General features: G+C 69.6%; 55 protein-coding genes, 1 tRNA gene and 1 other RNA gene (2 of these 57 cut by a window edge). 22 read left to right on the forward strand and 35 right to left on the reverse strand.

Features of this window, described 5'->3' with window-relative positions:
• From ITJ43_RS12595 to ffs, 4 genes are all read right to left on the reverse strand, one after another.
• Window positions 1-35: the 5' end (the start) of an HAD family hydrolase gene (locus tag ITJ43_RS12595; protein ID WP_194584197.1), read on the reverse strand. It extends 697 nt beyond the left edge of the window; 35 of the gene's 732 nt are visible here — the first part of the coding sequence; the start codon lies at window positions 33-35; its stop codon lies beyond the left edge, outside the window.
• Window positions 36-102: 67 nt separating this feature from the next.
• Window positions 103-1,293, reverse strand: coding sequence for an acetate/propionate family kinase (locus ITJ43_RS12600; RefSeq protein ID WP_194584198.1), 1,191 nt, complete (start codon window positions 1,291-1,293; stop codon window positions 103-105).
• Window positions 1,290-3,443 carry a phosphate acetyltransferase gene (gene pta / locus ITJ43_RS12605; RefSeq protein WP_194584199.1) on the reverse strand — a complete coding sequence of 718 codons (2,154 nt, stop codon included), beginning with the start codon at window positions 3,441-3,443 and terminating at the stop codon, window positions 1,290-1,292. The genes ITJ43_RS12600 and pta overlap by 4 nt, the downstream gene beginning before the upstream one ends.
• Before the next feature lie 116 nt (window positions 3,444-3,559).
• An RNA gene (ffs, locus tag ITJ43_RS12610) (signal recognition particle sRNA small type) lies at window positions 3,560-3,656 on the reverse strand.
• Window positions 3,657-3,739: 83 nt separating this feature from the next.
• Between ffs and ITJ43_RS12615 the strand changes: the two genes are divergently transcribed.
• Genes ITJ43_RS12615 through ITJ43_RS12625 form a run of 3 tightly spaced genes read left to right on the forward strand, consistent with a single transcriptional unit; the run spans window position 3,740 to window position 8,266 of the window.
• Window positions 3,740-4,720, forward strand: coding sequence for an AAA family ATPase (locus ITJ43_RS12615; RefSeq protein ID WP_194584200.1), 981 nt, complete (start codon window positions 3,740-3,742; stop codon window positions 4,718-4,720).
• 8 nt (window positions 4,721-4,728) lie between these two features.
• A complete protein-coding gene (locus ITJ43_RS12620; RefSeq protein WP_194584201.1) occupies window positions 4,729-5,997 on the forward strand; it encodes a DUF58 domain-containing protein in 1,269 nt (422 codons plus the stop codon).
• Window positions 5,984-8,266: a transglutaminase TgpA family protein gene (locus ITJ43_RS12625; protein ID WP_194584202.1), complete on the forward strand. Its 2,283-nt coding sequence runs from the start codon at window positions 5,984-5,986 to the stop codon at window positions 8,264-8,266. Before ITJ43_RS12620 ends, ITJ43_RS12625 begins: the two co-directional genes overlap by 14 nt.
• A 14-nt stretch (window positions 8,267-8,280) precedes the next feature.
• Here the strand turns inward: ITJ43_RS12625 and ITJ43_RS12630 are convergent, their stop codons facing one another.
• The 3 genes from ITJ43_RS12630 to ITJ43_RS12640 all read right to left on the reverse strand — a co-directional run bounded on the left by ITJ43_RS12630 (window position 8,281) and on the right by ITJ43_RS12640 (window position 11,662).
• On the reverse strand, window positions 8,281-9,690 hold the full coding sequence (locus ITJ43_RS12630; RefSeq protein ID WP_194584203.1) for a dicarboxylate/amino acid:cation symporter: 1,410 nt from the start codon (window positions 9,688-9,690) through the stop codon (window positions 8,281-8,283).
• A 226-nt stretch (window positions 9,691-9,916) separates the two neighbouring features.
• On the reverse strand, window positions 9,917-10,321 hold the full coding sequence (locus tag ITJ43_RS12635) for an arsenate reductase ArsC (protein WP_194584204.1): 405 nt from the start codon (window positions 10,319-10,321) through the stop codon (window positions 9,917-9,919).
• 18 nt (window positions 10,322-10,339) lie between these two features.
• On the reverse strand, window positions 10,340-11,662 hold the full coding sequence (locus ITJ43_RS12640; protein ID WP_194584205.1) for an NAD(P)-binding domain-containing protein: 1,323 nt from the start codon (window positions 11,660-11,662) through the stop codon (window positions 10,340-10,342).
• Window positions 11,663-11,750: 88 nt separating this feature from the next.
• On the opposite strand from ITJ43_RS12640, the gene ITJ43_RS12645 reads away from it, so the two are divergent.
• The gene (locus tag ITJ43_RS12645) at window positions 11,751-12,098 is read left to right on the forward strand and encodes an ArsR/SmtB family transcription factor (RefSeq protein ID WP_194584206.1); all 348 of its coding nucleotides are present in this window, start codon (window positions 11,751-11,753) and stop codon (window positions 12,096-12,098) included.
• The gene (locus ITJ43_RS12650; protein WP_323741224.1) at window positions 12,095-12,601 is read left to right on the forward strand and encodes a GNAT family N-acetyltransferase; all 507 of its coding nucleotides are present in this window, start codon (window positions 12,095-12,097) and stop codon (window positions 12,599-12,601) included. The genes ITJ43_RS12645 and ITJ43_RS12650 overlap by 4 nt, the downstream gene beginning before the upstream one ends.
• A gap of 52 nt (window positions 12,602-12,653) precedes the next feature.
• On the opposite strand, the gene ITJ43_RS12655 is transcribed toward ITJ43_RS12650, so the two are convergent.
• Window positions 12,654-12,745, reverse strand: a tRNA-Ser gene (locus ITJ43_RS12655).
• A 39-nt stretch (window positions 12,746-12,784) separates the two neighbouring features.
• A complete protein-coding gene (locus tag ITJ43_RS12660) occupies window positions 12,785-13,489 on the reverse strand; it encodes an NUDIX hydrolase (protein ID WP_194584207.1) in 705 nt (234 codons plus the stop codon).
• A 97-nt stretch (window positions 13,490-13,586) separates the two neighbouring features.
• Here ITJ43_RS12660 and ITJ43_RS12665 point away from each other — a divergent pair, with 97 nt between their 5' ends.
• Entirely contained in the window at window positions 13,587-14,498 is a 912-nt protein-coding gene (locus ITJ43_RS12665) for an ATP-grasp domain-containing protein (RefSeq protein ID WP_194584208.1), read from the forward strand.
• On the opposite strand, the gene ITJ43_RS12670 is transcribed toward ITJ43_RS12665, so the two are convergent.
• From ITJ43_RS12670 to ITJ43_RS12690, 5 genes are all read right to left on the reverse strand, one after another.
• Window positions 14,495-16,186, reverse strand: coding sequence for an ABC1 kinase family protein (locus tag ITJ43_RS12670; protein ID WP_194584209.1), 1,692 nt, complete (start codon window positions 16,184-16,186; stop codon window positions 14,495-14,497). The two genes, ITJ43_RS12665 and ITJ43_RS12670, sit on opposite strands and share 4 nt — an antisense overlap.
• Window positions 16,186-16,755, reverse strand: a complete 570-nt coding sequence (locus tag ITJ43_RS12675; protein WP_194584210.1) for a PadR family transcriptional regulator — start codon at window positions 16,753-16,755, stop codon at window positions 16,186-16,188. Before ITJ43_RS12675 ends, ITJ43_RS12670 begins: the two co-directional genes overlap by 1 nt.
• Window positions 16,756-16,873: 118 nt before the next feature.
• On the reverse strand, window positions 16,874-17,428 hold the full coding sequence (locus tag ITJ43_RS12680) for an NYN domain-containing protein (RefSeq protein ID WP_194584211.1): 555 nt from the start codon (window positions 17,426-17,428) through the stop codon (window positions 16,874-16,876).
• An 88-nt stretch (window positions 17,429-17,516) separates the two neighbouring features.
• Complete coding sequence (locus ITJ43_RS12685; protein ID WP_194584212.1) at window positions 17,517-17,699, reverse strand: hypothetical protein; 183 nt, start codon at window positions 17,697-17,699, stop codon at window positions 17,517-17,519.
• Between the two features lie 29 nt (window positions 17,700-17,728).
• The gene (locus tag ITJ43_RS12690; RefSeq protein WP_194584213.1) at window positions 17,729-18,376 is read right to left on the reverse strand and encodes an NAD(P)H-binding protein; all 648 of its coding nucleotides are present in this window, start codon (window positions 18,374-18,376) and stop codon (window positions 17,729-17,731) included.
• Window positions 18,377-18,446: 70 nt separating this feature from the next.
• On the opposite strand from ITJ43_RS12690, the gene ITJ43_RS12695 reads away from it, so the two are divergent.
• On the forward strand, window positions 18,447-19,481 hold the full coding sequence (locus ITJ43_RS12695) for a lactonase family protein (protein WP_194584214.1): 1,035 nt from the start codon (window positions 18,447-18,449) through the stop codon (window positions 19,479-19,481).
• A 9-nt stretch (window positions 19,482-19,490) separates the two neighbouring features.
• On the opposite strand, the gene ITJ43_RS12700 is transcribed toward ITJ43_RS12695, so the two are convergent.
• From ITJ43_RS12700 to ITJ43_RS12710, 3 genes are all read right to left on the reverse strand, one after another.
• Entirely contained in the window at window positions 19,491-20,327 is an 837-nt protein-coding gene (locus ITJ43_RS12700; protein ID WP_194584215.1) for an SDR family NAD(P)-dependent oxidoreductase, read from the reverse strand.
• A gap of 127 nt (window positions 20,328-20,454) precedes the next feature.
• Entirely contained in the window at window positions 20,455-21,351 is an 897-nt protein-coding gene (locus ITJ43_RS12705; RefSeq protein ID WP_194584216.1) for an SDR family oxidoreductase, read from the reverse strand.
• A 63-nt stretch (window positions 21,352-21,414) separates the two neighbouring features.
• Window positions 21,415-22,752, reverse strand: a complete 1,338-nt coding sequence (locus ITJ43_RS12710; RefSeq protein ID WP_194584217.1) for an MFS transporter — start codon at window positions 22,750-22,752, stop codon at window positions 21,415-21,417.
• 268 nt (window positions 22,753-23,020) lie between these two features.
• Between ITJ43_RS12710 and ITJ43_RS12715 the strand changes: the two genes are divergently transcribed.
• Complete coding sequence (locus ITJ43_RS12715) at window positions 23,021-24,289, forward strand: MFS transporter (protein ID WP_194584218.1); 1,269 nt, start codon at window positions 23,021-23,023, stop codon at window positions 24,287-24,289.
• On the opposite strand, the gene ITJ43_RS12720 is transcribed toward ITJ43_RS12715, so the two are convergent.
• From ITJ43_RS12720 to ITJ43_RS12730, 3 genes are read right to left on the reverse strand one after another with little or no spacing between them, the layout of a single operon-like run.
• Window positions 24,255-25,535, reverse strand: a complete 1,281-nt coding sequence (locus ITJ43_RS12720; protein ID WP_194584219.1) for a M18 family aminopeptidase — start codon at window positions 25,533-25,535, stop codon at window positions 24,255-24,257. The genes ITJ43_RS12715 and ITJ43_RS12720 overlap by 35 nt on opposite strands.
• Window positions 25,536-25,562: 27 nt before the next feature.
• Window positions 25,563-25,943: a DUF3054 domain-containing protein gene (locus ITJ43_RS12725; RefSeq protein WP_194584220.1), complete on the reverse strand. Its 381-nt coding sequence runs from the start codon at window positions 25,941-25,943 to the stop codon at window positions 25,563-25,565.
• A 56-nt stretch (window positions 25,944-25,999) separates the two neighbouring features.
• Window positions 26,000-26,782 carry an isocitrate lyase/PEP mutase family protein gene (locus ITJ43_RS12730; RefSeq protein WP_194584221.1) on the reverse strand — a complete coding sequence of 261 codons (783 nt, stop codon included), beginning with the start codon at window positions 26,780-26,782 and terminating at the stop codon, window positions 26,000-26,002.
• Window positions 26,783-26,875: 93 nt separating this feature from the next.
• On the opposite strand from ITJ43_RS12730, the gene ITJ43_RS12735 reads away from it, so the two are divergent.
• The gene (locus tag ITJ43_RS12735; protein WP_194584222.1) at window positions 26,876-27,511 is read left to right on the forward strand and encodes an NADPH-dependent F420 reductase; all 636 of its coding nucleotides are present in this window, start codon (window positions 26,876-26,878) and stop codon (window positions 27,509-27,511) included.
• Window positions 27,512-27,548: 37 nt separating this feature from the next.
• On the opposite strand, the gene ITJ43_RS12740 is transcribed toward ITJ43_RS12735, so the two are convergent.
• A complete protein-coding gene (locus ITJ43_RS12740; protein ID WP_194584223.1) occupies window positions 27,549-27,911 on the reverse strand; it encodes a winged helix-turn-helix transcriptional regulator in 363 nt (120 codons plus the stop codon).
• A gap of 94 nt (window positions 27,912-28,005) precedes the next feature.
• On the opposite strand from ITJ43_RS12740, the gene ITJ43_RS12745 reads away from it, so the two are divergent.
• Window positions 28,006-28,869 (forward strand): SDR family oxidoreductase, encoded by an 864-nt coding sequence (locus ITJ43_RS12745; RefSeq protein WP_194584224.1) that lies wholly within the window; start codon window positions 28,006-28,008, stop codon window positions 28,867-28,869.
• A gap of 35 nt (window positions 28,870-28,904) precedes the next feature.
• Here ITJ43_RS12745 and ITJ43_RS12750 read toward each other — a convergent pair whose 3' ends face one another.
• Window positions 28,905-30,329 (reverse strand): dihydrolipoyl dehydrogenase family protein, encoded by a 1,425-nt coding sequence (locus ITJ43_RS12750; RefSeq protein WP_194584225.1) that lies wholly within the window; start codon window positions 30,327-30,329, stop codon window positions 28,905-28,907.
• A gap of 93 nt (window positions 30,330-30,422) precedes the next feature.
• Here ITJ43_RS12750 and ITJ43_RS12755 point away from each other — a divergent pair, with 93 nt between their 5' ends.
• From ITJ43_RS12755 to ITJ43_RS12770, 4 genes are read left to right on the forward strand one after another with little or no spacing between them, the layout of a single operon-like run.
• A complete protein-coding gene (locus ITJ43_RS12755) occupies window positions 30,423-31,265 on the forward strand; it encodes an ABC transporter ATP-binding protein (RefSeq protein ID WP_194584226.1) in 843 nt (280 codons plus the stop codon).
• Window positions 31,262-31,954: an ABC transporter permease gene (locus tag ITJ43_RS12760; RefSeq protein WP_194584227.1), complete on the forward strand. Its 693-nt coding sequence runs from the start codon at window positions 31,262-31,264 to the stop codon at window positions 31,952-31,954. The genes ITJ43_RS12755 and ITJ43_RS12760 overlap by 4 nt, the downstream gene beginning before the upstream one ends.
• On the forward strand, window positions 31,951-32,676 hold the full coding sequence (locus ITJ43_RS12765; RefSeq protein WP_194584228.1) for an ABC transporter permease: 726 nt from the start codon (window positions 31,951-31,953) through the stop codon (window positions 32,674-32,676). Before ITJ43_RS12760 ends, ITJ43_RS12765 begins: the two co-directional genes overlap by 4 nt.
• Before the next feature lie 36 nt (window positions 32,677-32,712).
• Entirely contained in the window at window positions 32,713-33,642 is a 930-nt protein-coding gene (locus ITJ43_RS12770; protein ID WP_194584229.1) for an ABC transporter substrate-binding protein, read from the forward strand.
• A gap of 105 nt (window positions 33,643-33,747) precedes the next feature.
• Here the strand turns inward: ITJ43_RS12770 and ITJ43_RS12775 are convergent, their stop codons facing one another.
• The 4 genes from ITJ43_RS12775 to ITJ43_RS12790 all read right to left on the reverse strand — a co-directional run bounded on the left by ITJ43_RS12775 (window position 33,748) and on the right by ITJ43_RS12790 (window position 38,560).
• A complete protein-coding gene (locus tag ITJ43_RS12775; RefSeq protein ID WP_194584230.1) occupies window positions 33,748-35,064 on the reverse strand; it encodes an LLM class flavin-dependent oxidoreductase in 1,317 nt (438 codons plus the stop codon).
• Complete coding sequence (locus tag ITJ43_RS12780) at window positions 35,061-36,374, reverse strand: O-acetylhomoserine aminocarboxypropyltransferase/cysteine synthase family protein (RefSeq protein ID WP_194584231.1); 1,314 nt, start codon at window positions 36,372-36,374, stop codon at window positions 35,061-35,063. Before ITJ43_RS12780 ends, ITJ43_RS12775 begins: the two co-directional genes overlap by 4 nt.
• Window positions 36,375-36,475: 101 nt before the next feature.
• Window positions 36,476-37,441: a squalene cyclase gene (locus ITJ43_RS12785; RefSeq protein WP_194584232.1), complete on the reverse strand. Its 966-nt coding sequence runs from the start codon at window positions 37,439-37,441 to the stop codon at window positions 36,476-36,478.
• A 42-nt stretch (window positions 37,442-37,483) separates the two neighbouring features.
• Window positions 37,484-38,560, reverse strand: a complete 1,077-nt coding sequence (locus ITJ43_RS12790) for a DNA glycosylase AlkZ-like family protein (protein ID WP_194584233.1) — start codon at window positions 38,558-38,560, stop codon at window positions 37,484-37,486.
• A gap of 208 nt (window positions 38,561-38,768) precedes the next feature.
• Here ITJ43_RS12790 and ITJ43_RS15360 point away from each other — a divergent pair, with 208 nt between their 5' ends.
• Window positions 38,769-39,890, forward strand: coding sequence for a M24 family metallopeptidase (locus ITJ43_RS15360; RefSeq protein ID WP_194584234.1), 1,122 nt, complete (start codon window positions 38,769-38,771; stop codon window positions 39,888-39,890).
• Between the two features lie 24 nt (window positions 39,891-39,914).
• On the opposite strand, the gene ITJ43_RS12800 is transcribed toward ITJ43_RS15360, so the two are convergent.
• From ITJ43_RS12800 to ITJ43_RS12820, 5 genes are read right to left on the reverse strand one after another with little or no spacing between them, the layout of a single operon-like run.
• Window positions 39,915-40,784, reverse strand: coding sequence for an ABC transporter ATP-binding protein (locus ITJ43_RS12800; protein ID WP_194584235.1), 870 nt, complete (start codon window positions 40,782-40,784; stop codon window positions 39,915-39,917).
• Window positions 40,781-41,623 (reverse strand): ABC transporter ATP-binding protein, encoded by an 843-nt coding sequence (locus ITJ43_RS12805; RefSeq protein ID WP_194584236.1) that lies wholly within the window; start codon window positions 41,621-41,623, stop codon window positions 40,781-40,783. Before ITJ43_RS12805 ends, ITJ43_RS12800 begins: the two co-directional genes overlap by 4 nt.
• On the reverse strand, window positions 41,620-42,540 hold the full coding sequence (locus ITJ43_RS12810) for an ABC transporter permease (protein ID WP_323741225.1): 921 nt from the start codon (window positions 42,538-42,540) through the stop codon (window positions 41,620-41,622). The genes ITJ43_RS12805 and ITJ43_RS12810 overlap by 4 nt, the downstream gene beginning before the upstream one ends.
• The gene (locus tag ITJ43_RS12815) at window positions 42,537-43,589 is read right to left on the reverse strand and encodes an ABC transporter permease (protein ID WP_194584237.1); all 1,053 of its coding nucleotides are present in this window, start codon (window positions 43,587-43,589) and stop codon (window positions 42,537-42,539) included. The genes ITJ43_RS12810 and ITJ43_RS12815 overlap by 4 nt, the downstream gene beginning before the upstream one ends.
• Window positions 43,586-45,169, reverse strand: coding sequence for an ABC transporter substrate-binding protein (locus ITJ43_RS12820; protein ID WP_194584238.1), 1,584 nt, complete (start codon window positions 45,167-45,169; stop codon window positions 43,586-43,588). The genes ITJ43_RS12815 and ITJ43_RS12820 overlap by 4 nt, the downstream gene beginning before the upstream one ends.
• A gap of 131 nt (window positions 45,170-45,300) precedes the next feature.
• On the opposite strand from ITJ43_RS12820, the gene ITJ43_RS12825 reads away from it, so the two are divergent.
• Window positions 45,301-45,876 (forward strand): Lrp/AsnC family transcriptional regulator, encoded by a 576-nt coding sequence (locus tag ITJ43_RS12825; protein WP_228495862.1) that lies wholly within the window; start codon window positions 45,301-45,303, stop codon window positions 45,874-45,876.
• Between the two features lie 6 nt (window positions 45,877-45,882).
• Here ITJ43_RS12825 and ITJ43_RS12830 read toward each other — a convergent pair whose 3' ends face one another.
• Genes ITJ43_RS12830 through ITJ43_RS12840 form a run of 3 tightly spaced genes read right to left on the reverse strand, consistent with a single transcriptional unit; the run spans window position 45,883 to window position 47,985 of the window.
• A complete protein-coding gene (locus tag ITJ43_RS12830; protein WP_228495863.1) occupies window positions 45,883-46,224 on the reverse strand; it encodes a hypothetical protein in 342 nt (113 codons plus the stop codon).
• 45 nt (window positions 46,225-46,269) lie between these two features.
• Window positions 46,270-47,013, reverse strand: a complete 744-nt coding sequence (locus ITJ43_RS12835) for a sulfurtransferase (protein WP_194584239.1) — start codon at window positions 47,011-47,013, stop codon at window positions 46,270-46,272.
• Between the two features lie 21 nt (window positions 47,014-47,034).
• Window positions 47,035-47,985 carry an aldo/keto reductase gene (locus tag ITJ43_RS12840; RefSeq protein ID WP_194584240.1) on the reverse strand — a complete coding sequence of 317 codons (951 nt, stop codon included), beginning with the start codon at window positions 47,983-47,985 and terminating at the stop codon, window positions 47,035-47,037.
• Window positions 47,986-48,319: 334 nt separating this feature from the next.
• Here ITJ43_RS12840 and ITJ43_RS12845 point away from each other — a divergent pair, with 334 nt between their 5' ends.
• The 3 genes from ITJ43_RS12845 (at window position 48,320) to ITJ43_RS12855 (ending at window position 50,736) form a co-directional block, all read left to right on the forward strand.
• Window positions 48,320-48,817, forward strand: a complete 498-nt coding sequence (locus ITJ43_RS12845) for an FBP domain-containing protein (protein ID WP_228495864.1) — start codon at window positions 48,320-48,322, stop codon at window positions 48,815-48,817.
• A gap of 65 nt (window positions 48,818-48,882) precedes the next feature.
• Window positions 48,883-49,914, forward strand: coding sequence for an LLM class flavin-dependent oxidoreductase (locus ITJ43_RS12850; protein ID WP_194584241.1), 1,032 nt, complete (start codon window positions 48,883-48,885; stop codon window positions 49,912-49,914).
• A gap of 168 nt (window positions 49,915-50,082) precedes the next feature.
• Window positions 50,083-50,736, forward strand: coding sequence for a dihydrofolate reductase family protein (locus tag ITJ43_RS12855; RefSeq protein ID WP_194584242.1), 654 nt, complete (start codon window positions 50,083-50,085; stop codon window positions 50,734-50,736).
• 291 nt (window positions 50,737-51,027) lie between these two features.
• Here the strand turns inward: ITJ43_RS12855 and ITJ43_RS12860 are convergent, their stop codons facing one another.
• Window positions 51,028-52,335, reverse strand: a complete 1,308-nt coding sequence (locus tag ITJ43_RS12860) for an alpha/beta hydrolase (RefSeq protein WP_194584243.1) — start codon at window positions 52,333-52,335, stop codon at window positions 51,028-51,030.
• Between the two features lie 139 nt (window positions 52,336-52,474).
• Here ITJ43_RS12860 and ITJ43_RS12865 point away from each other — a divergent pair, with 139 nt between their 5' ends.
• The 3 genes from ITJ43_RS12865 to cydB form a co-directional block, all read left to right on the forward strand.
• Complete coding sequence (locus tag ITJ43_RS12865; RefSeq protein WP_194584244.1) at window positions 52,475-53,098, forward strand: helix-turn-helix transcriptional regulator; 624 nt, start codon at window positions 52,475-52,477, stop codon at window positions 53,096-53,098.
• Between the two features lie 101 nt (window positions 53,099-53,199).
• Window positions 53,200-54,645, forward strand: a complete 1,446-nt coding sequence (locus ITJ43_RS12870; RefSeq protein WP_194584245.1) for a cytochrome ubiquinol oxidase subunit I — start codon at window positions 53,200-53,202, stop codon at window positions 54,643-54,645.
• A gap of 8 nt (window positions 54,646-54,653) precedes the next feature.
• Window positions 54,654-55,140 carry the start of a cytochrome d ubiquinol oxidase subunit II gene (gene cydB, locus ITJ43_RS12875; protein WP_194584246.1) on the forward strand. Its footprint extends 548 nt past the window's final position, so only the first 487 of its 1,035 coding nucleotides appear in the window; its start codon is at window positions 54,654-54,656; its stop codon lies beyond the right edge, outside the window.

A 55,140-nucleotide genomic window follows, 5' to 3' on the forward strand; every position in this document is an offset into this window, starting at 1 on the left:
TCGAGAGCGCAGAGGTCGGGAAGCTCGGCTGTCACGGACTCAGCGTAGTGGGCGCCTGTGACCGGGTCGTGACAGCGCGCTTCGCTGCGGCCCGCACCGCTTTCATTCGCCGACGACGGCCAGGGTCTGCCGAGCGATCTCGAGCTCTTCGTTCGTGGGGACCACCAGCACGGTGACCGCCGAGTCATCGGTGGAGATCCTGCGGATGCCGCGCTCGCGCGGCTCGTTGCGCGCGGGATCGATGTGGATGCCGAGGAAGCCGAGCGTCGCCATCGCCTCCGCGCGCACGAGAGGCGAGTTCTCCCCTACGCCCGCGGTGAACGAGATGACATCCACCCCGCCCAGCTGGGCGATGTAGGCACCGATGTAGGCGCGGAGGCGGTGGATGTACACGTCGAAGGCGAGCATGGCCGCCCCGGCGCCCTCGGCGCGACGGTCTTCGATGTCGCGCATGTCGGAAACACCGGCGAGGCCGACCATGCCGCTGTGCTTGTTGAGGAAGTCGTCGAGATCCCCCGGGCTCATCTCCTCGCGGCGAGCGAGCACCAGCAGCACCGACGGGTCGAGGTCGCCCGAGCGCGTGCCCATCACGAGACCTTCCAGCGGCGTGAGACCCATGGAGGTATCGACCGAGTGGCCGCCGTCGATCGCGGTGATCGATGCGCCGTTGCCGAGGTGCAGCACGAGCTGCTTGATCTCGCGCAGCGGACGGCCGACATACTCGGCCGCCGCCTCGCTCACAAACTTGTGGCTGGTGCCGTGGAAGCCGTAGCGGCGGATGCGGTGCTTGCGGGCGATGGTCTGATCGATGGCGTACGTGTAGGCCGCCGGTGGGAGGGTCTGGTGGAATGCCGTGTCGAAAACCGCCACATGCGGCAGGTCGGGAAAGGCCGCGCGCGCCGCGCGCACACCCTGCACCGCACCGGGGTTGTGCAGCGGGGCGAGCACCGAGAGCTCGTCGATGTTGATCTCGACGAGGTCGTCGATGAGCGTCGGGCGGAAGAAGCGCGCGCCGCCCTGCACGACGCGGTGACCGACCGCGGTCGGTGCCTCTTCCTGCAGCGACGGACCGTACTCCTCGAACGCGTCGAGCATCACCTGGAAGCCAGCGGTGTGGTCGGGGATGGGCAGTTCGCGCGAGAAGTCGGCATCCCCGGCCTTGTGTCGAGCGAAACCGAGCGGCTGACCGATCCGTTCGACGAGGCCTGACGCCAGCGCGGTCTGCGACTCGACGTCGACGAGCTGGTATTTGAACGACGAGGAGCCGCTGTTGATGACGAGGACGACGGTCATGCGTTCATTCCTTGCTGCTGAGGATCCTGTGCCTGGATCGCGGTGATCGCGATGGTGTTGACGATGTCTTCGACAAGCGCGCCTCGGGAGAGGTCGTTGATCGGCTTGTTGAGCCCCTGGAGGACCGGCCCCATCGCGACCGCGCCGGCGGAGCGCTGCACCGCCTTATAGGTGTTGTTGCCGGTGTTCAGATCGGGGAAGACGAACACCGTGGCGCGTCCCGCGACATCCGAGTCGGGCATCTTGGCCCGTGCCACGGCCGCGTCGGCCGCCGCGTCGTACTGGATGGGGCCTTCGACCAGCAGCTGAGGTGCACGCTCGCGCACGAATGCCGTCGCCTGGCGCACCTTGTCGACATCCTCGCCCGAACCGGACTCACCGGTCGAGTACGACAGCATCGCGATGCGCGGGTCGATGCCGAACTGGCGCGCCGTGGCGGCGGACGAGATCGCGATGTCGGACAGCTGCGTCGCGGACGGGTCGGGAATGACCGCACAGTCGCCGTAGACGAGCACCCGGTCGGCGAGCGCCATGAGGAAGACGCTCGAGACGACGGAGACTCCGGGACGGGTCTTGATGATCTCGAATGCCGGGCGGATCGTGTGGGCCGTGGTGTGGGCCGCACCGGAGACCATGCCGTCGGCGAGTCCGAGGTGCACCATCATCGTTCCGAAGTACGAGACATCGGTGATCGTGTCGGCGGCTTTCTCGTAGGTGATGCCCTTGTGCTTGCGCAGCTCGGCGTACTCCTCGGCGAACCGGTGGACGATCTCGGGATCGAAGGGGCTGAGCACCTGCGCCGCTGCGAGGTCGAGTCCGAGCTCGACCGCGCGACCGCGCACCTCGGCTTCGTCGCCGAGGATCGTGAGGTCGGCGATGCCGCGGGCGAGCACCGTCGCTGCCGCCTTGAGCACTCGGTCGTCGCCGCCCTCGGGCAGCACGATGCGCTTACGCTCGGTGCGTGCCCGCTCCAGCAGCTGGTACTCGAACATGAGCGGCGTGACGACGGTGGAGTGCGCGAGACCGAGCGCCCGGGTGAACTCGTCGGTGTCGACGTTCTGCTCGAACAGGGCGAGCGCCGTGTCGAAGCGGCGCTGCGATCCGGCGGCGAGCCGGCCGCGCGTTCCCATCACCCGCACCGCGGTGTCGTACGTGTCGAGATCGGTCTGGATGATGGGCAGGGGCGAGTCGAGACCCACCATGAGGTCCTGCACCGCCGGCGGCAGCGGGAAAGGCCCGTTGAGGATGATGCCCGCGATCGAGGGGAACGTGCCCGACGAGTTGGCCAGCAGCAGACCGAGGAGCACTTCGGTGCGGTCGGCGGGAACGATCACGACCGCGCCCTCGGTGAGTCTCGGGAGGATGTTGTTCAGCGACATGCCCGCGATCACGACGTCGAACACCTCGCGCGTCAGCAGGGCCTCGTCACCACGCAGCAGCGCACCGCCGAGAGTGAGCATGATGTCGCGCACGGCGGGAGCGACGAGCAAGAGGTCTTCGGGGATCGACCACACGGCGACCGCCGCCTCGCGGTTGCCGTCGACGGCGGGCACATCCCGCACGACGGCACCGATCGCGCGGTTGATCTCGTCGAGTCGGTCGGGGTCGGCGCGGTTCGTGATCACCGCGAACAGTTCCGCGCGCTGATGGGTGATGTCGGTCAGCGCGAGCTCGGTGAGCTGGGCGAGCTGCTGCGGCGTGCGCGCTTCGCTGACCCCCAGGCGGTCGCCCTCATGGCCGCGACCGTTGAGGACGACGAGCACCGGAGCACCCAGGTTGGCGGCGATACGCGCGTTGTAACCAAGTTCGCTGGTCGACCCCACATCGGTGAAGTCGCTGCCGACGACGACCACGGCGTCGCACTTCGCCTCGACGGCCTTGAACCTCTCGACGATGCGCGACAGAGCGGCATCCGGGTCGCGGCGCACATCGTCGTACGTGACGCCGACCGACTCTTCGTAGTCGAGGTCGACGCCGATGTGCCCGAGCAACATCTCGAGCACGTAGTCGCGCTCATCGGTCGATCGCGCGATCGCTCGGAAGACGCCCACGCGGGGGGTCGAACGAGTCAGTGCGTCGAGCACTCCGAGGACGATCGTCGACTTGCCGGACAGGCCCTCGGTGGAGGTGATATAGATGCTCTGTGCCACACGATCCAGCCTATGTTGGCACCCGATGCCCCCGTGGGGGATCTGCCGGAGAAAACCTTCCGCTTCCCCTGAAAACCCTCTGCCTCTGAACGCCTGTCGTCGATGCTCCCGGGCAAAAGAAAGACTCTCCGCGAACCCGGCAGAGCCCGGTTACCCTTGCTACGTTTCCGTCCTGGGGGAGTTGGCCTGGGTGCCGCCTCGCGGAGAGCTGTGTGCCAGTTTACCCGACGACGGACCCGGGGCTCGCCAGAGCGGGTTAGCATCGAGCAAGCACCGCCGCTGAGACAGGGAGACGCATGCCCGACCACCCGCTCACCGCCGATTCGTTCGCCCGAGCCGCCGAGGCGGTCGAAGCCTCCGTCACGCGCGTGATCGACGGCAAGCCCGACGCCGTGCGCGCCGCGCTCGTCTGTCTCCTGGCCGAAGGTCATCTCCTCATCGAGGACGTCCCCGGCGTCGGCAAGACCATGCTGGCGCGGGCCCTCGCGGCATCCGTCGATGCGAGCGTGCGCCGCATCCAGTTCACGCCCGACCTGCTGCCCGGCGACGTCACGGGAGTGAGTGTCTACAACCCGGTCGATCGCGAGTTCGAGTTCAAGGCGGGGGCGATCTTCGCCCAGATCGTGATCGCCGACGAAATCAACCGGGCATCGCCCAAGACACAGTCAGCCCTCCTCGAGGCGATGGAGGAACGGCAGGTGACGGTGGATGGCACGAGCCACCGCCTGGCCGAACCGTTCCTCGTCGTCGCGACGCAGAACCCGCTCGAGATGGAGGGCACATACGCGCTGCCCGAGGCTCAGCGCGACCGCTTCATGATGCGCATCTCGATGGGCTATCCGGATGCCGCGAGTGAAGCGCTGATGCTGCGCCAGCGGGAGACCGTCAACCCGCTGGACAGCCTCTCCCCCGTTCTGGGCGCCGCCGACGTCCGCGCATTGATCGCGTGGGCGCGCGGCGTGCACGTCTCACCCGCCGTCGAGGAGTACGCGGTCGGGCTCGCCCGAGCCACCCGCGAGCACGGCGACCTTCGTCTGGGCGCCAGTCCTCGTGCGACGCTCCAGCTCGTGCGTGCGGCGAAGGTGCGCGCCGCGCTCGACGGGCGCGAGTTCGTCATTCCCGATGACGTCGCCGCACTCGTCGAACCCGTCTTCGCCCACCGTCTGATCGCCGCGCGCGGCACGGCGTCGGCCCGCGGTCGTTCGTCCGCCGACACGATCGGTGGCGTCTTGCGCGCCATCATCGGGTCGGTGCGGGTTCCGCTCGCCACCCGCTGAGGCTGCACATGTCGGCTTGGCCTCTCACCGCGCGCGGCACCGGCGCGGTGCTGCTGGCCGCCGTCTGCGGTGTGCTGTCCCAGCGCTTCGGCATCCCCGAACTGGCCTATGTCGGTGCACTCCTGGTCATCGCCGTCGCCGCCAGCGCGGCCACGCTCTATCTTGTGCCGCGCACCGGCCGCGTGACGCGCTCGTTCGCGCCGGACGTGGCCGCGGTCGGCACGGAGGTGCACGTGCGACTGCAGGTGCAGACGCGCTCCTCGCTTCCCTCCGGCGAGGGGCGTTGGCGCGATCAGCTGGCCGACGGCGTGGTGCCCGGTCCCGAAGACGGAGGCGAACCGAGCGGCGTGTTTCCCGCGATGGGCTCTGCCGTGGGCGGCGGAGCGACGGTCGAGCTGACGTACGTCGCACGCGCCGCGCGTCGCGGCATCCGCCGGGTGGGGCCGCTGTCGATCGTGTCGACCGACCCGTTCGGCTTCACGCGTCGGCGGCGCACCATCGGAGACAGCTCAGCGCTCGTGATCGTGCCGGAGATCGTCGAGCTCGCGGCCCTGACGGAGCTGCCCGGCGACGCCGGCGGCAGCACCCGCAGTGTCGTCGACCGGCTGGGACAGGGAGCCGACAATCTCATCCCGCGCACGTATGCACCGGGCGACTCGATGAGACGCATCCATTGGCGCGCGAGCGCGCACCGCGATGAGCTCATGGTGCGCCAGGAAGAGCAGGAGACCACGCCCGAAGCGGTCGTCGTCTTCGACCGCAGCGCCCAGCGCTGGCCCGTCGCGGCCGTTCGCGCGCCGGGCTCGGAGCCCGGGTTCGAGGTGGCGGTGTCCGCGTGTGTCTCGGCCGCGGCGTTGCTCGTGCGTGAGGGCTACGCCGTGACGGTGATCGACGCCGATGGGGCGGTGCTCTCCGATCCCATCGAAGCGGGTGACAGCGGCGGCGTCGAGCAGCTGGCCATCGCCCTGGCCACGGTGATGGCCCGCCGCGACCTCCCGCTGGAGGGGCTCGTTCGGCTGTTCACGGGGGTGTCGGCGGGGCCGGTCATCGTCGTGACCGGCGCGATCAATGAGGCGGATGCCGCGATACTCGCGCCCCTGCCCCATCACAGCACCCTGCCGGTGCTGCTGAGCGTGGCGGGCACCCCAGGCGCCCTGGCTCGGGCCGGTGGCGACGGGTGGCGGGTGTCGGCTCTGACGGAGACGGCCGACCTCGCAGCCGCCTGGTCGGACGCCATCGACGCGAACCGTCGAGGAGACCACCGTGTCATCGCGTGAGGGCACCCCGAGAACGAGACGCCGCCGCGCGCCGCGCGGACACGGCGAGGTGCGGCTGGTGCTCGCGCTGTGGATCGCGATCCTCAGCACACTGATCCCGCTGGCGCGCGTCGTGCAGAGCGGTCCGTGGCTCTGGGGCGCGGTGGTGCTCACGTTGGTCCTGCTGACCGTCGGCTACGGCCTCCGTCGACTGCCGATACCGACGACCGCGGTCACCCTGATCGAGCTGGCCGTGTGGGCGGGCGCCGTGACGGCGGTGTTCTTCCCGGGCAACGCGCTGCTGGGAGTCATCCCGACCGGCTCGGTGCTCGGAGAGCTTCCGGCGACGATCGCCGCGGCATCCACCACCATCGCCGAAGGCTCCGCACCGCTGCCGCCCTCCACTCCCCTGCTCTTCGTGATCGTCGCGTCGCTGGGTCTGCTCACGGTCGCGCTCGATCATGTCGTCGTCACGGCGCGGATGCCGCTGCTGGCGAGCGTCGCTCTCGTGGCGGTGTGGCTGATTCCGGCCATCGCGGTACCGGCGGGCGTCGATGTCGTGGCCTTCGTGCTGCTGGCGGCCGCGCTGCTGGTGCTGATCCGCGCCGAGACGCGCACACGCGAAGGACGGGCGACGCGAGGCCGGTCGGGGGGCGTGTCGGCGGTGGCCGTGACGATCGGAGCGGTGGCGATCGTCACCGCGCTCGCGATCGGGCCGGCGCTGCAGGCGGCGACGCCGGTCGCCGGTACCGGCACGACGACGATGATCGATCCGTCGCTCGACCTCGGCGCCGACCTTCGCCGACAGAGCAACGCGACCGTCCTCACCCTGCGCGGCGACGGCACGGCCGTCCCGTACCTGCGCGTCGCGACGTTGTCGGTCTTCGACGGCTCCGTGTGGCAACCCGACCGCACGAGCACCGTGGATCTGACAGCGGCTCCGTTTGCGGGCGTTGACGTGACGGACGACGTTTCCCCCGCCGTCGCGGTCCGCCAGGAACGCACGTCGATCACGGTGAAGAACCTCACCACCGCCTACGCCCCGGTGCCGTACGCGGCCACCGAGATCGACGGCCTTTCCGGCGGGTGGCAGTTCTCGCCCTACAACCGCACCGTCGTGGCGTCGCAGGGATCGACACAGGGCCAGCAGTACGACGTGGTGGCGGATGTCGTCGCGCCGACGCTCGAGCAGATCCGCGCGTCGTCGGCGGGCGGTGCGGGCCTGCGCATCGACGTGGATTCTGTTCCCGCCGACACCCCGCCCATCATCGGTGAGCTCGCCCGTCAGGTCACCGCCGGGGCCACGAACGACTACGACCGCCTCATCGCCCTGCAGGACTGGTTCCGCGGGCCCGAGTTCACGTACTCGCTCACCGCTCCCGTCGAGGACGGCTTCGACGGCCAGGGTTCGGACGCCGTGGCCGCGTTCCTCCAGGCGAAGACCGGGTACTGCGTGCACTTCGCGGGCGCGTTCGCGCTGATGGCGCGAAGCCTGGGCATGCCGACCCGCATCGTCGTGGGCTTCCTTCCCGGAACCTTCACGGGCCAGGTCGTCGACGGTCAGCGCGTGGTGGATGTCAGCGGCAGCCAGTTGCACGCGTGGCCCGAGGTGTACTTCCGCGGGATCGGCTGGGTGTCGTTCGAGCCCACGAAGAGCTTGGGAACGGCGACGCGGTTCCAGAGCGGCGCGGCTACCGAATCGGGGCTGCCTACCTCCGCCCCGAGCAACACGCCCAGCGCCGCGCCGAGCGCCGCCCCCAGCCAGAATGCCGCCGACCCGGCCGACCGCTCGGCCACGGATGCCGCAGCCTCCGGACCCGCCTTCATCGATCTGCGTCCGTTCCTCGGCATCCTCGCAGGCGTCATCATCCTCGCCCTGCTGCCGGGCGCGCTGGCCGCCGCCCGGCGTGGGGTGCTGCGTCGCCGGGGCACGGTCGCCGCCGCGTGGCGCCTGGTGCAGGATGCCGCGATCGATGACGGGGTGGCGGTGTCACCGTCGCAGACTCCGCGCGCGTTCGGGGCGGTACTCGCCGGCACGGCGGGCGCACCCCAGGATGCGGTCGCGCGCCTGGTGTGGGCGGTCGAGCGGGCGAACTACGCAGCCGCGGACGCCCCGGAGGCGGCCGGCGGTGAGTCCGTCGGTGTGCGGGCGGTGCAGGATGCCGTTGCCATCCGTACCGCGATGCTGGCCGCACTGGCGCCGGCGGCACGCGCCCGCGTGATCGCCCTGCCGCGTTCGCTGATCATCCGCCCGGGCTCCGCCTTCGCCGACCGCGACGCCACGGGCTGAGCAGGCCGCGGCGGTCAGCTGCGCGACAGCGCCGGAGCCTGGTCGTCGACGTCGTCGGCCGAGTCGTCCGCGAACGGCTCGCCGTCACGCGGTGCGTTGTACAGCTCCGTGTCGAGGATGCCCTCGCGCTTGGCGACGATCGTGGGCACCAGCGCCTGGCCCGCGACGTTGACCGCGGTGCGGCCCATGTCGAGGATCGGGTCGATCGCGAGCAGCAGTCCGACGCCCTCGAGCGGCAGACCCAGGGTGGACAGCGTGAGGGTCAGCATGACCGTCGCGCCCGTCGTGCCCGCGGTGGCCGCCGAGCCCACGACCGACACCAGAGCGATGAGCAGGAACGACACGAAGTTCAGCTCGACGCCGAAGAACTGCGCCACGAAGATCGCGGCGATGGCCGGGTAGATGGCGGCGCAGCCGTCCATCTTCGTCGTCGCCCCCAGCGGAACCGCGAACGACGCGTATTCGCGGGGCACGCCGAGGTTGCGCTCGGTGACGCGCTGGGTCAGCGGAAGGGTGCCGATCGACGAGCGCGACACGAAGCCGAGCTGCACGGCGGGCCAGACGCCGGAGAAGTACTGCTTGATCGACAGGCCGTGGCTCTTGATGAGGATCGGGTACACCACGAAGAGCACGAGAACGAGGCCGGCGTAGACAGCCACGACGAACCACACGAGCGTGAGGAGCTTGTCGGTGCCGTACTGCACGACGGCAGAGGCGATGAGGCCGAGCGTGCCGATGGGGGCGATGCGGATGATCCACCACAGCACGCGCTGGACGATCTTCAGCGACGACTGGGTGAACGAGACGAACGGCTCGGCGCGCTTGCCGACCTTGAGGGCTGCGATGCCGACCGCCACCGAGATGACGATGACCTGGAGCACGTTGAAGCCGACTGTCGAGGTGATGGAGCCCGAATCGCTCGCCGAGCTGGAGACGGTGAGGCCCAGGAAGTTCTGCGGGATGAGTCCCTTGAGGAAGTTCCACCACGTGCCGACCGTGTAGGGCTCGGCGGTCGTCAGCTGGTCGTGGGCGACCCGGTTGCCGGGCTGGATCGTGACGCCCAGCACCATGCCGATCGTCACCGCGATCAGCGCAGTGATGCCGAACCACAGCAGGGTCTGACCCGCCAGGCGCGCGGCGTTGGTCACGTTGCGCAGCTGGGTGATGCTGGCGACGACCGCGAGGAAGATCAGCGGCACGACGGCGGCCTTCAGGAGCGTGACGTACGCGTTGCCGATGGTCGACAGCGTCGCAGCGAGCCCGTTGGGGTTGCCTGCGGCATCCGGGCCGAGGTTCAGCGCGAGCACGCCGAGCAGGATGCCGGCGACGAGCGCAACCGTGATCTGGAAACCGAACGACCGGTAGAACGGCTTCTTCGGCTTGGGCTGACGCGCGGCGGGCACGGTGGTGCGGGTGGAACTCATAAGAAAGGTGAATCTCCTGATATCGGCGGCGGCCGCGGTGGCGGCCGGTGGCGACGGTGCGTCGCGGCGACGTTACGTCGTGGTGACGGTGGACGCGAAACACGATGACGGGATGTGACACCCCGCCGGATGGAACCAACGGGGAGCCGCCGCGTCGCATTCCCGCGAATGCACACATCGTCGAAAAGGAGATGAGCGCCGAGCGACCGGACGCTCCCACCACCTCTCAGCTGAGGCTGTCGATGAGCTGCTGCACACGAGCCTTGATGTCGTCGCGCACCTCGCGCACGACGTCGACGGGCTGACCGGCCGGGTCGACGAGCTGCCAGTCCTCGTAGCGCTTGCCGGGGAAGATCGGGCACGCGTCCCCGCAGCCCATCGTGATGACGACGTCGGCCTGACGCACGGCATCCGTCGTGAGGATCTGCGGCGTCGCGCCGGCGAGGTCGATCCCCTCCTCGGCCATGACGGCGACCGCGGCGGGGTTGATCCGGTCGCCGGGTTCGCTTCCGGCGGAGAACACGTCGATGCGGTCGCCGGCGAGCGCGCGCAGGTAGCCGGCGGCCATCTGCGAGCGCCCGGCGTTGTGCACGCACACGAAGAGGACGGCGGGCTTGGTCGAGTCGGTCATGGCATTCCTCGTTCGGGTTCAGGCGCGGGTGGAGATGCTCGGGCTGAGCGAGATGAGCGGTGTGGGCGGTGCGCAGCAGGCGCCGCCCAGGGAGGCGCCGGACGCGTCGAAGAGCCCGGCGCCGCCGCACACGCCGGTGTCGGGCAGGACCAGCTCGACGCGCCGGGCGGCCTCGTGGTCGCCCGCCACCTCGGCGACGACGCTGCGCACCTGCTCGTACCCGGTCAGCGCGAGGAAGGTCGGCGCGCGGCCGTACGATTTCGCGCCGACGATGTAGAAGCCCGGCTCGGGGTGGGCGAGGTCGGCGGCGCCGGTGGCGGCGACCGAGCCGCACGAGTGCACGTTGGGATCCACCTCGGCGGCGATGCGGACGGGAGCCTGCAGCGTCGGGTCGAGCTGCAGGCGCAGCTCCGACAGGAACGACAGGTCGGGGCGGAAACCGGTGAGGACGACGACCCGGTCGGCGGCGAGGTGACGGCCATCCTCCGCCACGAGGACGACCCCGTCGCCGTCCGCCGCGACACGTTCCACACGGAACCCCGACGCGAGCGATACCAGTCCGGCCTCCACGAACTCCTTCGCGCGGATGCCGAGGGCTCCGCGCGCGGGCAGCTCGTCTGCCTCACCACCCCTGAAGGCGGTTCCCGCGGTCGCACGGCGCAGCGCCCAGGTCACCGTCGTCGCGGAGTCCCGACGCGCCATCCGCGCCAGCGCCAACACCGCGGTGATGGCGGAATGCCCGGAGCCGACGACGACGGTGTGCCTGCCCTCGAACCCCGAGCGGTCTCGAAAATCGGGGATGCGGTAGGTGAGCCGGTCGGCCGCCGCGCGCTCGCCGAGGGCGGGCAGGCCGTCCGCACCGGCGGGGTTGGGTAAGCCCCAGGTGCCCGAGGCGTCGATGACGGCGCGTGCCGTGAAGCGGTACTCGTCACCCCCGGTCGGCTGGACGTGCACGGTGAAGGGCTGGTCGCCGCGACCGGCATCGACGAGGCGATCGCGCCCCAAGCGGGAGACGCCGACGACGCGTGCGCCAAAGCGAACACGGTCGCCGAGTTCTTCGGCCAGTGGCGCGAGGTAGCGGCCGATCCACTGCGCGCCGGTGGGATAGCCGGTCGACGGCGCCGTCCACCCGGTCTTCTCCAGGAGCCGAGCACCGGCGGCATCGACGATTTCGGACCAGTCCGAGAACAGGCGCACGTGCCCCCACTCGGAAACCGCGGCGGCGGGCGTGTCTCCCGCTTCGAGCACGAGGACCGGCATCCGGCGTTCGATCAGGTGTGCGGCGGCGGCGAGCCCCTGGGGACCGGCGCCGATCACGACGACGGGCAGCGTGTCATCCACCGGACCCCTCCTTCATATCGATGCTTGTCGATGGGTAATGATTCCGCCATCCATCGACAGATGTCAATACGAGGTGCACAATCGAAGGATGCCGACGCTGCTGCCCCTCCTGCCGACCACCTCCGACGAGTGCTGCTCGACCGCGACCGGCAAAGCACTGACGGCGGCGGAAGCGGACACGATCGCCCGCACCTTCAAGGCGCTCGGCGACCCTACGCGGGTGCGCCTGCTGTCGCTGATCGCGGCATCGCAGGGCGGTGAAGCCTGCATCTGCGACCTCACCGAGCCGGTCGGTTTGTCGCAGCCGACCGTCTCTCACCACATGAAACTTCTCGTGGATGCCGGGCTCGCCACGCGTGAGCAGCGCGGCCGCTGGGCCTACTTCCGGGTCGTCACCGACGCCCTCGACCAGGCCGCCAGCGCTCTCCGCCCGTGAGCGTGGTCGACATCCGCCCGATGCGGCCCGGGGACTGGCCGGAGGTCGAGGCGATCTATCGCGAAGGGCTTGCCACGGGCAACGCCAGCTTCGAGGCGGAGCCGCCCGCCTGGGCGGCCTTCGACGCCGGAAGACTGAGCGCCGGTCGGTTGGTCGCCGTCGACGCTGACGGCGCCGTCACGGGCTGGGTCGCGGCATCCCCGGTGTCGACCCGCACGGTGTACCGCGGCGTCGTCGAACACTCTGTGTACGTCGCCGCTCGAGTTCGCGGCGGCGGTGTGGGACGGGCGCTGCTGACCGCGTTCGTCAAGGCGATGGATGCCGCCGGAGCGTGGACCGTGCAGTCGAGCATCTTCCCAGAGAACCACGCGAGCCTCGCCCTTCACGAGCGGGCGGAGTTCCGCCGCGTCGGTCGCCGGGAGCGCATCGCGCTGATGACCTACGGACCGTGGGCGGGTCAGTGGCGCGACACGATCCTGGTCGAACGGCGTCGCCCCGACTGAGCGCCGTGACGCGAGAACCCCGCCCAAACTCTCGTTTGGACGGGGCTCTCTGTGGCGGAAGTGACAGGATTTGAACCTGCGAGGCGAGTTACCCCGCCTACATGGATTCCAGCCATGCTCCTTAGGCCGCTCGGACACACTTCCGCCGACAATCCTATCAGCCGCCGTGTGACGAGCTGACCGTCAGTCGGGGAGCGTGATGCGCCTGGTGGCGGCGCCGAGGTCCCACGGCTCGGTCCAGCCGAGACGATCGAACAGCGCGTCGAGCACCATCGCGGTGAATCCCCACACGAGGTGACCCTGCACCTCGAACGCGGGCCCGCGCCACTCGCGGCCGTCACGCTCGATGACCGTCACCCCGCGGTTTCGCGGATCGAGCAGGTCGGCGACCGGCGCCCGGAACACCGCGGCGGATTCGGCATCGTCGACGACGCGCACGGGAGACGGATGCCGCCACCACCCCAACACGGGGGTGACCAGGTGGCCGGAGAACTCCAGGGGCACGGGCGGCAAGGCGCCCAGCACGTCGACACCGGCGGGATCGAGCCCGGTCTCCTCCTCCGCCTCACGGAGGGCGGCGGCGATGGGCCCGGCATCCCCGGGGTCGAGGCGCCCGCCGGGGAAGGCGACCTGTCCGGGGTGCGCCCGCAACGTCGACGCCCGCTCCAACAGGAGCACATCGAGGTCTCGCGAGACGGCGGCATCCTGCGCGTCATGCGCGCTCGGCTGGGCATCGAGCACGCCGAACAGGATCAGCACGGCGGCCGCCCGCGCGGAGGTGCCGACCGGCAGCTCTCGCAGCTGCACGCCCCACTCCCCGCCATCGCGGGCCAGGGCGGTCAGCTCGGTGCGCGCGCTGGCAGCGCGGGCGGCGGGGTCGGAGGACACCCGTTCAGGCTACGACGTGCCGACCGCTGCGGGGTCGCCAGCCTGGCGCGCGGCCGCGGCTCGGTCAAGGCGATGCCGCTCAGTAGGGTGGATTCTCGTGACCCCGCCTGCGCCGCGGATCGGCATCGTCGTCACGGATGCCGCCGCCTACTCCGACGAAGATCCCGACCACGACACCCCGATCCTGCTCGACGCGCTGCGTCGGCGTGGGGCAGCAGCCGAGGCCGTGGTCTGGCACGACAACGGCGTCGATCTCGCGTCCTTCGACCTGCTGGCGATCCGCTCCCCCTGGGACTATCCGGAGCGCCCGGTCGAGTTCCAGGCGTGGCTCGACCGCGCCGCCGCCGCGACGCGCGTCGTCAACGCCCCCGCGACGATGCGCTGGAACCTCGACAAGCACTACCTGGCCGACCTCGAGCGTGTCGGCATCCGCGTGGTTCCGACCGCGTACGCGACATCGAGCGCTGAGGCACGCGACGCCCTCACGGCCCACCCGCGGGTGGTGGTCAAGCCCGCCGTGTCGGCCGGCGCGCGCGACACGGGGCTGTTCGACGGGGCCGACCCCCGGGCGCTCGCCCTCGCCGAGCGGATCATCGACGGCGGCGGCACGGCGATGATCCAGCCCGAGGTGCCCGAGCTGTCGCGCGGGTGGGAGAAGGCGCTCTACCTGATCGACGGCGTCTTCACCCACGCCATCTCCAAGGGAGCCCTGCTGGAGGTCGGCGGCGGACTGATCGGCGGCGTCTACGAGGAGCATCCCGAACAGGTGCCCGCTCACGACGACGAGGTCGCCTTCGCGACCGAGGTCGTCCGCGCGGTGCAGAGCATCACCGGGGGTGCGCTCCCCCTGTACGCCCGCGTCGACACCGTGCGCTCACGCGCGTACGGCCTCGTGTTGCTCGAAGTGGAACTGGTCGAGCCCGCGCTCAACCTGCACGTCGCCCCTTACGCCATCGACGCCGTCGTCGACGCTCTGCTGCGCGCCGCTGCCGGGCCCGACGCGCCCTAGCGGCGTCGGCGGCCCGTCATCGGGAAGAGCGTCGTCACTAACGGCACGACGGATGCCGCCATCAGCACGACTCCGAAGACCTCGTCCGTGGCGCGCAGCAGGATGCCGCCGATCAGCAGGATGCCGAAGACCACCGCAGACAGCCCCCTCGTCGCGACGCGCTCCAGTCGGTCGAGCCGGCGCTCCAACCGCGACATGTCGACCGAGACCGTGCCCTCCTCGAACCCGGTGATCAGTGCGTCGAGGCGCTGCGGCAGTCGCCACGCCGTCGAGGCGACGGCGCTGATCTGTCCGACCACGTCTTTGACGAGGTTGCCGCCCTCGTCGCGGAGCACCTGACCGGCGAACGGCTCGATGCTCTCCCAGATGTTGAACTCGGCATCGAGCGTGCTGCACACGCCCGACGTGAGGGACATGGCCCGCACGATCAGCAGGAAGTTCTCGGGCAGCTGGAAGGGCAGCGTGCGCACGACGTCGCCGAACTCTTCCGCGAAGTCGCGGAACTCGCGCGGGTCGACCTCCCGCAACTGGGCGAAGCCCATGCCTCCGAACCGGGCGAAGAGCGTCGCGTAGGCCCGTTCGAGGTCGCGGGTGTCGGCACCCGGCAACAGCGCACCGACGTCCAGGATGCCCTGCACGAGGCGCTTGCTGTCGCGCGCCGTGACGGCCAGCAGCACCGTGCGAAGCCCGGCACGCAGGCGGGCATCGACGGTGCCCATCATGCCGAAGTCGATGAAGGTGAGCGTCCACGGGGGCGCCGCGGCATCCGCCGACGCCGGGCGGGGTGTCACGAAGACATTGCCGGGATGGGGATCGGCGTGGAAGAACCCCGTCCGAAACAGCTGCGTGAACATCGTGGTCGCGAACGCGTGAGCGACCTCCGACGGATCGATTCCCGCCGCGCGCAGGGCGGCGACGTCGGAGATCTTGATCGCGGTCACGTCTTCGAGGGTCAGCACTTTGCGCGTCGAACGCTCCCACACGACCTGAGGCACCGCGATCGCCGGATTGCCGGCGGCCTCGTCGGCGAAGCGTTCGGCGTTCTGGGCTTCGTGGAGGTAGTCGATCTCCTCGCGCGAGGTCGCCGCGAACTCCTCCGCCAGCGCGGGCGCATCGACGCGGTCGGACACCAGGCGCACGTGGCTCAACCACCCCGCGACACGGCGGAGGGCCGCGAGGTCGACGTCGACGATCTCATCGATTCCGGGGCGCTGGACCTTCACGACCACGGCGCCGAAACCCGAGAGTGTCGCATCGGCAGGCGTTAGCCGCGCGCGGTGAGCCTGACCCAGGGATGCCGCGGCCACCGGGGTCTCGTCGAACCAGTCGTACGCACGCTCGAGGGGCATCCCGAGCTGCGCCTCCGCGGCCGCGCGGATCTCGGCGAACGGCACCGGCGGAACCTCGTCTTGCAGGCCCTCCAACTCCTTCGTGATCTCCGGCGGCAGCACATCCAGCCGCGACGACATGAACTGTCCGACCTTGATCATGAGTCCGCCCAGATCAACGGCGAGCGCATGGAAGCGGCGGGCGATGCGCTGCATCCGTGCACTGCGGGTGCGCTCCGCCACCCCCCTCAGCCCGACGCGAGGAAGGAACAGGTCGTACCACCACGTCTGGGCCAGCGACAGCGCCGCGAAGCGGAGGATGCGCCGGTAGCGTGCGCGCGAGCCGGAGGGCACTGCCATCAGTGCTGTGCGAGAAGGGCGTAGATGCGACGGCGCGCGTCGTCGAGGATGTCGACGGTCTGCTGCACCTGCTCCGGGGTGCCGGTGCGGCCGACCTGCGCCACCGCCTGCGCGAGCTCGAAGCCCGCCTTCGGCACCGCGCTCATGCGTCCGCCGTCACGCTGACCGGGCGTCTCCCACGGGGCGGGGCGATCGCCGTCGGTGTCGACCTCGGTGCGCCCGGCATCCGTCAGTGCGTAGGTCTTGCGACCGTTCGCCTCCTGCGCGGAGATGAGGCCTTCGTCGGCCAGCATCTGCAGCGTCGGGTACACCGAGCCGGCGCTCGGCTTCCAGGCGCCGCCGCTGCGCTGCTCGATCTCCTGGATGATCTGATAGCCGTGCATGGGCTGCTCGGCGAGCAGCGCGAGGACGGCGGCGCGCACGTCGCCGCGACCCATCCGGGGCGTCGTGCGCTGCTCGAACGACGCACGGAGATTCTCCATTGCGTCCCACATGCCTCCGGGGCCTGCGGCGAAGGGGCCCGAACCGAAGCCGCGCCCGAATCCTGAACCTGCGAATGAACCGTTCATGATGCCTCCCGATGTCGCGCCGACGCTTCGGCGATAGTGAACGATATATCGTTCATCTGTGACTGGGCCGTGAATCGGATGCCGGTGACGGGCCGGATTCCGCCGAGGTCAGCCGAGGTCAGCCGAGGAACTGCAGCGGGTCGAACTCCTCGATCGGGATGACGCGCACGCGCGGCAGGACCGCGTCGAAGGCGTGCACGTCGTACTCGAGGTCGAAGAACTCGAGGCCGGGGATGGCCGCGAACTCGCTGCTGCGAAACTCGTGGAAGCCGATCACGCCGACGCGTCGCTCGTCGCCGACGAGCACCGCCAGGTCGTCGACGAAGTCGCGGTCGTGGCTGACGAGCACGACATCGCCGTCACGCTCACGCAGCGCCCGGAGCGTCCGCTGGATGGCGAGGTCGACGACCTTCGCCTCCGCCCGTCCCGACAGCGGCACCGGCGTGTAGCCGAGGGCAAGCAGCGCCTGGACGAACGGCATCGGCAGATGCGTCGAGGCGTTCAGGAAGAAGAGACCGCGCACCGGCTGCTGCCAGCGCTCCTCGAGAAAGCCCCGCAGCCGGTCCCACCGCGGCCGCTCATCCGGTTGCGGGCGACGACCGAGGATCGACCCGCCGAGTGTGGCGTCGATGTTCTCGCCGTCGACGAGGATCCAGCTGGTCCGGTCCGTCACAGTGCCTCCCTCGGCATCCGCGCCGACCGCGTGCGGTCTGCGCTCCTCGACCGTAGCAGCGCGCGCCGTGCCGTCCGGTCGTCGGGCGTCAGTCTCGACTCGAACGCGCGAAGATGCGACGCAGCACGAAGAAGACGATGACCGCCACCACCAGCACGACGACGAGCTTTCCGACGAAGGCGAGCACGCTGAAGATGATGTTCACGAGCACCCACGCGATCACGATCGCGACGATGACACCGACGACGGTCCACACAGTGCTCTTGGTCATGCCTCCAGCGTAGGGGGATCCGTCGACGCTCACTGCCCCCGCAGCGCCTGGGCGATGGGAGTCGACCCGGCATTGAAACCGATGGTGCGGCCGCGTGTCGCCGGCTCGTCGATCACCGCGGCGATCACGGCCGCAACATCGGCCCGAGAAACCGACGTGCCCGCGTCGGGGTCGACGTCGATCAGTCCGGTGGGCGCGTCGAGAGTGAGCGCCGATGGCGCCACAATCGTGTAGTCCACACCGCTCGCGCGCAGGTGCTCGTCGGCGGCGGCCTTCGCTTCGGCGTATGCGAAGAAGCTGTTGTGGGGATCGACGCCGTGGTCGGGGCCGGCACCGAAGTACGACACCATGACGAAGCGGTCGACGCCCGCTGCGCGCGCCGCATCGATCGTGCGCACTGCCGCGTCGCGGTCGACGGCGTAGGTGCGTGCCGCGTCGCCACCGCCCGCGCCTGCCGACCACACGACGACATCGTTGCCGCTCACGAGGTTGGTGAGCTGGTCGAGATCGAACTGCTCCACGTCGGCGACGAGGGGATCCGCGCCGGTCGCCGCGATGTCCGCCTCGTGGGCGGCGTTGCGGATGATGGCGGTCACGTGGTGTCCGGCTGCGACCAGCAGCGGTTCGAGCAGCAGGGCGACCTTTCCGTGTCCTCCGATAAGCAGGATGCGTGCCATGTCGGTCCTCCGGTCGTCGCCGTTGTCGGGGTCGTGACTCCAGCGTACGCGGCGCGCCTACGCTGGAGTCATGACCACCGCTGCCTCTCTCGTCCTCGTCGCCAACGCTGCAGACGGCTCGCTCTCGACCTTCCGTTTCGCGGATGGCGAGCTCGAACGCATCGCCGTGACCGACGGGCTGACGGGGTGCTCCACGTTCGCCGTCGACGCGCCGCGCGGCCTCGTCTACGCTGCGGTCAAGGGCGAGCCCGCGGCCATCGTGACCCTCTCGCTCGACCGCGAGAGCGGCCGACTCGGCGAACTCTCGCGCAGGGATCTGCCCGACGGAGGCATGAACTATCTCTGGCTCGCCCGGGGCGGCGCTGCGCTGCTCGGTGCCAGCTACGGAGGCGGGTACGGCATCATCAGCCCGGTCGTCGATGGCGCCGTCGAGGCGCCGGTCTCGAAGATCGCGTACCCCAACCTGCACTCGGTGCGCACCAGCGACGACGGCCGCTTCGCCTACTTCGTGTCGCTGGGCGCCGATCTCGTCGCGCAGTACGCGATCGGCGCTGACCTGACGCTCACCCCCCTGGCGACTCCGACGGCCGCAGCTCCGGCCGGCAGCGGCCCGCGCCACCTCCTCCTGAACGCTGCACAGGATGCCGTCTACGTCATGACGGAGTTCTCCGGCGAGGTTCTCCACTACGCGCGCGATACCGAGACCGGCGAGCTCGAGCTGGTGGGCGCGGCATCCGCCTTCGACCGCTCGAAGGACCTCGGCCACAGCGAGTTCGGCGCCGATCCGTTAGCCCACCACTACATCTGGGGCGCCGATCTGCACTGGGGCGCCGACAGCGCCGTGCTGTGGGCGTCGGAGCGCACCGAAAGCACCCTGGCGGCTGTTCCCGTCGCCGGCGACGGCACGGTGGCGGATGCCGAGAGCGTCACCGTGACCGAGCAACAGCCCCGCGGCTTCGCGACCAGCGCCGACGGCCGCTTCCTCGTTGCGGCGGGTGAGAAGTCGACGACCGTATCGCTGTATGCGGTCGACGGCACCCGTCTGAGCCTGCTGCAGCAGGCAGAGACCGGGCGCGGAGCGAACTGGGTGCGCTTCGTCGACTGACGCTGCGGGCTACAGACCCACCATCTCGGCGCTGCGTTCCCACAACCGCGCGGCGAGCACTGGGTCCCCAGCGCGCGGAGACGTCTTCGCGAGGCGGTTGGCGGCGTAGTAGCCGCCGGACTGCCAGTCCAGACCGGGTTTGCCGAGGGCGAGCCAGGCGAGGCGCGCACCGCCGACCTCGACCGCGGTGAGCAACCGGCTCGTCACCGGGTTCGTGTAGACGAAACGCCACGTGCCGTTGGCGCTCGACGCGAAGCTGCTGGCGATGGCGCCGGGGTGGAACGCAGCCGCCGCGATGCCATCTTCGCCCCACCGGCGCACGAGTTCCTTCGTGAACAGGATGTTCTCCAGCTTCGCGTTACCGTAGGCGCTGCTCGACGAGTAGCGGCGCTCGGCGTTGAGGTCGTCGATGTCGAACCGTGAGAAGCGGCGGGCGGCGACGCTCGAGGTCTGCACCACCGAGGCCCCGCTTTCCACAAGGCGCTCCCGCAGAAGGGTGGTCAGCAGGAACGCGGCGAGATGGTTCGTCTGAAACGTCGCCTCGAACCCGTCGACCGTCACGGTGCGCTCACCGAAGATACCGCCGGCGTTGTTGGCGAGCACATCGATGCGCGGGTACGCAGCGAGCAGGTCTGCGGCGAGCGCCCGCACCTGCGCGAGATCGGCGAAGTCCGCCAGGTGGAACGGCGCGCCCAACTCGTCGGCGATCGCCTCCGTGCGCTGCGGGTCGCGTCCCACGATCACCACGCGCTGACCGGCGAGGGCGAGCTGGCGCGCCGCAGCGGCGCCGATACCGCTGCTGGCCCCGGTGATCACGATGGTGCGGGCGTCGACGTCGTCTGTCATGGTTCCTCCGGGTTGGCGAGCGGCGAGGGCTGCGGTGCGCGCGGGGAGTCTACGCCCGCTCCCTTTCACGAGGGACCTGTCGGGCCGCCCCTCTGCAAGACCACGACCCGACAGGGGTAGGGGGGCGTCAGGGCGAAGGGATGCCGCCGTTGACGTTCAGCGTCTCGCCGATGACATAGCTCGACTCCGCCGAAGCCAGGAACACATAGGCCGGGGCGAGCTCCGCCGGCTGACCCATCCGCCCGAGCGGCGTGTCTTCGCCGAAGTGCTCGAGTTTCTCGGGCGGCTGACCGTCCGTCGGCTGCAACGCCGTCCAGATCGGGCCGGGCGCGACCGCGTTGACGCGGATGCCCTTCGGTGCCACCTGCTGGGCCAGTGCCTTGGTGAACGCGTTGATCGTCGCCTTCGTCGATGCGTAGTCGACGAGCACATCCGACGGCTTGTACGCCTGGATGGACGTGGTGTTGATGATCGTGGAGCCGGGGACCAGGTGCGGCAGGGCTGCCTTCGTGATCCAGAACATGGCGTAGACGTTGGTCTTGAAGGTGGCGTCGAACTGGTCGTCACTGAGGGTTTCGAGATCTTCGTTGAACACCTGCTTGCCGCCGTTGTTCACGACGATGTCGAGCCCGCCGAGACCATCGACGGTCTTCTGCACGAGCTCTCGGCAGTACTCGGAGTCCTTCAGATCCCCGGGAAAGGTGAGGGCCGTGACCCCGGCATCCCGGATGAGACCAGCGATGCGCTGCGCATCCTCCTCCTCTTCGGGCAGGTACGACAGGGCCACGTGCGCACCTTCGCGGGCGAAAGCGATCGCCGTAGCGGCGCCTATGCCGGAGTCGCCGCCGGTGATCAGCGCGTGGCGGCCGGCGAGTCGGCCGGCGCCGCGGTAGGTGTCTTCGCCGAGGTCGGGGCGGGGGTCGAGGTCGGCGTCGAGGCCGGGTTCGGGCATCCGCTGCTGCTGCGGCTCGATGTCGGAGTAGAGGGCGGCCGGGTCGGTGAGGGTGTACTGGTCGCGTGTCATCCTGCGAGTCTGTGGCCACTCCGGGATGCGCGCAGGCGGATTGACAGCCCGCGTCGCCGCGTGTTACTTCGCGCGGGCAGCGCCGATGCGAACGTTCGTCCGTCGCGTGTCGTCGCCTTCGGACCGCGGAAGAGAGGCGACGGGAGGTACGACAGCCTGCAACCCGCGGCGGCGCTCCATCAGCGCGTTCACCACCCCGAGCGAGAACACAACGGCGGCGGCCACGGCGGGAACGGTCATCGCGGCGGCGACCGAGACCTGTTCGGCGAGCCAGCCGGTGAACGCCGCCGTCAGCGCCTGAGCGAGGGTGAGAGCGGAACTGAGCAGTGTCATCGTGGTGGCCGAGCGCCCGCGCGGCGCCCGCGCCCCCGCGAGCGAGAACAGCGTCACCAGCGTGGGGCCGACCCCGAGCCCCATCACCAGCAGCCATACGGCGACGGCGCCGAGGTCGGCCGCGGTTGCATAGCCGATGGATGCCGCGGTGAGCACCGCCGCGAACAGAAGCCAGCGGTGGCGGAAGGCGAATCGCGCGGGCAGCAGTACGACGCCGAGGGCAAGCACCGCGGAGCCGATGCCCATGAGGCCGTAGAGCAGTCCCGCCTGCGACTCGTTGCCGGCCGCTTGGGCGAACGCAGTCAGCGAGGTCAGCGCCGAGCCGAAGAACATGCCCACACCGAAGGTCGCGGCGACCAGCACCAGCATCGGTGCGCTCAGAACAGCGCGGAACGCGGCACGCTCGGCCGCGGCCTCCGCACGGCTCTGCAGCATGCGCGCGGTCGGATGCAGTGCGAACGCCAGCACGAAACCGAAGCTCAACGCCGCCGCGATGGCGATCGGCGCCCACGGCGCGATGAGTGCGGCGAAGATGCCCACCAGGAAGGGGCCGATCACGAAGGCGGTCTCGTCGGCGGCCGACTCGTACGACATCAGCCGCGCCGTGGTGCGGGTGCGACGCTCAGGCGAGATGCGTGCGGCGACGATCGCGAGCAGGCGGCTGCGCGACATCGCCGCGGCCTGCGGACCGGTGAGGCCGATGGCCAGTGCGGCGGCGAGCACGACACCGTCCGGCATCCCCTCCGTGACGACGAGCGGAAACAGAGCCAGCAGGAGGCCGTTCGCGAGTCCCACCGGCACCAGCACCCGGCGCTGCCCGTGACGATCGACCAGGTCGCCCATGATCGGACCGGCGATCACGACGCCGATTCCGACAGCGGCGGAGGTGAGTCCGCCGAAGCCGACGGTGCGCGCCTGGGCGACGAGCATCAAGACACCGACGGTCATCATCGCGAACGGCAGGCGCGCCACGAACGCGATCGGCCAGTACGACCATCCGGTGTGGGCGATCAGCGACCGCGCCGCAGCGCGGTTCTGCTTCTCAGGGGCAGCTGAGGGGTGGTGCACGGGATTCCTCCGGGACGTCGGCTCGTTATTCACGTGCCGCCTTGCCCTCCGAACGGATCCGGGGCCGTACTCCTTCCGCAACGTCGCGGATGAGTGGCTGGGTGGAGCAGGTAGATGCACTTCGCGCACCCCGATCAGGGGAACACAGCACTTCAGTGTACCGGACACGAAGGGCTTAGTGGTCTGACCACTCCCGAAAATCGGAGTACCATCGAACCGTCCCCGACCGCCAGCGACAACGGCGCCGCGCCCCGCAGAACGGCGCCCTATGTCTCTCGCCACGTCTTCCCTCTCACGTCCCACCACCCGCACGCATCTCGCGCCCTGGTTGCGGGTGAGCGCCGCGGTGTTCGCCGTCGCCTGGGGCGGCAACGAGTTCACCCCGCTGCTGGTGACCTACCGGCTGGAAGAGCACCTCAGCGCTGTCACCGTGAACGTGCTGCTGGGCGCCTACGTCGTGGGCATCGTTCCCGCGCTCCTCATCGGCGGCCCGCTGTCGGACCGTTACGGGCGGCGCGCGCTCGCCCTTCCGGCCCCCGTGCTCGCTCTGGTGGGATCGGCGGTGCTCGCCGCGGGCGGCGGGTCGACGGCCCAGCTCTTCGTGGGTCGCGTGTTCTCCGGGCTCGCACTGGGCCTCGTGATGGCGGTGGGCACCGCCTGGATCAAGGAGCTGTCACTGCCCCCGTTCGATGCCGCGGCCGACGACGGCGCGGGAGCGCGTCGGGCTGCGCTCGTGCTGACGATCGGCTTCGCCCTCGGCGCGGCGGTGGCCGCCGGCATCGCGCAGTCGGGTACGGCACCGGAAGTGCTGCCCTACGTGGTCAACGTGGCGCTGTGCATCCTCTCGCTCGCCCTCATGTGGTCGGCGCCCGAGACTCGACGACGTGCGACGGCACCGGCCCGCCTCCGCGACGACCTGAAGATCCCCGCCGCGAGCCATCGGCGCTTCGTGTTCGTCGTCGCACCCCTCGCACCCTGGGTGTTCGGCACGGCGGCAAGTGCGTACGCGATCCTCCCGGTGCTGTTCTCGGCGCAGGTGCGCGGCGCGGAGGTGGGTTTCGCGGGCCTGCTCTGCCTCATCGCCCTCGGCTGCGGTGTCGCCGCCCAGAGCGTCGTACGCTCGATCGATCGCGCCGGCAGTGCTCGAACCATCGTCGTGTCCTTCGCCACCACGGCCGTCGGCCTCGCCCTGGCGGCGTGGGCGTCGGTGACAATGCTGTTGCCCGTGGCCATCGTCGCCGCCGCCGCGCTCGGGACGGCATACGGATTCCTCCTGGTCACCGGTCTGCAGGAGGTGCAGCGCATCGCCGGGCCGGACGACCTGGCCGGCCTGACCGCGGTGTACTACTCGCTCAGCTACCTGGGATTCTTCGTTCCGGCCCTGCTCGCCTCACTCAGCCCCATGATCGGCTACCCGATCCTCTTCGCCGTCGGCGGGGCACTGGCGCTCGTGAGCCTCCTGGCCACGTGTGCGGCGCACCGCCGCTACGGAGTACTGCCGATCAGCCCGCGAAGAACGCCGCCGCAACGCGGGTGAGCGCGTGCAGATCGGCCGTACCGGCGAGTTCGCGTGCCGAGTGCATCGAGAGGATCGGAATGCCCACGTCCACGGTGCGGATGCCGAGGCGCGTCGCCGTGATAGGGCCGATCGTCGAGCCGCACGGCACCGCATTGTTCGACACGAACTCCTGCGACACGACGCCCGCGGCGTCGCACCACCCGTGCCAGGCGGCGGCACCGGCGGCATCCGTCGCGTAGCGCTGGTTGGCGTTGATCTTCAGGATCGGACCGCTGCCGAGAACCGGCTGCACAACCGGGTCGTGCTTCTCGGGATAGTTGGGGTGCACGGAGTGGCCCACATCGCTCGACACGCACCAGGATGCCGCGAGCGCGCGCAGCTGCTGATCGCGATCGGCGCCCAGGGCCAGCTGCACCCGCTCGATGACGTCGGAGAGGAAGGGGCCGGCCGCCCCGGAACGCGTCGCGGAACCGACCTCCTCGTGGTCGAACACGGCGAGCATCGGGATCGCGTCCGCGTCGACGCCCGCCCCGGCCAACGCCACCACACCGGCGTGCACCGAGGCGAGATCGTCCAGTCGGCCGCTCGCGAAGAACACATCGTCCTTGCCGAACACGGCGCCGCGCGCGGCATCCGCGGTCACCACGTCATAGCCGCGGATGCGCGCGGCATCCACTCCGGCGACCGTAGCGAGCTCGGCGAGCAGGTCGGCGGATGCGGACTCGCCCAGTCCCCACACGGGCTGGGTCTGGGTCTGCTTGTTCAGGGCGAGGTGGTCATTCGCCTCGCGGTCGAGGTGGATCGCGAGCTGCGGCAGGCGCAGGAGCGCACCGGTCGCGGCGAGCACGGCGGTGCCGTCATCGAGCACGAGGCGGCCGGCGAGGCGCAACTCGCGATCGAGCCAGGAGTTCAGCAACGGTCCGCCGTAGACCTCCACACCGGCCTGCAGCCAGCCCAGCCGCCCCGTGGTGGGTTTCGGCTTCAGCGTGAGCGCGGGCGAATCGCTGTGCGCGCCGAAGATACGAAACGCGGTGCCGGTGCCGGCGCCCCGCGGCACCACCCACGCGACGACGGCCCCATCGCGCACGACGACGTACCGTCCCGCAGCCTGCAGCGGCCAGGTGTCGCCTTCGGAGAGCGCCGTGAATCCGGCATCCACGAGGCGGCGGGCGACCTCCGCGGCGGCGTGGAAACTGGACGGCGAGGCGGCGACGAAGTCGGCGAGGTCCTCGGCGTGGGCGCGGACGGCGGTCGTGTCGGGCATCCTCTCAGCGTAGTTCGCGGGTGTGGGTCACGACGTCCGCCGGCGCGCGCGCAGGCGAACCACACCGTGCGCGAGCAGACGCCAGCCGAGCAGGAACACGGCGAGCACGATGCCGGCCACGATCACGAACGAGACGGCGATCCCCTGGCCCGATGCGACCCGCAGGAGCATGCCGCCGACGAGGGTGACCGCCCACACCGGCAGCGCGGTGCGGACGACCGCCAGCGGCGCCTTCCATCCCTGGGCGATGAGCCAGCCGAGCACGAGAGCGACGAGGAAGGGCCAGGCGGTGGTCGCAAGGCCGGTCCACACCTCGCCGTCGTGGCTGGCCCGGCCGGCGGCGGCGAAGGCCGCGACCAGCACGGCATCGACAGCGAAGCAGATCACGGCGAGGGAGGAACGCGGCATGCGTCCATCCTCCCCCGCCGTGGCGGTATCGCCGTGCGACGACCGCACGGACGCGCTCAGTTGAGCGCGCGCGTTCCCTCGGGGACGACGCCGTCGGCGTACAGGCTCTGCGCAACGTCCTGCAGCGCGGTCAAGGCGACGCGCTGAGTCAGCGGACCGTAGGAGATGCGCGCGACGCCGAGGCGCTCGTACTCCCCCGCCGCCAGCGCGCCGGGAAGACCGATGACGCTCACCTTGCGCTCACCGATGCCCGCGACGAGCTGTGCGGTGGTGTCGGCGTCGAGGATGCCGGGGACGAACACCGCGTCGGCGCCGGCATCGAGGTAGGCGCGGCCACGTGCGATCGCATCGGCGATCGAGTCGGCCAGGGGCCGCTCTCCCCCGCGCACGATGGCATCGGTGCGGGCGTTCAGAGCGAAGGGGATGCCCTCGGCATCCGCCGCCGCGACAGCCGCTGCCACCCGGGCCACCGACTCGTCGAACGGGCGCAGGCGGTCTTCCATGTTCGCCCCCACGATGCCGACGCCGATCGCACGACGAATGGTCTCGCCGGGCCGGTCGTAGCCGTCGTCGAGGTCGGCGCTGACGGGCACCTCACCCGCGGCGGCGACGATGCGCCCCACCATGTCGAGGGTGAGTTCGAGCGGGATCGTGCCGTCGTCGTAGCCGAACGAGGCGGCGATGGAGTGGCCGGCGGTCGCCAGCGCTCGGGTCTCGGGAAGCGCCAGCACGGCCGTGGCCGAGATGACGTCCCAGATGTTCACGACGCGGAGGATCTCGGGGGCGGCGTACAGGTCGCGAAGCTGCTGGGCGCGCGCGGAGGCGGTGTGCTCGGTCATGGTCCCAGCCTGGTGCCCGTGACACGCCGACACCACCCCGGCGCTCGGATTGATCGGGAATGCGGAGTCCGCCGCGCCGCGTTGACCCGGGACATGACAACTGTGGGAATCATCGGAGCAGGACACATCGGCAGCGCCCTCGCGGAGGGGCTGGTCGCTCGCGGCTACGACGTCGTGATCAGCAACTCGCGCGGGCCCGAAACCCTCGAGGGCCTTGTCGCACGCCTCGGCGAGCGCGCCCGCGCGGCCACCCCGGCCGAGGCCGCGGAGGCGGCCGACTGGGCCATCGTCACGGTGCCGCTGAAGGCGCTCGGCGAGGTGCCGTCTGCGCCGCTCGCCGGCAAGATCGTCCTCGACACAAACAACTACTACTGGGAGCGCGACGGACACATCGCGGCTCTGGACGACAAGCAGACCACCACGACCCAGATGGCGCAGGAGCACTTCGCCGACGCGCACGTCGTGAAGGCCTTCAACCACATCCCGGCCGCCGACATCAACACGACGGGCAGCCCGGCCGGAACCGCCGGCCGCCGCGCGCTGGCCATCGCCAGCGACCACGCGGATGCGACAGCGCTCGCGACCGTGGTCTACGACGAGTTCGGCTTCGACACCGTCGACATCGGTTCGGTCGCCGAGAGCTGGCGCGTCGAGCGCGACCAGCCCGCGTACGTCGTCCGCCAGGATGCCGACGAGCTGCGCGCCAACCTGGCTCGCGCCACGCGCTGATCGCCTGACCCTCGAGATCGTCGCCCGTTGACCGTGTTCAGCGGGCGACGATCTCGTTCGCGTTCTCGGCGATCCACCCCATCAGGGGGAGCATCTTCTCGACCAGCTCCTGACCGCGGTCGGTGAGCGCGTACTCGACGCGTGGGGGCACCTCCGGATAGGCCGTCCGCGCCACGAAACCGTCGGCCTCCAGCGTGCGCAGCGTCGAGGCGAGCATCTTTTCGCTGATGCCGTCGACCCCGCGCCGCAACTGGCCCCAGCGCGTCGTGCCTTCGCTCAGGGCGAGCAGGATCAGCACCCCCCACTTGCTCATCACGTGGTCGAGCACCGTGCGGGTGGGACAGTTCTCGGTAAAAACCTGACCGTGCTCCGACCGGATTTCCGCAAGACTCACCATCATGTGGGTACCTTACCCAAAAGTGGGTACCTGCAGCGCGGAATGTGAGGGGATGTCGCGCATGTTCCTGTCGACGGACCCAACGAAAGGACCACTCATGACTATCCTCATCACCGGCGCCAGCGGGCATCTCGGGCACCTCGTCATCCACTCCCTTCTCGAGCGCGGAGCGGCGGCATCCGACATCGTCGCCGGCGCGCGCACCACGTCGAAGCTGGACGATCTCGCCGCGCTCGGCGTGCGCACCGCGCACCTCGACTACGACCAGCCCGAGACGATCGCGGCGGCCCTCGAGGGCGTCGACACCGTGCTGCTGATCTCGGGCTCCGAGCCGGGTCGCCGCTTCCCCGGGCACAAGAACGTCATCGACGCGGCCGTCGCCGCCGGTGGTGTGCAGAAGTTCGTCTACACCAGCGCTGCGAAGGCCACCTCGTTCGAGTGGCCGCTCGGCGCCGAGCACAAGGCCACCGAAGAGGCCCTCGCCGCCAGCGGACTGCCCACCGTGATCCTGCGCAACAACTGGTACACCGAGAACTACCTCGGCGACGTGCAGCGTGCGGCGGACTCCGGCGTGATCGTGGCCTCGGTCGCCGACGGACTCATCGCGCCCGCGCCCCGTGCCGACTACGCCGAAGCCGCCGCTGTCGTCCTGCTCGAAGACGGGCACCTCGGCCAGGTGTATGAGCTCGCCGGCGACGCCAGCATCACCTACGGCGAGCTCGCGGCTGCGGCCGGCGAGGCTCTCGGACGAGAGGTCGCCTACGTGCCCGTGTCGCACGAGGACCACGTCGGCGGAATGCAGGGAGCGGGGCTGGATGCCGCGACCGCCGAATTCGTGGCGAGCATCGACGACGGCATCCGCGGCGGCGTCCTGGCCGACACCGACGGCACGCTGGCGCGCCTGATCGGACACCCGACGACGCCCGTCGTCGAGACCTTCCGCGCCGCCGCCGCGAGCTGATACCGCGAGGCGGTCGGGCGACCCCCTCCGGGGGACTAGGCGGGACGCCCGATCGCCTCCAGCCAGCGCAGCCACAGCTCGCTGAGCGTGGGATACGCGGGCACGGCGTGCCACAGGCGCGCAAGCGGCACCTCACCGACGATCGCGATCGTGGCCGCCTGGAGCATCTCGGCGGTATCGGCGCCGACGAGGGTCGCCCCCACCAGCACGCCGCGCTGGGTGTCGACGACGGCGCGCGCCCTGCCCTGATAGTGCGCCGCGCGCGTACTCGCCCCGGCGATGTGCGACAGGTCCACGTCGACCACGCGGGTCTGCAAGCCGCGATCCGCAGCCGCCCGAGCGGTGAGACCGACGGCCGCGACCTCCGGCGACGTGAAGACCACCTGCGGTACGGCGGTGTGATCGGCGGTGGCGACGTGCGTGCCCCAGGGCTCGTCGTCGACCTCGCCACCACGGGCACGGGCGGCGATGACGTCGCCGGCGGCGCGCGCCTGATACTTGCCCTGGTGCGTCAGCAGCGCCCGGTGGTTGACATCACCGACGGCGTAGAGCCACGCGCTGCCGCGCACCCGCATCGTGTCATCGACGTCGAGCCATGAGCCGGCCTCGATCCCGGCGACCTCCAGCCCGATATCGCTGGTGCGCGGCACGCGTCCGGTCGCGACGAGGATCTCGGATGCCGTCACCTCGCCGTCGGCGAGCGTGACCGTCACCGCTCCCGTGTCGGCGTCGCGCGATACGGCCGTGATCTCGACTCCCGTCCGCACGTCGACGCCGTCGGTGCGCAGGGCGGCGGTGACCGCCTCGCCCGCGAACGACTCCATCCCCCGCAGCAGCTCGGAACGGGCGAGCACAGTCACCGCGCAGCCGAACGACGCATACGCCGTCGCCATCTCGCAGGCCACGACACCGCCGCCGACGATGACGAGCGAATCGGGCACGTGCTGCACAGCGGTCGCATCGCGGGAGGTCCAGGGCGCGGCATCGGCGAGCCCTGGAGTATCGGGCAGCAGCGCGGCCGAACCGGTGCAGACGGCGACGGCGTGGCGCGCGCGCAGAACCGCGGTTTCCGCCCCGTCGCGCGAGACGGTGACTTCGCGCTCGCCACTGAGCCGGCCGTGGCCACGCACGAGAGCGATGCCGGCGCCGTCGAGCCACTCGACCTGCCCGGAGTCGTTCCACTCGTGGACGATCTCGTCGCGGCGGGCGAGCACCGCCGCCACATCGACCGCGCCGGGGCGTTCGGCGAGCGCTCCCGGGGCATCGGCCGCATCTGCCCGCGCGGCGCCCGCGCGCAGCAGCACCTTGGACGGCATACAGGCCCAATAGGAGCATTCGCCGCCGACGAGCTCGGACTCGACGATGGCGACCGCCAGCCCTGCCTGCACGGCACGGTCGGCGACGTTCTCGCCGACGGGACCGGCTCCGATCACGATGAGGTCGTACTCTGCAGCATCCATCCCTCACGCATACCCGACTATGACGTCAGATGCCAGGCCCCGCCCCCGTGTCGGTGGTATGTGGTTGGCTGGAGTATCCGACCCGGAGGACGTATGGCGATCGAGTTCCGCTCCGTCACGAAGCGATTCCCTGACGGCACGACCGCGGTGGACGATTTCAGTCTCGTACTGCCCGCGCACAAGACGACCGTGCTCGTCGGGTCTTCCGGCTGTGGCAAGACGACCCTGCTGCGGATGATCAACCGGCTCATCGAGCCGACCAGCGGGGAGATCACGATCGACGGCGAGTCGATCGGCGATCGCGACCCCGTGCAGCTGCGCCGCGGCATCGGCTACGTGTTGCAGAACGCCGGGCTCCTCCCCCACTTCAGCGTCATCGACAACGTCGCCACCGTGCCGGTGCTGAACGGCGTTCCGAAGAAGCAGGCGCGCGCACGGGCACTCGAGCTGCTCGACATCGTCGGGCTCGATCGCGCCCTCGCCGACCGGTACCCGCGCCAGCTCTCCGGCGGTCAGCAACAGCGGGTCGGGGTGGCGCGCGGGCTTGCCGCCGACCCCAACATCCTGTTGATGGACGAACCGTTCGGCGCGGTCGACCCCATCGTGCGCAAAGAGCTGCAGACCGAGACCAGGCGTCTGCAGCGCGACCTCGACAAGACCGTCGTGTTCGTCACCCACGACATCGATGAGGCGTTCCTCCTCGGCGACCAGGTCGTGATCCTCGAGAAGGGCGCCCACATCGCCCAGGTGGGCACGCCCGACGAGATCATCGAGAACCCCGCCAGCGACTTCGTCGCCGAGTTCGTCGGCGTCGAGCGCGGGTCGCGCGCGCTCAGGCCCAGAAAGACGGCTCACGGCACCGTGCTGGTCGACGCCGCAGGGCGCACCCAGGGCGTGCTGGTCGACGACACGAACGGCGCGATCGGGGCACCGTGAACTGGGTCACCGACAACACCGAGCTCATCTGGGGCCTCACCCTGTCGCACCTGCGACAGAGCAGCATCGCGATCGTCGCGGCCTTCGTCATCGCCGTACCGCTGGGTTGGCTCGCCTGGCGCTACACCCGCCTGCGCGGGTCGGTGCTGACGACGATCGGCCTGCTGTACACGATTCCCTCGCTGGGCCTGTTCGCACTGCTCTGGGCGGTGTTCGGCATCCCCTACCTCTCCGAGAGCAACCTGGTCATCGCGCTCACCGTCTACGGCGTCGCGATCATGACGCGGTCGGTGACCGACGGCCTCGACTCCGTTGAACCGGCCACCCGCGAGGCGGCGGTGGCCGTGGGCTACGGACCGTGGCGACGTTTCTGGACCGTCGACCTGCCGCTGGCGGGGCCCGTGCTGCTGGCCGGGCTGCGGGTCACCTCCACCTCGACGATCGCGCTGGCCACCGTCGGCATCCTCATCGGTGTCGAGAATCTCGGCTATCTGTTCACCAACGGCCTGCAGCGACGCATCCTCCCCGAAGTGGTGACCGGCGTCGCGCTGGTCGTGATCATCGCGCTCGTGCTCGACCTGTTGCTCGTCGCCCTCGGTCGCGTGCTGATGCCTTGGCTCCCGCGCCGCGAGAACAATCGTGCCGACCGACGCGCGCTGCGCCGGTTCGCCGCGGAGGGCGCCGCATGAACCTCTTCCTCGACGCTTTCGCCTGGATCTTCTCGCCGGAACGCCTGACCGGCTCGCTGCCCCTGCCGGAAGCGATCGCGCAACACCTCGCCTTCACCTTCGGCTCCGTGCTGATCGCGGCGCTGATCGCCATTCCCGTCGGCTGGACCATCGGCCACACCGGCCGTGGGCGTGAATTCGCCGTCGCACTGTCGGGGGCGGCACGCGCCATTCCGACCCTCGGTCTCGTCGTGCTGCTGTATCTGCTCGTCGGCGTGGTCTACAAGAGCCAGGCCGCCGTGGTCGCCTTCGTGATCCTCGCGATCCCGTCGATCCTCGCGGGAGCCTATGCCGGCTTCGAAGCGATCGACCGCGCAACGATCTCGGCGGCGCGAGCCGTGGGGATGACGGGGCGACAGGTGCTGTTCAAGGTCGAAGTGCCGCTGGGTCTGCCACTGCTCATCGGCGGCATCCGCTCGGCGACGCTGCAGGTAGTCGCCACGGTCACCATCGCCACCTACGTCGGCCTCGGCGGTCTGGGCTTCTACATCATCCAGGGCATCCAGTTGCGCGACACCGCGCAGATCCTGGGAGCGTCGATCCTCGTGGTCGTGCTCGCCCTCGTCCTCGACGGTGTCTTCGCTCTCCTGGAGCGCATCGTCGTCCCCCGCGGCGTCGTCGCACGCACGGCCCCCGCGGGCCGCACGGCGGCCACGCCCGCGCGACCCGCCGTCGCCTCCTGACCTTCCGCACACAGCATCCAACGAAAGGCACCCCTCATGTCCACACTGCGCACCTCCCGCCTCGGCGCGCGGCTCGCGCTCGCGGCGACCGCCGTGACCGTGACCGCCCTCGCCCTCACCGGCTGCGGCTCGAGCGGTTCGCTCGAGCAGCCCGCCGCGACCGGCGGCGCGTCCGGCTCGGCAACCACCATCACGGTGGGCTCGCAGGCCTACTACTCGAACGAGGTCATCGCCGAGATCTACGCCCAGGCGCTCGAGGGCGCCGGGTTCACGGTCGACCGCAAGTTCAACATCGGCCAGCGCGACGCCATCATCCCCTCGCTGCAGAACGGCACCGTCCAGCTCACCCCCGAGTACACGGGCAACCTGCTGCAGTTCTTCGACAAGACCACGACGGCCACGACGACCGAAGACGTCTACGCCGCGTTGAAGAAGGCGCTGCCCGAGGGCTTGAGCGTGCTCGACCAGGCGTCGGCGACCGACCAGGACTCGTACAACGTCACGGCGGCTTTCGCGGCGGAGCACAACCTCAAGACGATCGCGGATCTGGCCAACGTGCCGAACCTCGTGCTGGGCGGCGCCCCCGAGCTCGAGCAGCGCCCCTACGGCCCGACGGGCCTGAAGGACACCTACGGCGTCAACGTCACCTTCAGCGCGACGGCCGACACGACGGTCGACGAACTGGTCGCCGGTCGCATCCAGCTCGCCGATGTCTACAGCGCCGAGCCCGACATCAAGACGAAGAACTTCGTCACGCTCGAAGACCCCAAGGGGCTGTTCCTGGCCTCTCATGTCGTGCCCCTCGTGAGCAGCTCGTTCCCGGCCGACGCCGCCGACGTGATCAACGCGGTCGACGCGAAGCTCACCCCCGAGGGTCTCGTCGCCCTCAACGTCGAATCGAAGGTCGACCAGAAGTCGTCCAAGGACATCGCGGCCGCGTGGCTGAAGGCCAACGGCCTGAGCTGACCCGCGAAAGCGGCGATTCGACGCATCGCTGCGCTCCTCGCTCAACGACCGGGGCGTCACACTCCCGGTCGTTGAGCGAGCGGAGCGAGCAGAGACACGGCCGCGTCAGAAGTCGCGCAGGCTGGCGCGCAGACCGCCGTCGGACAGCTCTTCGCGCAGGATGCCGCGGCGACGCAGCACGGGAACGAGCTCGTCGAGGGCGCGGTGCACCGTCACCGGGTGCAGGTCGCCCCACAGCAGCACGCCGTCGTTGCCCCATTCCCCCAGCTCTTCGACGAGATCGGCGAACTCTTCCGCCGTTCCGACGAATCCGGAGCGGTCGCTGAGCCGACCCAGCCGTGCAAGGGCGGTGAGGTGGGCTCGCAGTGGCGTAGTCGCGGCATCCCGATCACCGGTGAGGCGACGGATGGAGCCCTGCGAGACGTGCTCGGCAAACAGGCCTGCCGGCAGCGGGGCGTCGAGCTCGAGCGCGGTGAGATCGGTTTCGAGATCGCTCGACTGCCGCTGCGCGATGAGGCGCAGGTCACCGTCGCTCGGTGCGGCGGACGCCGCGACCAGCCGGTCGGCCTCTTCGGGCGACGACACGATGACGGGTGGGATCGCGAACAGCACCTTGACGTCCGACGCGGCCCGACCTCGCTCGATCGCCGCCGCGTGGATGCGCGCGCGGTAGTCGCGGACGCTCTTCTCGGTGAGCGGGGCGAGCGCCAGCTGGATATCGGAGTTCGCCCCCGCGAACGCGAGACCCCGATCCGAACCGCCGGGTGAGGCGATCACCGGCTCGCCGCGCGTGAACGGAACGGCGTTGAGCGGGCCCTCGAAGGCGAAATACTCGCCGCGGTGGCGCACGGCGTCGAGCTTGCTGCCGTCGGCGTACACACCTGTCGCACGGTCGCGCACGAGGGCGCCGTCGCCCCACGAGTTCCAGAGGGCGCGGATGCCGGCCAGCCACTCCTCCGCGCGGTCGTACGCGGCATCGTGACCCAGTTGCGGCGCGTCACCGAAGTGGCGCGCACTGGCGGTGTCGGTGACGACGTTCAGGCCCAGACGGTCGGCGCTGAGGTGCTGCAGCGTCGCGAACTGGCGGGCGGCCGTGTAGGGCAGGTACGCGGCGGGGTTGACGGTGGGGATGACGCCCAGGCGCGAAGTGGCCTGGAAGAGGTAGGGCGCCAGCACCAGCGGATCGAGCTTGGGGCCGCCGAAGGCGTGACGCACGCGCAGGTCGATGGTCTCGGCGGAACCGAGCGACGGGGCGTCCTCGATGAGCACGAACTCGAATCCGGCACGTTCCAGTTCGCGCGCCGACTGCTGGTAGATCTCCGGCCGCGTCCACTCCCAGTTCCATTCCAGCGATGGATGACCCCAACCGTGCGGACCGAAGCCGCGCGCGAGGAACCAGCCGAAGTGCTGCAGCCTGGTCATGCCACGACCGCGACGGACACGTCGCTGGCGACAGTGAGCGCCTGTGCCAGATCTTCGAGGAGATCCGCGACGTCCTCGATGCCGATCGACACGCGCAGGGTACCGGCCTGAACGCCGAGCGCCGCACGTTCGGCTTCGGTGAGGGCCGCGTGAGAGGTGGATGCCGGGTGCAGCACGAGCGAGCGCACGTCGCCCAGGTGGGTCATGTGGGTGAAGACCTCGAGCGCCTCGACGAAGCGGCGGGCCGTCTCGGCGTCGCCGCGCAGCGTGAAGCTGAAGACGGAACCGTAGCCGGCGGTGAGGTCGCGCGCAGCCAGGGCGTGGTCGCGGTGCGAGGGCAGCCCGATATAGTCGACGCTCACAACCTCGGGTCGCCCCTCGAGCCACTGCGCAACGGCGAGCGCGTTCGCGCTCTGCCGTTCGACGCGGAGGCTCAGCGTTTCGATGCCCTGGCCGATCAGGAAAGCGTTCAGCGGCGAAGGCGTGGGACCGAACCGCGGCGCGACGGCTTCGCGGGCGTAGGCGATGCGCGCATCGCCCCCGACACGATCGATGATGCTGGGCGCTCCACCCCGCCCGGGCGCGACCAGGTGGGGGTAGAGCCGGGGGGCGCTGTCCGTGTCGAGGCGACCGCTGTCGACGATCGCGCCGCCGAGCACGCTGCCGTGCCCCGCGAGGAACTTACTCGCCGAGTGGACGACGACGTCGGCCCCGAGTTCGAGCGGACGCAGCAGGTACGGCGTCGCGAACGTGTTGTCGATCACGAGGGTGATGCCGTGGCGGCGGGCGAGCGCGGCGAGCGCGGGGATGTCGACGAGGCGGTTGCTGGCATTGGAGATCGACTCGGCGAACAGCACCCTCGTGGTAGGCAGGATCGCCGCATCCCAGGCATCGAGCTGGTCGATGTCGTCCACGAACGTCGACGTGATGCCGAGGCGAGTGAGGTTGTCGCGCAGCAGTCCCCGCGTGCCCTCGTAGATGTGGGTCGAGGCGACGATGTGCTGCCCTGCCTCGAGCAGACCGAGCAGCGCCACCGTGGTGGCCGCCTGTCCGCTGGCCAGCAGCAGCGCCTGCGATCCGCCCTCCAGCGCCGCGAGCGTGTGCTCGACGGCATCCACCGTGGGGTTGCCGATGCGCGTGTAGGCGTATCCCTCTCCACGTCCGAAGTGCGCGGCCGCGTCGTCGTACTCGCCGAACTCGAAGCCAGCGGTGAGGTAGATGGGCGTGGCGCGCGAGGTCGCGATCGGCGCACCGTCGTCACGGCGTGCGTGCTCGTGCACCTGTCGCGTCGCAAATCCTCGCCTGCTCACGGCGGCCTCCTGTCGACGTCGACGGCTCGGGCGGCCTCGACGCCCCCATCGTCGCGGGATCGGCACGCCCGGAGCGAATCGCGTTTCGCCGTGTGACGGCATCAGCCGACCGCGGCATCCCATCTCCGGAGCGCGCGGAGGGCGAGGAAGGTGATCCATCTCGACGGTTCGCCGACCGGCACGTCGAGGGGAAACCACACCTCGCCGGGAAAGTGGTAGCCCTGCAGCCACCGGCCATCGTCCTGACGGGCCGCACGCACGAGCTCGATGCTGTCTCCGGCGCGCGGGTCGGGGCGGACGCCGTCGTGTGCCGCCACCGCCGTGACGTGATCGATCGCTTTCAGCGCCGAGAACGGCGCCCGGTAGGGATAGACGATCAGGTCGGTCCACGGCCCCACCTGCTCACCGGTGCTCAGGCGTCGACGAAGCCGCCGGGCGAGCAGATACTCCTCGCCGCGGTGACGAACCTCGACCAGAGCGGTGTCGCCGGTGCGCTGTTCGTATTCGAGCAGACCGCGCACCGCGTTGAGAGTCGAGTGGAACGATGACCGCACCGAACCGTCGACCCACTCGCAGTTCCAGCCGCCGTCGGCGAGCTGGTGCTCGGCGAACCATCCGGCGAGCGCCGACATGTCGCGGCCGAGCCAGACGCCGTTGAGGAGCGTCATCGCGTTGATGCACACATCGACTTCGCCGCCCCAGTAAGGAAGATCGTCATACTCCCAGCGCGCGCTGACCTCCAGCCGGTCTGCGGTGTCGCCGAGGGCCGCGGCATCCGTTCCCCACTCCCGCAACGTGGTCAGCGTCCAGGTCGTCGCCGTGTACGGCTGACCGGGGGTGTCGTCCTGGGTCTGGAAATCGAAGTCGGCGGGAAAGAACGCGCCCCCGGCCCATCGCCCGTCGGGGTCCTGACAGGAGAGCAGCCGCGCGCCGTCGCCCGTGACGGCGACCTGCGCGCGAGTGCGCTGCCACACCTCGTCGGACGCGTCGAGAAGGTCGCGCTCGACCTGCCAGCGCAGGCTCGGGTCGGAGTCGAGAAGCCAGGCCACCACCGCGTCGTCGCTCATGCCGGTCACGCTAGCGCCGGCATCCGACAGCGAACAGGGGGCTCAGCGCGTCCGCTGCACGGGAACACCGAGCCAGTCGGCGAGGTCGCCGATCTCGGCATCCACCATCTCGCGTTCCTCGGCTTCGAGTTCGACGAACTCGTGCACCGCGGTGACGACCAGATTCTCCTTCTTCTTGTCGAGCTGAGCGTCCAGAAGCCCCACGAAGCGGTCGCCGATCAGAATCGGGTGGGCGAAGTAGCCGTACCTGCGCTGCGCCTTGGGTTTGAACTGCTCGAGCACGAACTCGAAGTCGAACAGCTCGACCAGCCGCGGCCGATCGAAGAGCATGCTGTCGTAGGGGTTCAGAATGGCGACCCGTCCGCCGGGATCGTCGTCGAGGCTCTCGAGCGCCGCCGGATCGACGCGCCACGTCCACGAGGAGCCTTCGACGCGCGCCGCCTCCCCCGCCATACCCACGCGCGTCCACGGCGACTTCTGCTTGGCGATGCCCGCCGCCTGCAGCCGACGCTGCTCGATCACGGCGGTGGCCTCGTCGGCATCCATCTCGGGCACGTGCGCATACGCCCGCTCGCCGAGATCCCATACGCGCTGGCGACCCTCGCGCCGCACGATGGCGACCTCGCCGGTGTACGAGAGCAGATCGAGCATCATCGGAACCTGGTTCGAGCCGTACCAGCCGCCCTCATCGCCGTGCGCGAGCTGGCTCGTGTCGTCGATCTGTCCCGCCAACAGTGGCCCGTCGGTCCGCAAACGCGCGAGGACGTCGGCGCGAAAGCGCTGGTTGGCCTGCATCCACCCCGCCGCCTTGGCCCGGAAGACCCGCGCCCGCATCCGGGCGAGCATCGCCGGCAGAAGGGATGCCGCGTGGAACTGGCCGTCGAACTCGAACAAGGCGCGATCGTCTTCCACTGCTTTGGTCATGTGCCCGGGCTCGTAGCCCCAGCCGATCCGGCTGAAGGGGATGGTCTGTTCGGCAGGGGCGATCGTGGCGGTCGGATCGATCTTGATCGACCCGAGCTGCTCGCCCACCTCCACCACATCTCCGGGGCGATCGGCGTCGAGCAGCTGGGCGCGCACGGCGATGCGCCGCGCCTGCTCCCTGGTGAGCTGATGCATGCCGCGAGCGTACTCGTCGGGGCCGACACCGCACGGCTTCGCAGCCCCGAGCCGTCGGCGCGGATCGTCCACCCGACGGGCGGCCCGCATCGGCGTCCGCAGACAGAATTCGCGGTGCACGAGCGCCCGGCGACGGTTCGTCCGATGCGCCGAAAACTCCGCTCGCGCCCGATCGCGCCGGCCGCCGTATCGGGCCTAACGTGGGGCCGTGGATCTCGCTTTTCCTGCTGCCGTCTACGCCGCCCGACTCGACCGCGCGCGCTCCCTCGCCGGTGACGCCGGCATCGATGCGATCATCGTCGGCCCCGGCGCCGACCTCGACTATCTGGTCGGCGTACGCGGCCACACGATCGAGCGGCTGACCGCTCTGGTGATCCCCGCGTCAGGTGCGCCGACGGTCGTGGTGCCACGGATGGAGCTGTCGAAGGTGCGCGATACCGCCGTCGGGGCGCTGGGTCTTGTGGTCGCGGATTGGGTGGACGGGGACGATCCCTATGCGTCGGTGCTCGCGGCGCTTCCGGGGCCGGTCCGCCGCGTCGCCGTCTCCGATGAGCTGCCCGCCCTGCATACCCTCCCGCTCGCCGACCGCCTGGGCCTGCTGCCCGAATTGGCCACCCCGGTGCTTCGTGAGGGCCGCATGATCAAGGACGAGGTCGAGATCGCCGAGTTGCGCCGTGCCGGCGCGGCCATCGACGCAGTGCACCGGCGCGTGCCCGCCCTCCTGCGCGCCGGGCGCACCGAGCGCGAGGTGGCCGCCGACATCGCCGCGGCCATCGTCGAAGAGGGACATGCCACGGTGGAGTTCGTGATCGTCGGCTCCGGCCCCAACGGCGCCGACCCGCACCACGAGGTCTCCGATCGCGTCATCGCCGACGGCGACATCGTGGTCGTCGACATCGGCGGGGCGCTGCCTTCGGGATACAACTCCGACAGCACCCGCACGTACGCAGTCGGCGATGCCGACGCCGAGGCGGCGCGGCGCATCGCCGTGCTCGTCGATGCGCAGCGCGCCGCGGTGGCCGCAGTACGTCCGGGGGTCACAGCCGCGCAGGTGGATGCTGCGGCACGCGACGTGCTCCGCGGCGCCGGCTACGGCGAGGCGTTCGTGCACCGCACGGGACACGGCATCGGGATCTCCACCCACGAAGAGCCGTACATCGCTCCCGGCCAGGCGACCGTCCTGCGCGCGGGGATGGCTTTCAGCGTGGAGCCGGGTATCTACTTCCCCGGTGAATGGGGTGCCCGCATCGAGGACATCGTCGTCGTCACCGACGACGGGGTCGACAACCTCAACCGCACCCCGCACGCGCTCACCCGCGCCGGAGCGTGAGGCACGCGCGGCCGTCAGAGGCGGTCAGCCCTGCCGGTCCAGCGCCCGCGGGATGAGTTCGCGCCACGCCGACGGGGCCTCTGTCGCCGGCGCGGCCGGCAGGACCCCCTCGCCATCGGGGTGCGGGATCGCTCCGAGAAGCGCGCGCGTGTACGGGTGCACCGGATCGTTCCACACGACGGAGGTCGGCCCCGATTCGACGATGTGCCCGGCGTACATCACGGCCACCCGATCGGCCATGAGCCGGACGACCGACAGGTCGTGCGAGATGAACAGCATGGCCGCACCCGAGGCGACGCAGAGCTCCCGCATCATGGCGGCCACGGACGCCTGCGCGGATGCGTCCAGAGCGGAGATCGGCTCGTCCGCGACGATGAGGTCGGGCCGGGCGGCCAATGCGCGGGCGATGGCGACGCGCTGACGCTGCCCGCCCGACAACTGGTACGGGTAACGGTTCTCCAGATCGGGTGACAGGCCGACCTCCCGCAGCCAGGAGGCGGCATCCGAGGTCGCAAGACCCCGGCTGCGGGCTGCACGCGAGCCCTCGTCGATCTGCCGACCGACGCGAAGTCGCGGATTCAGCGACGAGTTGGGGTCCTGGAACACCATCTGGATCGCCGTGAGCTCCCGCGCACGGGTGCGCAGACCGAGAGGCGCGATCGGGCCGCCGCGATAGCGAACGTCACCGGCCGCGGGCTTCTCCATACCGATCACCGCACGCGCGGTCGAGGACTTGCCGCATCCGCTCTCCCCGACCAGCGCGAGGACCTCGCCGGCGCGGATGTCGAACGAGATGCCGTCCACGGCACGAAATGCGGCGCGACCGCCGTACTCGACGACCAGCTGGTCCACCTGCAGAACGGCGCGTGCTTCCGAGGCTCCTGGATCGCTCATCGCGGCTCCTCCGGGTCTGTCGCGGCGGCGGGAGGCGCATCCACGAGCGATTCACGCGCGTCGGGCATGGCGGCCAGCAGCTCTCGTGTGTAGGGATGCTGAGGGTCGGTGAAGATCCTCCGGCGGGGGCCGCTCTCCACGATCCGTCCGTGTCGCATCACCGAGACATCGTCGGCCACGGCACTCATCACGCCGAGATCGTGGGTGACGAGCAGGATCGCAAGATCGCGTTCGACGGCGAGGTCGCGCAGCAGATGGAGGATGCCCGCCTGCACGGTCACGTCGAGCGCGGTCGTCGGCTCGTCGGCCAACAACACGTCCGGGTCGCAGGCGAGAGCGATCGCGATCGCGATGCGTTGGCGCTGCCCGCCGGAGAACTGATGCGGGTACTTCGTCAGCGCGGCATCCGGATCGGGCACGCGCACGAGCGCGAGGAGTTCCGCCGCGCGGCGACGGGCAGCGGCGCGGCTGAGGCGGAGGTGGGCGCGCATACCGTCGGCGATCTGCGCACCGACGGTGATCTGCGGATGCAGGCTCGCCGAGGGATCCTGGAAGACCATCGCGATGCGGTTGCCACGAATGGCGCGGTAGGCCTTCGGGCGCAGCCCGACCAGCTCGGTCTCGCCACCCAGCGTGATGGAACCGCGGACGATCCCGCCGGCGGGTAGCAGGCCGAGGACGGCGAGTGCCGTCATGCTCTTACCCGACCCGGACTCGCCCGCCAGCCCGTGGATGCGCCCGGGGACGAGCTCGAGGCTGATGCCCTTCACGACCTCGGTACGGTGCGAGGCGTCCTTGCCGAGCTCGACACGGAGGTCGTTGATGCTCAAGGCGCTCACGGGGCCACCTCCGCGGCGGCGGCCGAGACGGCCGTCGGCGACTCCGCCTCGCGCTCGCGGGCGGCCAGCGGGTCGAGCACGTCGCGCAGCGAGTCGCCGATGAAGTTGAAGGCCATGACGACGGTGAGGATCGCGAGGCCCGGGAAGAGCCCGAGCCACCAGGCCGACGTGTTCTGCACGGCGCTGGCGATCATGGTTCCCCATTCCGCCGTCGGCGGCTGTGCGCCCAGGCCGAGGAAGGACAGACCCGACAGCAGCAGGATCGCCGTGCCGATGTCGAGCGAGGCGAGCACCAGCACCGGGCCGGCGATGTTGGGCAGCACATCGCGCAGCAGCGACCGCAGCGGCGACGAACCGAGCAGGCGGCCCGCGATCACGTAGTTCTGTGTGCGCAGACCGAGCACGAGCGAGCGGGTGATGCGCGCATAGGGCGGCCACGCGACGATGATGCCGGCGATGACCGCGTTGAGGATCGACGGACCGAGGGAGGCGGCGATGACCATGGCGAGGATGACGGTCGGAAACGCCATCACCATGTCGGTGACACGCATCAGCACCTCGTCCACCCAGCCGCCGAGGTAGCCCGCGAGGGCGCCCACGACGGTGCCGATGATCATGGCGCACACCACCAGCATCAGAGCGAGAGGGATCGTCGTCTGCGCTCCGTACACCAGGCGCGAGAACACGTCCCGGCCGGTCACGTCGGTGCCCATGATCGCGTCGGCGCTCGGCGGTGCAAGCCGCGGCAGATCCTGCGAAAGCGGGTCGTGGGGGGCGATCCAGGGCGCGAGGACGGCGACGAGTATCCAGCCCAGCGCCACGACGGTGCCGGCGACGGCCAACGGGCTGCGCCAGGCGCGCGGCAGAAGGGAACGGCGCCGACGCGAGGCGAACTTCTCGGGGACGATGAGATTCACGACAGCCTCACTCGCGGATCGAGGACGCCGTAGAGCACGTCGACGACGAGGTTGATGACGAGGTAGATCACGCCGACGATCAGACCGACGCCGGTGACGGCGAGCAGGTCCAGGTTCTTCGAGGCGTTGTATGCATACGTTCCCAGCCCGGGCCAGGCGAAGACCGCCTCGACCAGCACCGTGCCCGACAGCAGGCTTCCGAAGGCGATGCCGACCAGGGTGAGGATCGGCAGTGCGGCGCCGCGCAGCACGTAGCCGACGACGACCCGCCGCCCCGAGAGTCCCTTCGCACGGGCGGCGCGGGCGTAGTCCATGTCGAGCACCTCGAGCACCGAGGTACGGACGAACCGCGTCAGGGTGGCGATCGTGAACAGGCTCAGAACGAGAACGGGGAGGGCGAGGTGTCCCACCGCGTCGAAGAAGCCGACAGAGTCGCCGTTGAGCATGTAGTCGACGGTGTAGAACCCGGTGACCGTCGGCGGAGGCGTGAGCGTGGGCGAGATCCGCCCCGATCCGCTGACCCAGTGCAGCTGCATGAAGAAGAGCTGGTAGGTGAGGATCGCCATCCAGAACGTGGGAACGCTGAGCCCCACCAGCGTGACGACGCGGATCACTTCGTCCGTTACCTTGCCGCGGCGGTAGGCGGCGAGCGTGCCGAGCACGACGGCGACCGCGAAGCTGACGATGACGGCGTAGAAGGCGATCTCCGCGGTGGCCGGCACGGCCTTCGCGAGATCGGCGGAGATGGGCCGGCCGGTGGTCATCGACGTACCGAGGTCGCCGTGCAGCAGGTTGCCGACGTACCGGAAGAAGCGCACCCACACGGGCTGGTCGAGGCCGTACTTCTCCCGAAACGCGGCGACGGTGGCGGGGTTGGACGACGCCCCCTCACCCAGAGCGGCGCGCACCGGGTCTCCGGGCACGATCACGGTGAGTGAGAAGGTGACCAGCACGATCCCGAACAGCAGGATGATGCTGGTCACCGCGCGACGAGCGAGGAAGCGCAGCAGCGTGTGCTGCGCTCCCCGCCCGCGGACGGCCGTGCTCACTTGGCGTGCAGTGAGCGCAGGTCGAGCGTCCAGGTCACGTTGTACTCGAGGCCCGCGACCTTGTCGGAGCTCGCCAGGTTGATACCCGGGACCACGAGAGGCACGAACGGGCCGGACTGCTGCATGGCCTGTGCAAAGTCGCTGAAGGCGCTCGTGCGGGCATCGACGCTCGTGGCGTTGGTCGCTTTTGTGACCATCGCGGCGATGTCGGGTGCGGCATCCGCGGCCCAGCCGGCGCGCAGACCGACCTTCTGACCGGGACCGAAAGGCAGGAACGACGACGAGTCGGCGTAGTCCGGGCCCCAGAACCAGAGCGAGAAGGCTTCTTGAGCCTTGACGTAGGGCTGCACCTCGGTCGCGAACGGTGCCGGGGCCAGGGTGACATTGATGCCGGCGGTCTTCAGCTGCTCCTGCACGCGTTCAGCCAGAGGCGTGAACTCGACGCCGCCGACGGGGGTGTCGTTGGGGAACTGGAGCTTGATCTCCTCGCCGTTGTAACCCGAGGCTGCCAGCGCCGCCGTGGACTTCGCGAGGTCCTGGGTGACGCCGGTCTTGTTCGCTCCGGGGAACATCGGCGGGATGACGCCCGTCGCCGCGACAGAGCCCGACCCGGTGAGCTCGAGCAGCTTGTCGTAATCGAGCGCGTAGCGCACCGCTTCGGCGAACTTCGGCGTGGCCGTGACACCGCCGACGTTCTTGTCCTGGTTGATCAGCAGGAACAGCGTCTCGGCGGATGCCGCGGAGTCGACCGTGAAGCCGGACCCGAGGTTCTTCACCTGGTCGCCCGAGAGGTCGACGGCGACGTTCGAGTCGCCACCCTGGAGGTTGGTCAGCTGCGTCGAAGACTGTGAGACGTTGCGGACGACGATCTTGTCGTAGCCCGCTTTGTCCGCGCCGTCGTACTTGTCGTTCTTGACCATCACGACCTGCTGGGTGAGATCGAGCGACTGGAGGGTGTAGGGGCCAGAGCCAGCCGAGTTGGCGTCGAGCCAGCTCTTCGCCGCGTCGGTGGCGTCGGTCGTGCCGCCATGTTCCTTGACGACCTTGGAGTTCAGGATCGACAGCGACGGGTTCGTGACGATCGCCGGCAGCTGCAGCGAGGGCGTGGCGGTCGTGAGCTTCACGGTCTTGTCGTCGACCTTGGTGACGGTGATGCCCGCCATGAGGAAGTTGGCCTTGGAGTCGGTGATGCCCGCGACACGCTGGAGCGAGAAGACGACGTCATCGGCGGTCACCGGGGAGCCGTCCGAGAACGTGCGGCCGTCGGTGATCGTGAAGGTGAACTCGGTGGCATCCGCGTTCTGCTCCATCGTCGCCAGGTCGGGCTGGGGAGTCGTCGAGTCAGTGCCCTGGAAGGTGAGAAGCGTGTCGTAGATCGCGTGCAGCACCATGTTGCCGGTGGGCACGTAGTTGCGCCCCGGATCGGCGGTTTCCAGCGAGAAAGCCGTGTCGACCACGACAGATCCCCCGGAGGCGGAGCCGGAGGAGCCTGCGGCAGAGTTGCCGCCGGAGCATCCGGCGAGCGCGAGAGCGGTCACGACGGCAAGCGCAGCGACGGCGTGGCGGTAGGAACGGGCCATGGGCATTCCTCCTCAAAGAGAATGGACAGGTCATACGAGTGGATCGGGTTTTCCCGCACTATATCCGACCGATAGCCTTCTCTCGGATCATTTCATTGCCAGCACTCGGCGGGTGCGGCAATATGTCCACCATGAGCGATGAACAATCGGTGTCGTCTGGACGTTTCGCGCCCGTGATCGACGAAATCGCGTACGACATCCTCCGATCCCTGCGTCGCAACGGACGGATATCGATCGCGGCGCTCGCTCAGGAAGTGGGGATCTCGCGGGCGAGCGCCTACTCGCGCGTGGAGGCGCTGACCCGTGCGGGGATCATCACCGGCTACACCGCGACGGTCGATCCCACGCGTCTCGGGCTCGGCGTGAGCGCTCTCGTGTTCTGCACGATCCAGCCGCAGCAGTGGACGTCATTCCTGCAGGCCGTGGGCGAGATGCCCGACGTGGAGTCGGCACTGGTGATGACGGGCGAGCACGATGTGATGCTGATCGTCCGCAGCGTCGATATGGAAGCCATGCAGTCCCTCGTCATCGGAGCCATCGCCGCACGTCCCGAAGTGACGAAGGTCGAGACGGCGATCGTGATGGGCGAGGTGTTCCGTCGCCCCTTCGTGCTCCCGGGAGACATCCCGCAGCGCGATCAGATCGGCGTCGACAGCGGACTCATGCGGTTCACCCGCACGGATCTGGGCCACGGCGAGCGGGTGTGACCGGCGTCAGAGCTGCACGCAGACGCTGACGTGGTCGACCCCGTCGACGGCGAAGTCCTCGACCAGGCGGACACGTCCTGCGTCGTCGATCTCGGCTCGGCTCACCGCCTCGCCGCGCACGACGGTGCCGTCGACGGCCAGCGCGTGCGCGAAGGCGACGCGAACCTGATCGTCGATCATCTCGCCGACGAAACGCCCCTCCGACACGGTGTCACCGGTGTACTCGCCCCAGACGAGGCTTCCCTCCTGGTGGTACTGGAACACCGTGGGCGCGTCGGCGTCGACCGTGCTCGCGGTCGAGGACACCATGGCGAAACGCAGATCGTCGAGAGAGGGGAATGAACGCATAACCACGAGTATGTCTCGAACGTGCGCGGCGCCGCGCACGGCGGCCTACCCGGCGGCGGGGGCGAGAGCGCTGTCGATCGCCCAGCGCTCGTCGAAGACGAAGCAGTCGCCGCGGTAGTGCGCCGCCCCCTCTGCGGCGAACCAGCCCAGGATCCCGCCGTCGAGTTGCCAGGCGTCCACCCCCTCCTCGCGGAGAACGATCGCCGCCTTCTCGCAGCGGATGCCGCCGGTGCAGTAGCTGACGACGGTCTTGTCCCGCAGCTCTTCTCGGTGGGCGGCGACCGCGGCCGGAAACTGCGTGAATCGTTGCAGGCGCCAGTCCACCGCGCCCACGAAGGCGCCCTCATCGACCTCGAACGCGTTGCGCGTGTCGAGCAGGACGACCTCGCGGCCCGCATCGTCGTGCCCCTGATCGAGCCAGCGGCGCAGCGTCTCCGGGCTGACCGCGGGCGCGCGCTCCTGTCCCGGGCGGACCGCGGGGCGGTCCATCCGGATGATCTCGCGCTTGAGCTTGACGAGCATCTTCCGAAACGGCTGCGTGGGCGACCAGCTCTCCGTGGCGCGCAGCGAGGCGAACCGCGGGTCGGCGCGCAGGTGGTCGAGGTACCCGCGCAGCGCCGCGGGCTCGCCCGCGAGGAAGAGGTTGATGCCTTCCTCCGCCAGGATGATCGTGCCCTTCAGACCCGCCGCATCCGCACGTTCACGCAGCACCTCGCGCAGCTGCAGCGCGTCGCTCACCGCGGTGAACAGGTACGCGGAGACGTTGAGGATGGGCAGTTCTGCGGGCATCCGCTCAGCCTACGACCGCCGTCACATGTCGGTCGGCGTCCACTCCGAGACCTCGTCGAGCTCGGCGACCTCGGCGGCGGTGAGTTCGACCCGTCCGCCGTCGAGCAGGTCGGCGACCTGCGACAGCTTCGACGCCGATGCGATCGGTGCGACGACCGTCGGCTTGGCGCGCAGCCAGCCGAGGGCCGTGGCGGCGATCGAGACCTCGTGGGCCTTGCCGATGCGCTCCAGAACCTCGATGATCTGCAGGCCCTGCGGCGTGGCGTAGACGGCGGCGCCTTCCGCGCGAGGCGTGTCGTGCTGAGAAGCATCCGTCGAGCGGTACTTGCCCGTGAGGAATCCCTTCGCGAGCGAGAAGTACGGCACCAGCGACAGGCCGAACTCCTCGGCGACCGGCACGATGTCGTTCTCGGTCTCGCGGTGCACGAGGTTGTAGTGGGGCTGGATGGCGACCGGTTCGGCGACGCCCAGCTCGCGCGCGATGCGCACCCACTCACGGATGCGGTCAGCCGAGTAGTTCGACACCGCGGTGTAGCGGACGAGGCCGTCGGACACGAGCTGACCGAACGCGGCGACCGTCTCCTCCAGCGGGGTCTCGGCATCGTCGAAATGCGCGTAGTAGAGGTCGATGGACTCCACGCCGAGGCGCTCGAGCGATGCCTCCGCGGCCGCCCGCACGTTCGCCGCCGCGAGTCCCTTGAACTGCGGGTGCTGGCTGACCTTGGTCGCGACGGTGACGTCCGTGTGGCCACGGTCGGCGAGCCACGCGCCGATGACCGTCTCGCTCTCGCCGCCGCTGTGGCCGGGCACCCACGCGCTGTATGCGTCAGCGGTGTCGATGAAGTTGCCGCCGCCCGCGTAGAACGCGTCGAGGATGCGGAAGGACTCCTCGCGATCGGCCGTCCAGCCGAACACGTTGCCGCCGAGGGCGAGGGGGAAGACGTCGATATCGGTGTGCGAAATACGGCTCATACGTCGATCCAACCACCGCCTCGTGCCGCCTGTTCCTGGGAACCTACGATGACGTCATGTTCGGGGCTCCGAGCGCCGTGCCTCTGCTCCCGATCCGCGCCGTGAGCGTACTCTGGAGGAGTGAGCATCGTGAACGGCCTGCATCGAGCGGGCCAGAGGGAGGTCAACGGCGAACTCTTCGCCGCTGAGAGGTGACCCTGTCACGGCGTCGTGCGTCGCGTTCCTGAACGCGCCCGGCGCCGCCTTGTCACACCCTTCTCCGGATGCCGATGCGCACCGTACGACCGCTTCTTCGCGATCGGCGAGCGCGCGGCATCCTCCCCTCACGAAAGGCATGTCCGTGCACGCTCTCACCGACGCGCAGATCCGCGCTTCGCTCATCAATGTCACCCAGTCCGAACGCCGCAACGTCACGCTCCCGGCCGATGTCGCCAACACGGATTGGGACCGCCTCGAGTTCTACGGTGGCCGCGACCGAAAGCTCGCCCTCGTCGGCTACGTCGTCGCCGAACTCGACGGCGTTCCGACCGGTCTCCTCCTACGGCAGGCCGAATCGCGGCCGACTTCGCGGGCGCAGTGCTCGTGGTGCGCCGACGTGCATCTGCCCAACGACGTGCTCCTGTTCACGGCGAAGCGCGTCGGCGACGCTGGTCGCCGGGGCGACACCGTCGGAACTCTCGCGTGCGACCGCTTCCAGTGCAATGAGAACGCGCGCAGGCGCCCGCCCGCGGCCTACGTCGGATTCGATGTCGAGGCCGCGCGTCGGGCGCGCATCGCCGCACTCCGCGAGAACGTCGAGTCGTTCGTCCGCGGCGTCCGCAACGGCCTCTGACGCCGCTCGAGCCCCCGGCATCCATTCACCGGAATGGATGCCGGGGGCGTAGCGTTGTCACCACCATGCAACGCTTCGGAACCCTCTCCTTCGGCCACTACGGCCCCCTCGGCGGTGGTCGCGAGCTCACGGCCGGCGACATGCTGCATCAGGCGATCGACCTTGCACAGGGTCTGGATGACCTGGGCGTCAACGGCGTCGCGGTGCGAGTGCACCACTTCGCGCGTCAGCAGGCGGCCCCCATGCCGGTTCTCGCGGCGATGGCCGCAAAGACGAAGCGGATCGAAGTGGGTACGGGCGTCATCGACATGCGGTATGAGAACCCGCTGTACCTAGCCGAAGAGGCCGCCGCCGTCGATCTGATCTCCGACGGCCGACTGGCGCTCGGCGTCAGCCGTGGTTCACCCGAGACGGTCGTGCGCGGCTACGAGAAGTTCGGTTACACCGCCGAAGACCCCCGCGGCGCCGATCTTGCCCGCGACCACTTCGACCTCTTCCTGCGCGCGATCGACGGTGAGGGCCTCGCCGAGCGCGACGCGAACTCCCCGTTCGGCGGCGGCAACGGACTGCAGCGCATCGAGCCGCACTCCCCCGGCCTGCGCTCGCGCGTCTGGTGGGGCGCCGGTTCGCGTGACACCGCCGAGTGGGCGGGGAGGACCGGCCTCAACCTGATGTCGTCCACCCTCGTCACCGAGGCGGACGGACGACCGTTCGACATCCTGCAGGCTGAGCAGATCGACCGTTTCCGTGCGGCGTGGACCGAAGCCGGTCACCCCGGCACGCCCCGCGTCTCGGTCAGCCGCTCGGTCTTCCCGATCACGACCGCCGAGGACGAGCTCTACTTCGGTCACAGCCAGGATGGCGACGGCATCGGCTACATCGACGGTTTCCGCTCGACCTTCGGCAAGACGTACGCCGCTGCGCCCGACGTTCTCGTGGAGCAGCTGATGCAGGATGCCGCGGTCATGTCGGCCGACACCCTCATGCTGACGATCCCTTCGCAGCTGGGTGTTGCCTTCAACCTGCGCCTCATGGAGTCGTTCGCGAAGTACGTCGCGCCGGCCCTCGGCTGGCAGTCCACCCTGGCATCCGCGTAAGCCTGATCCGGTCGACGACGTTCGCTCGACCAGACGCGGTTGGCCGCACCGGATTCGGACCACGGATGCCGTGGCATCCGAATCCGGTGCGCCGGTCCGAATCCGCTGCGCGAGGCCGCGCGCGTCTGCGTCTTGCGCCGCCGGGCGTGATGGCAGACTCTGGTGATCATGAGCCGCGTCCGCCTCGATCTGAACATCTCCCTCGACGGCTTCGCAACGACGACCGATCAGACGCCGGAACACCCTTTCGGCCACGACTGGGGTCGGCTCACCCGCGACTACACGGCGACCCGCACCTTCCGCGAACGTGTGCTGCACGACACCACCGGGGCCGGCACCACCGGCGTCGACGACGTCTACGCGACCCGCTACTTCGCAGACCTCGGCGCCGAGATCATGGGCGCGGGAATGTTCGGGCTGCACGATCACGGCAACGACCCCGACTGGCGCGGCTGGTGGGGCGAGGAGCCGCCGTTCCACGTTCCGGTATTCGTGCTCACGCACACCCCGCGCGCCTCGATCGAGATGGCGGGCGGCACGAGCTTCCACTTCATCGAGGCGACGCCGCACGACGCGCTCGCACGCGCGCTGGCCGTCGCCGCCGGCGGCGACATCCGGATCGGCGGCGGCGGTTCGACGGCGCGTTCGTTCCTCGACGCCGGGCTCGTCGATGAGCTCCACGTCGCGGTCGTGCCCATCATCCTGGGCCGCGGCATCCGGCTGTGGGACGACCTCCGCGGTCTCGAGAGCGGCTATCGGGTGACGTCGGAGGCGGCAGAGAGCGGCGTGACGCACATCACGTTCAGCCGCCCCGCGGAGTGAGGCGCCCCCGCGCACGCGCCCACCGACGACGAAGGCGACCGCCGCATCCCCCCAGATCGGCGATCGCCTTCATCGACAGCTGGCCAGCTTCGGGTGCCGACTCGCTTACGGAAAACGCTACGCGGTCGGACCGTCGAGACACAGTGAATGCAGCCAATCTTGCGCCATCCTCAACATTCAGACGCATGCAACCACTCAACGGCCGCGGGCAGCGCCCCGAAAGGCTCGGAATTTGCGCAAATCTTGAGGAGCGGAGTCTTGACTGCTGGACAACAACTCGCTACACAGCAATCAGCCGGCACCGGAAACCGACAGCCCGAGCACGGGATAGAGCACGGTGAAACCCGCCACCAAGCCGAGCTTGAGCGCGTCGCCGGTGTGCCCGACGCCCGGGATGTCGTAGCGCGTCACCGTCATTCCCACCTTCCGCGCCGCCGCCGCCACACCGTCGGCATGCGCGATGTAGGCCGCGTCATTCGCTCCGGCGGTGAACACGGCCGTCATCCCGGCGTAGGTGCCCGCCGGGGCCGCCGCCAGGATGTTGACCGGCTTCGACGCTTCGAACGCAGCACTGTCGCCACCGAAGACGGTCTTCGTGATGTTCGCGACCTGCTCCGAGCCAGGGAACGGCTCGCCCGACACGTCCAGGATGTTCTTCCAGATTCCGGGGTAATCCGCACCGAACGACAGCGCACATCCTCCCCCGTTGGAGTATCCCGCGATGGTCCAGTAGGCGGGATCGCGGACGATGTTCAGGTGCGCCGTCGCCCAGGCCACCACATCCTGCGTGATGTACGTCCGAGCGCGGCCGTAGGCCGCCGAATCGGCGCACGCGGTGTCGCTGATGTCGGCGCCCACCTGGTCTGCGACGATCACGATCGGCGCCAACCCGTGGTTGCGGGCGGCGAAAGCGTCCAGCACGTCGCTGATCGCCGTGGGGTCGGGATTTCCAGGGTGCCCCATCATCATGACCACGAGCGGCAGCGCCGGCGCGTTCGCGACCAGGGCCGCGGGAGGCAGGTAGATACCCGCGGGCCGGGCGCGGAAGCCGGATGCCGTCGCGGGAATGTCCTGCGTACCCCGGCTTCCCTTTTCGGGCATGCCCGCGGGCGGCACGAAGGACTGAGAAAGAGGAACCGCCGGCGCCGCCCCGTCGGTCGGAGGTGCGGCGGGCAGGTCGATGGCGGCGTAGGTGGGAACCCCGAGCAGGGTACCGAGCGTGGGATTGAGGCCGAACGCCGCGTTGACACCGATGATCGCGGCGAGGAGGACGCTGACCACCGCGAGAGCAGACACCACCCGACGCCACACGCGCGCGCCGACCATGCCGCCGCACGCGAAACCGGCTGCCGCGAGGCCGGGCGCTGCCCACAGCACGACGAAACCGGGGAGCGGGGCACTGCCGAACAGGTGAGCGTTGTCGACGAACGCGACCGCCGCGACGGCGAGCCCGGCACCCACGATCGCCCCGACGACAGCCCACAGCAGAGGCCGGCGTCGCCATCGACGCACCAGCACGATCACGAACAGCGCAACGGCGATCGCATATGCGACGATCGGCACCGCGCCATCAATGATCGGCAATTGCCAGATCTGCATGCACCAACTCTATGGGCGAGCACCTTGGGCGGCGCTGAGCGAGCCCGACCACACCTCCGTCACGTCTTCCGCAGGGCCGGAAGAAACCACCGCCTTCCGGAGGTGGCGCCGAGGGCGTTCACCGTGAATAATATGAGGTATGACCACAGGTCGCCCGGTTGGGTACAGCGCCATTTCCAGCTACTCACGTGTCGAGATCCTGCACCTCGTGCAGGAGCATCCCCGGCGGACGATCACGGAGATCGTCGACGCGACGGGACTGCACCCCAATACGGTGCGTGAGCACCTGCAGCGTCTGATCGACGAGGGCTACGTGGTCTCGGCCGCCGAGCACCGCACCACCCGCGGGCGGCCCCGCGTTCTGTACAGCGCCGCCGACGGCGTGCGCTCCTCCAGCCCGATCCAGCGCCGCAAGGTGCGTGCTGCCGCGGAGCGGGGTGACCTCATGCGGCGCGTGCTGCCCGGCGCTGCACCCGAACTCGACACCGACGCGCTGCACCAGGTCGACGCGCTCGTCGAAGATCTCATCGATGCCGGCTTCGACCCACTGGTCGACGAGCGCGAGCTCACGGTGGATCTCACCCCCTGCGCCCACGCATCGTCGCAGGCCGAGCACCGCGATGTGCTCTGCCAGGTACACCTCGGTCTCATGCAGAGCGTGCTCGCCGCCGCCGGGGGCCCCCTCACGGTCGACGCGATGCGCCCGTCCTGCGACCCGCGCGAGTGCGTCGTCCAGTTGATGTTCGCGCGGGCCACAGCCTGATCAGGCGGCCTTTTCTTTTTCACGGCTCGGACCCCCCGTCACTGGGAAGAACCTGAGTACCTTCAGTCTCGAAGAAGACTCCCGCCCTCGGAAGGATGACGATGGACTTCCTGGATCCGCTGCTGCTCGCCCGCTGGCAGTTCGGCCTCACCACCCTGTACCACTTCATCTTCGTGCCGCTCACGCTCGGCATGTCGCTGTTCGTCGCCATCTTCCAGACCATGTGGCACCGCACGGCCGACGTGAAGTGGCTGCACCTGACGCGCTTCTTCGGGAAGATCTTCCTGATCAACTTCGCGATGGGCATCGTGACCGGCATCGTGCAGGAGTTCCAGTTCGGCATGAACTGGTCGAGCTACTCCCGGTTCGTCGGCGATGTGTTCGGCGCCCCGCTGGCCTTCGAGGGCCTCATGGCGTTCTTCTTCGAGGCAACCTTCATCGGCCTGTGGATCTTCGGCTGGAACAAGCTGCCGCGGCGCATCCACCTGCTCACCATCTGGATGACGGTGGTGGGAACGTGGCTCTCCGCGTACTTCATCCTCGCCGCGAACGCGTTCATGCAGAACCCCAAGGGCTACCAGATGTCCGCCGAGGGCCATCGCGCCGAGATGGCCGACTTCTGGCAGGTGCTCACCAACCCGGTCGCGCTGACGCAGCTGCCCCACACGCTGTCGTCCGCGATCATGTTCGCCGCGGGCGTCGTGATCGCGGCATCCGCGTGGCACCTCGCCCGCAAGCAGAACATCGACATGATGCGCCCCGCGCTGAAGTTCGGCCTCTGGGCGATGATCATCGGCTTCGTGGCCGTCTTCCTCTCGGGCGACCAGCTGGGCCTGGTGATGGTGCAGACGCAGCCGATGAAGATGGCCGCGGCGGAGGCGATGTTCAACTCTGCATGCGGAACGAACGCGTCGTTCTCGATCTTCTCCATCGGCACGCCCGACGGCACCGGTGAGGTGTGGTCGCTGCGGGTGCCGTACGTGCTCGCGTTCCTCTCGACACACGACTTCAACGGCTGCGTCGAGGGCATCAACGACCTCAATCAGCTGTACACGACGCAGATGTTCCCGCAGTTCGCCGACCAGGTGAACGGCAACTTCGCGCCGATCCTCTGGATCACTTACTGGGCGTTCCGCTGGATGATGGGCTTCGGTCTCCTGTCTACCGCCATCGCCGCTGCCGGCCTCTGGGTCACGCGCAAGAAGGCCAAGCGTCCCGTCGCCGGCTGGATGTGGAAGCTCGCGATCTGGCAGGCACCGCTGGCTCTGCTCGGCATCCTCGTCGGGTGGATCTTCACCGAGATGGGCCGTCAGCCCTGGATCGTGTTCGGCTTGATGCTCACCCAGGACGGCGTCTCGCCCAACGTTCCCGGATGGACCGTGCTGATCTCGCTCATCGCCTTCACCGCGATCTACGCGATCCTCGCCGTCGTGGAGTTCGGTCTGATCTTCAAGACCGTCAAGGAAGGCCCCCAACCGCTGCCCGGACCCGGAGACCCCGACCCGTCGGACGTCCCGGTCGATGAGACCCCGTCCACGGTCTACTAGGAGCTGACATGGACCTCGCATACCTCTGGTTCTTCATCGTCGGAGTGCTGTTCGTCGGCTACTTCGTGCTCGACGGCTTCGACTTCGGAGTCGGCATGTCGCTGCCCTTCCTCGGCAAGGACGAGGTGTCGCGCCGCCAGGTGATCAACACCATCGGGCCGGTGTGGGACCTCAACGAGACCTGGGTGATCGTCGCCGGCGCGTGCCTGTTCGCCGCGTTCCCGGAGTGGTACGCGACGCTTTTCAGTGGCTTCTACCTGCCCCTGCTGCTCATCCTGCTGGCCCTCATCGCCCGCGGCGTCTCGTTCGAGTACCGCCACCAGCGCGACGACCTGCGCTGGAAGCGCCGCTTCGACTGGATGATCACGATCGGCTCCGCCGTGCCGGCGCTGCTGTGGGGCGTCGCGGTGGGCAACATCGTGCAGGGCGTGCCGATCGATGCCGACAAGAACTTCACCGGCAGCCTCTTCACCCTGCTCAACCCCTACGGGTTGT

The organism is Microbacterium sp. VKM Ac-2870 (assembly GCF_015350795.1).
Lineage (GTDB): Bacteria > Actinomycetota > Actinomycetes > Actinomycetales > Microbacteriaceae > Microbacterium.

Excerpts from the sequence above, each read along its gene's own strand:
- ITJ43_RS12770 (WP_194584229.1), top strand. The coding sequence starts at position 32,713 with ATGTCCACACTGCGCACCTCCCGCCTCGGCGCGCGGCTCGCGCTCGCG.
- ITJ43_RS12860 (WP_194584243.1), bottom strand. The coding sequence starts at position 52,335 with ATGCAGATCTGGCAATTGCCGATCATTGATGGCGCGGTGCCGATCGTC.
- ITJ43_RS12695 (WP_194584214.1), top strand. The coding sequence starts at position 18,447 with ATGACCACCGCTGCCTCTCTCGTCCTCGTCGCCAACGCTGCAGACGGC.
- ITJ43_RS12675 (WP_194584210.1), bottom strand. The coding sequence starts at position 16,755 with ATGAACGGTTCATTCGCAGGTTCAGGATTCGGGCGCGGCTTCGGTTCG.
- ITJ43_RS12715 (WP_194584218.1), top strand. The coding sequence starts at position 23,021 with ATGTCTCTCGCCACGTCTTCCCTCTCACGTCCCACCACCCGCACGCAT.
- ITJ43_RS12835 (WP_194584239.1), bottom strand. The coding sequence starts at position 47,013 with ATGCCCGCAGAACTGCCCATCCTCAACGTCTCCGCGTACCTGTTCACC.
- ITJ43_RS12700 (WP_194584215.1), bottom strand. The coding sequence starts at position 20,327 with ATGACAGACGACGTCGACGCCCGCACCATCGTGATCACCGGGGCCAGC.
- ITJ43_RS12755 (WP_194584226.1), top strand. The coding sequence starts at position 30,423 with ATGGCGATCGAGTTCCGCTCCGTCACGAAGCGATTCCCTGACGGCACG.
- ITJ43_RS12630 (WP_194584203.1), bottom strand. The coding sequence starts at position 9,690 with ATGAGTTCCACCCGCACCACCGTGCCCGCCGCGCGTCAGCCCAAGCCG.
- ITJ43_RS12615 (WP_194584200.1), top strand. The coding sequence starts at position 3,740 with ATGCCCGACCACCCGCTCACCGCCGATTCGTTCGCCCGAGCCGCCGAG.
- ITJ43_RS12850 (WP_194584241.1), top strand. The coding sequence starts at position 48,883 with ATGCAACGCTTCGGAACCCTCTCCTTCGGCCACTACGGCCCCCTCGGC.
- ITJ43_RS12740 (WP_194584223.1), bottom strand. The coding sequence starts at position 27,911 with ATGATGGTGAGTCTTGCGGAAATCCGGTCGGAGCACGGTCAGGTTTTT.
- ITJ43_RS12730 (WP_194584221.1), bottom strand. The coding sequence starts at position 26,782 with ATGACCGAGCACACCGCCTCCGCGCGCGCCCAGCAGCTTCGCGACCTG.
- ITJ43_RS12690 (WP_194584213.1), bottom strand. The coding sequence starts at position 18,376 with ATGGCACGCATCCTGCTTATCGGAGGACACGGAAAGGTCGCCCTGCTG.
- ITJ43_RS12820 (WP_194584238.1), bottom strand. The coding sequence starts at position 45,169 with ATGGCCCGTTCCTACCGCCACGCCGTCGCTGCGCTTGCCGTCGTGACC.
- ITJ43_RS12765 (WP_194584228.1), top strand. The coding sequence starts at position 31,951 with ATGAACCTCTTCCTCGACGCTTTCGCCTGGATCTTCTCGCCGGAACGC.
- ITJ43_RS12800 (WP_194584235.1), bottom strand. The coding sequence starts at position 40,784 with ATGAGCGATCCAGGAGCCTCGGAAGCACGCGCCGTTCTGCAGGTGGAC.
- ITJ43_RS12705 (WP_194584216.1), bottom strand. The coding sequence starts at position 21,351 with ATGACACGCGACCAGTACACCCTCACCGACCCGGCCGCCCTCTACTCC.
- ITJ43_RS12870 (WP_194584245.1), top strand. The coding sequence starts at position 53,200 with ATGGACTTCCTGGATCCGCTGCTGCTCGCCCGCTGGCAGTTCGGCCTC.
- ITJ43_RS12725 (WP_194584220.1), bottom strand. The coding sequence starts at position 25,943 with ATGCCGCGTTCCTCCCTCGCCGTGATCTGCTTCGCTGTCGATGCCGTG.
- ITJ43_RS12645 (WP_194584206.1), top strand. The coding sequence starts at position 11,751 with ATGCCGACGCTGCTGCCCCTCCTGCCGACCACCTCCGACGAGTGCTGC.
- ITJ43_RS12750 (WP_194584225.1), bottom strand. The coding sequence starts at position 30,329 with ATGGATGCTGCAGAGTACGACCTCATCGTGATCGGAGCCGGTCCCGTC.
- ITJ43_RS12855 (WP_194584242.1), top strand. The coding sequence starts at position 50,083 with ATGAGCCGCGTCCGCCTCGATCTGAACATCTCCCTCGACGGCTTCGCA.
- ITJ43_RS12720 (WP_194584219.1), bottom strand. The coding sequence starts at position 25,535 with ATGCCCGACACGACCGCCGTCCGCGCCCACGCCGAGGACCTCGCCGAC.
- ITJ43_RS12790 (WP_194584233.1), bottom strand. The coding sequence starts at position 38,560 with ATGCATCAGCTCACCAGGGAGCAGGCGCGGCGCATCGCCGTGCGCGCC.
- ITJ43_RS12620 (WP_194584201.1), top strand. The coding sequence starts at position 4,729 with ATGTCGGCTTGGCCTCTCACCGCGCGCGGCACCGGCGCGGTGCTGCTG.
- ITJ43_RS12785 (WP_194584232.1), bottom strand. The coding sequence starts at position 37,441 with ATGAGCGACGACGCGGTGGTGGCCTGGCTTCTCGACTCCGACCCGAGC.
- ITJ43_RS12840 (WP_194584240.1), bottom strand. The coding sequence starts at position 47,985 with ATGAGCCGTATTTCGCACACCGATATCGACGTCTTCCCCCTCGCCCTC.
- ITJ43_RS12845 (WP_228495864.1), top strand. The coding sequence starts at position 48,320 with ATGTCCGTGCACGCTCTCACCGACGCGCAGATCCGCGCTTCGCTCATC.
- ITJ43_RS12745 (WP_194584224.1), top strand. The coding sequence starts at position 28,006 with ATGACTATCCTCATCACCGGCGCCAGCGGGCATCTCGGGCACCTCGTC.
- ITJ43_RS12735 (WP_194584222.1), top strand. The coding sequence starts at position 26,876 with ATGACAACTGTGGGAATCATCGGAGCAGGACACATCGGCAGCGCCCTC.
- ITJ43_RS12830 (WP_228495863.1), bottom strand. The coding sequence starts at position 46,224 with ATGCGTTCATTCCCCTCTCTCGACGATCTGCGTTTCGCCATGGTGTCC.
- ITJ43_RS12775 (WP_194584230.1), bottom strand. The coding sequence starts at position 35,064 with ATGACCAGGCTGCAGCACTTCGGCTGGTTCCTCGCGCGCGGCTTCGGT.
- ITJ43_RS12635 (WP_194584204.1), bottom strand. The coding sequence starts at position 10,321 with ATGACCGACTCGACCAAGCCCGCCGTCCTCTTCGTGTGCGTGCACAAC.
- ITJ43_RS12685 (WP_194584212.1), bottom strand. The coding sequence starts at position 17,699 with ATGACCAAGAGCACTGTGTGGACCGTCGTCGGTGTCATCGTCGCGATC.
- ITJ43_RS12865 (WP_194584244.1), top strand. The coding sequence starts at position 52,475 with ATGACCACAGGTCGCCCGGTTGGGTACAGCGCCATTTCCAGCTACTCA.
- ITJ43_RS12600 (WP_194584198.1), bottom strand. The coding sequence starts at position 1,293 with ATGACCGTCGTCCTCGTCATCAACAGCGGCTCCTCGTCGTTCAAATAC.
- ITJ43_RS12670 (WP_194584209.1), bottom strand. The coding sequence starts at position 16,186 with ATGGCAGTGCCCTCCGGCTCGCGCGCACGCTACCGGCGCATCCTCCGC.
- ITJ43_RS12825 (WP_228495862.1), top strand. The coding sequence starts at position 45,301 with ATGAGCGATGAACAATCGGTGTCGTCTGGACGTTTCGCGCCCGTGATC.